Origin of the sequence: Escherichia sp. WS547, assembly GCF_046486065.1 — a bacterium.
Lineage (GTDB): Bacteria > Pseudomonadota > Gammaproteobacteria > Enterobacterales > Enterobacteriaceae > Escherichia > Escherichia coli.
The window spans coordinates 1-57,671 of sequence record NZ_JBJQMA010000006.1 but is presented as its reverse complement, the minus strand read 5'-3'; the positions used below and the strand labels follow the sequence as shown (position 1 = coordinate 57,671).

Annotated in this window: 44 protein-coding genes, 1 tRNA gene and 4 pseudogenes (1 of these 49 running past the window's edge); 25 read left to right on the top strand and 24 right to left on the bottom strand. The window is 51.1% G+C overall.

Annotation, left to right across the window (positions count from 1 at the left end; translation table 11 throughout):
* Window positions 1-102 carry the 3' end of an N-acetylmuramoyl-L-alanine amidase AmiD gene (gene amiD / locus ACJHWK_RS07205; protein ID WP_001255153.1) on the top strand. Its footprint begins 729 nt before the window's first position, so the window shows 102 of its 831 coding nt (coding positions 730-831); the start codon falls outside the window, past its left edge; the stop codon is at window positions 100-102.
* Here amiD and ACJHWK_RS07200 read toward each other — a convergent pair.
* The 8 genes from ACJHWK_RS07200 to aqpZ all read right to left on the bottom strand — a co-directional run bounded on the left by ACJHWK_RS07200 (window position 99) and on the right by aqpZ (window position 10,395).
* Window positions 99-1,112: an NAD-dependent epimerase/dehydratase family protein gene (locus ACJHWK_RS07200; protein WP_001305933.1), complete on the bottom strand. Its 1,014-nt coding sequence runs from the start codon at window positions 1,110-1,112 to the stop codon at window positions 99-101. The two genes, amiD and ACJHWK_RS07200, sit on opposite strands and share 4 nt — an antisense overlap.
* Window positions 1,113-1,210: 98 nt before the next feature.
* Window positions 1,211-2,641, bottom strand: a complete 1,431-nt coding sequence (locus tag ACJHWK_RS07195; RefSeq protein WP_001136538.1) for an SDR family oxidoreductase — start codon at window positions 2,639-2,641, stop codon at window positions 1,211-1,213.
* Window positions 2,642-2,651: 10 nt separating this feature from the next.
* A complete protein-coding gene (gene ltaE / locus ACJHWK_RS07190; protein ID WP_001522745.1) occupies window positions 2,652-3,653 on the bottom strand; it encodes a low-specificity L-threonine aldolase in 1,002 nt (333 codons plus the stop codon).
* Between the two features lie 36 nt (window positions 3,654-3,689).
* Window positions 3,690-5,408: a ubiquinone-dependent pyruvate dehydrogenase gene (poxB, locus tag ACJHWK_RS07185; RefSeq protein ID WP_410234809.1), complete on the bottom strand. Its 1,719-nt coding sequence runs from the start codon at window positions 5,406-5,408 to the stop codon at window positions 3,690-3,692.
* Between the two features lie 132 nt (window positions 5,409-5,540).
* Window positions 5,541-6,509 (bottom strand): NADH oxidoreductase, encoded by a 969-nt coding sequence (gene hcr, locus ACJHWK_RS07180; protein ID WP_001522746.1) that lies wholly within the window; start codon window positions 6,507-6,509, stop codon window positions 5,541-5,543.
* 11 nt (window positions 6,510-6,520) lie between these two features.
* Window positions 6,521-8,173: a hydroxylamine reductase gene (gene hcp, locus ACJHWK_RS07175; protein ID WP_000458825.1), complete on the bottom strand. Its 1,653-nt coding sequence runs from the start codon at window positions 8,171-8,173 to the stop codon at window positions 6,521-6,523.
* 143 nt (window positions 8,174-8,316) lie between these two features.
* Window positions 8,317-9,216 (bottom strand): L-lysine exporter LysO, encoded by a 900-nt coding sequence (gene lysO / locus ACJHWK_RS07170; RefSeq protein WP_001522747.1) that lies wholly within the window; start codon window positions 9,214-9,216, stop codon window positions 8,317-8,319.
* Between the two features lie 483 nt (window positions 9,217-9,699).
* On the bottom strand, window positions 9,700-10,395 hold the full coding sequence (gene aqpZ / locus ACJHWK_RS07165; RefSeq protein ID WP_001522748.1) for an aquaporin Z: 696 nt from the start codon (window positions 10,393-10,395) through the stop codon (window positions 9,700-9,702).
* Between the two features lie 425 nt (window positions 10,396-10,820).
* Between aqpZ and ACJHWK_RS07160 the strand changes: the two genes are divergently transcribed.
* Window positions 10,821-12,479 carry an ATP-dependent endonuclease gene (locus tag ACJHWK_RS07160; protein ID WP_001522749.1) on the top strand — a complete coding sequence of 553 codons (1,659 nt, stop codon included), beginning with the start codon at window positions 10,821-10,823 and terminating at the stop codon, window positions 12,477-12,479.
* Here the strand turns inward: ACJHWK_RS07160 and ACJHWK_RS07155 are convergent.
* Window positions 12,476-13,432, bottom strand: coding sequence for a VirK/YbjX family protein (locus ACJHWK_RS07155; protein ID WP_131727183.1), 957 nt, complete (start codon window positions 13,430-13,432; stop codon window positions 12,476-12,478). The genes ACJHWK_RS07160 and ACJHWK_RS07155 overlap by 4 nt on opposite strands.
* Before the next feature lie 150 nt (window positions 13,433-13,582).
* Between ACJHWK_RS07155 and macA the strand changes: the two genes are divergently transcribed.
* Together macA and macB are read left to right on the top strand one after the other, a co-directional pair.
* Window positions 13,583-14,698, top strand: coding sequence for a macrolide transporter subunit MacA (macA, locus tag ACJHWK_RS07150; protein ID WP_000746460.1), 1,116 nt, complete (start codon window positions 13,583-13,585; stop codon window positions 14,696-14,698).
* Complete coding sequence (gene macB, locus ACJHWK_RS07145) at window positions 14,695-16,641, top strand: macrolide ABC transporter ATP-binding protein/permease MacB (RefSeq protein ID WP_170886194.1); 1,947 nt, start codon at window positions 14,695-14,697, stop codon at window positions 16,639-16,641. Before macA ends, macB begins: the two co-directional genes overlap by 4 nt.
* 72 nt (window positions 16,642-16,713) lie before the next feature.
* Here the strand turns inward: macB and cspD are convergent, their stop codons facing one another.
* A complete protein-coding gene (cspD, locus tag ACJHWK_RS07140) occupies window positions 16,714-16,938 on the bottom strand; it encodes a cold shock-like protein CspD (protein ID WP_000410785.1) in 225 nt (74 codons plus the stop codon).
* Between the two features lie 149 nt (window positions 16,939-17,087).
* Here cspD and yljB point away from each other — a divergent pair, with 149 nt between their 5' ends.
* The 3 genes from yljB to clpA all read left to right on the top strand — a co-directional run bounded on the left by yljB (window position 17,088) and on the right by clpA (window position 19,888).
* Window positions 17,088-17,162, top strand: a complete 75-nt coding sequence (gene yljB / locus ACJHWK_RS07135) for a protein YljB (RefSeq protein ID WP_001406719.1) — start codon at window positions 17,088-17,090, stop codon at window positions 17,160-17,162.
* Between the two features lie 98 nt (window positions 17,163-17,260).
* A complete protein-coding gene (gene clpS / locus ACJHWK_RS07130; protein WP_000520781.1) occupies window positions 17,261-17,581 on the top strand; it encodes an ATP-dependent Clp protease adapter ClpS in 321 nt (106 codons plus the stop codon).
* 30 nt (window positions 17,582-17,611) lie between these two features.
* A complete protein-coding gene (gene clpA / locus ACJHWK_RS07125) occupies window positions 17,612-19,888 on the top strand; it encodes an ATP-dependent Clp protease ATP-binding subunit ClpA (protein WP_000934041.1) in 2,277 nt (758 codons plus the stop codon).
* A 520-nt stretch (window positions 19,889-20,408) separates the two neighbouring features.
* Here the strand turns inward: clpA and ACJHWK_RS07120 are convergent.
* The 8 genes and pseudogenes from ACJHWK_RS07120 to trxB form a co-directional block, all read right to left on the bottom strand.
* Window positions 20,409-20,496, bottom strand: a tRNA-Ser gene (locus ACJHWK_RS07120).
* A gap of 253 nt (window positions 20,497-20,749) precedes the next feature.
* The gene (gene infA, locus ACJHWK_RS07115) at window positions 20,750-20,968 is read right to left on the bottom strand and encodes a translation initiation factor IF-1 (RefSeq protein ID WP_001040187.1); all 219 of its coding nucleotides are present in this window, start codon (window positions 20,966-20,968) and stop codon (window positions 20,750-20,752) included.
* Window positions 20,896-21,048 (bottom strand): annotated as a pseudogene (locus ACJHWK_RS07110) (hypothetical protein); the annotation flags it as partial. The pseudogene ACJHWK_RS07110 and the gene infA, both read right to left, overlap by 73 nt.
* 59 nt (window positions 21,049-21,107) lie before the next feature.
* A pseudogene (locus ACJHWK_RS07105) lies at window positions 21,108-21,252 on the bottom strand (hypothetical protein); the annotation flags it as partial.
* On the bottom strand, window positions 21,253-21,957 hold the full coding sequence (aat, locus tag ACJHWK_RS07100; RefSeq protein WP_001241678.1) for a leucyl/phenylalanyl-tRNA--protein transferase: 705 nt from the start codon (window positions 21,955-21,957) through the stop codon (window positions 21,253-21,255). It lies immediately after the preceding pseudogene.
* A 41-nt stretch (window positions 21,958-21,998) separates the two neighbouring features.
* Window positions 21,999-23,720: a heme ABC transporter ATP-binding protein/permease CydC gene (gene cydC / locus ACJHWK_RS07095; RefSeq protein WP_001522751.1), complete on the bottom strand. Its 1,722-nt coding sequence runs from the start codon at window positions 23,718-23,720 to the stop codon at window positions 21,999-22,001.
* On the bottom strand, window positions 23,721-25,487 hold the full coding sequence (gene cydD / locus ACJHWK_RS07090; RefSeq protein ID WP_001043595.1) for a heme ABC transporter permease/ATP-binding protein CydD: 1,767 nt from the start codon (window positions 25,485-25,487) through the stop codon (window positions 23,721-23,723).
* Window positions 25,488-25,609: 122 nt separating this feature from the next.
* On the bottom strand, window positions 25,610-26,575 hold the full coding sequence (trxB, locus tag ACJHWK_RS07085; protein ID WP_001522752.1) for a thioredoxin-disulfide reductase: 966 nt from the start codon (window positions 26,573-26,575) through the stop codon (window positions 25,610-25,612).
* A gap of 544 nt (window positions 26,576-27,119) precedes the next feature.
* On the opposite strand from trxB, the gene lrp reads away from it, so the two are divergent.
* The 8 genes from lrp (at window position 27,120) to dmsC (ending at window position 39,499) form a co-directional block, all read left to right on the top strand.
* Window positions 27,120-27,614, top strand: coding sequence for a leucine-responsive transcriptional regulator Lrp (lrp, locus tag ACJHWK_RS07080; protein WP_000228473.1), 495 nt, complete (start codon window positions 27,120-27,122; stop codon window positions 27,612-27,614).
* A gap of 134 nt (window positions 27,615-27,748) precedes the next feature.
* Window positions 27,749-31,816, top strand: a complete 4,068-nt coding sequence (ftsK, locus tag ACJHWK_RS07075) for a DNA translocase FtsK (RefSeq protein WP_001522753.1) — start codon at window positions 27,749-27,751, stop codon at window positions 31,814-31,816.
* A 158-nt stretch (window positions 31,817-31,974) separates the two neighbouring features.
* Window positions 31,975-32,586: an outer membrane lipoprotein chaperone LolA gene (gene lolA, locus ACJHWK_RS07070; protein ID WP_001522754.1), complete on the top strand. Its 612-nt coding sequence runs from the start codon at window positions 31,975-31,977 to the stop codon at window positions 32,584-32,586.
* A gap of 10 nt (window positions 32,587-32,596) precedes the next feature.
* The gene (gene rarA / locus ACJHWK_RS07065; RefSeq protein WP_000067755.1) at window positions 32,597-33,940 is read left to right on the top strand and encodes a replication-associated recombination protein RarA; all 1,344 of its coding nucleotides are present in this window, start codon (window positions 32,597-32,599) and stop codon (window positions 33,938-33,940) included.
* Window positions 33,941-34,030: 90 nt separating this feature from the next.
* Window positions 34,031-35,323 (top strand): serine--tRNA ligase, encoded by a 1,293-nt coding sequence (gene serS, locus ACJHWK_RS07060; RefSeq protein ID WP_000886683.1) that lies wholly within the window; start codon window positions 34,031-34,033, stop codon window positions 35,321-35,323.
* Window positions 35,324-35,561: 238 nt separating this feature from the next.
* The gene (gene dmsA / locus ACJHWK_RS07055) at window positions 35,562-38,006 is read left to right on the top strand and encodes a dimethylsulfoxide reductase subunit A (protein ID WP_000850305.1); all 2,445 of its coding nucleotides are present in this window, start codon (window positions 35,562-35,564) and stop codon (window positions 38,004-38,006) included.
* A gap of 10 nt (window positions 38,007-38,016) precedes the next feature.
* Complete coding sequence (gene dmsB, locus ACJHWK_RS07050) at window positions 38,017-38,634, top strand: dimethylsulfoxide reductase iron-sulfur subunit DmsB (RefSeq protein ID WP_000213098.1); 618 nt, start codon at window positions 38,017-38,019, stop codon at window positions 38,632-38,634.
* A gap of 1 nt (window position 38,635) precedes the next feature.
* Window positions 38,636-39,499 (top strand): dimethyl sulfoxide reductase anchor subunit DmsC, encoded by an 864-nt coding sequence (dmsC, locus tag ACJHWK_RS07045; protein ID WP_000534633.1) that lies wholly within the window; start codon window positions 38,636-38,638, stop codon window positions 39,497-39,499.
* Window positions 39,500-39,534: 35 nt separating this feature from the next.
* Here dmsC and ycaC read toward each other — a convergent pair whose 3' ends face one another.
* A complete protein-coding gene (gene ycaC / locus ACJHWK_RS07040) occupies window positions 39,535-40,161 on the bottom strand; it encodes an isochorismate family cysteine hydrolase YcaC (RefSeq protein WP_001522756.1) in 627 nt (208 codons plus the stop codon).
* Between the two features lie 314 nt (window positions 40,162-40,475).
* Here ycaC and ACJHWK_RS07035 point away from each other — a divergent pair, with 314 nt between their 5' ends.
* Together ACJHWK_RS07035 and ACJHWK_RS07030 are read left to right on the top strand one after the other, a co-directional pair.
* Complete coding sequence (locus ACJHWK_RS07035; RefSeq protein WP_000109288.1) at window positions 40,476-41,624, top strand: MFS transporter; 1,149 nt, start codon at window positions 40,476-40,478, stop codon at window positions 41,622-41,624.
* A gap of 209 nt (window positions 41,625-41,833) precedes the next feature.
* The gene (locus ACJHWK_RS07030; RefSeq protein WP_000918505.1) at window positions 41,834-43,264 is read left to right on the top strand and encodes an APC family permease; all 1,431 of its coding nucleotides are present in this window, start codon (window positions 41,834-41,836) and stop codon (window positions 43,262-43,264) included.
* Here ACJHWK_RS07030 and ACJHWK_RS07025 read toward each other — a convergent pair.
* The 5 genes and pseudogenes from ACJHWK_RS07025 to ycaO form a co-directional block, all read right to left on the bottom strand.
* Window positions 43,265-43,375, bottom strand: a pseudogene (locus ACJHWK_RS07025) (LysR family transcriptional regulator); the annotation flags it as partial.
* 98 nt (window positions 43,376-43,473) lie between these two features.
* Window positions 43,474-44,214 carry a pyruvate formate lyase 1-activating protein gene (gene pflA / locus ACJHWK_RS07020; protein ID WP_000111043.1) on the bottom strand — a complete coding sequence of 247 codons (741 nt, stop codon included), beginning with the start codon at window positions 44,212-44,214 and terminating at the stop codon, window positions 43,474-43,476.
* Window positions 44,215-44,405: 191 nt separating this feature from the next.
* Complete coding sequence (gene pflB / locus ACJHWK_RS07015) at window positions 44,406-46,688, bottom strand: formate C-acetyltransferase (protein ID WP_001292809.1); 2,283 nt, start codon at window positions 46,686-46,688, stop codon at window positions 44,406-44,408.
* Window positions 46,689-46,742: 54 nt separating this feature from the next.
* Window positions 46,743-47,600: a formate transporter FocA gene (focA, locus tag ACJHWK_RS07010; RefSeq protein ID WP_000642546.1), complete on the bottom strand. Its 858-nt coding sequence runs from the start codon at window positions 47,598-47,600 to the stop codon at window positions 46,743-46,745.
* A gap of 405 nt (window positions 47,601-48,005) precedes the next feature.
* On the bottom strand, window positions 48,006-49,766 hold the full coding sequence (ycaO, locus tag ACJHWK_RS07005; RefSeq protein WP_001328457.1) for a 30S ribosomal protein S12 methylthiotransferase accessory factor YcaO: 1,761 nt from the start codon (window positions 49,764-49,766) through the stop codon (window positions 48,006-48,008).
* A 129-nt stretch (window positions 49,767-49,895) separates the two neighbouring features.
* Between ycaO and ACJHWK_RS07000 the strand changes: the two genes are divergently transcribed.
* The 8 genes and pseudogenes from ACJHWK_RS07000 to tnpA form a co-directional block, all read left to right on the top strand.
* The gene (locus tag ACJHWK_RS07000; RefSeq protein ID WP_000642852.1) at window positions 49,896-50,588 is read left to right on the top strand and encodes a DUF421 domain-containing protein; all 693 of its coding nucleotides are present in this window, start codon (window positions 49,896-49,898) and stop codon (window positions 50,586-50,588) included.
* Window positions 50,589-50,786: 198 nt separating this feature from the next.
* The gene (gene serC, locus ACJHWK_RS06995; protein WP_000057149.1) at window positions 50,787-51,875 is read left to right on the top strand and encodes a 3-phosphoserine/phosphohydroxythreonine transaminase; all 1,089 of its coding nucleotides are present in this window, start codon (window positions 50,787-50,789) and stop codon (window positions 51,873-51,875) included.
* A 70-nt stretch (window positions 51,876-51,945) separates the two neighbouring features.
* Window positions 51,946-53,229 (top strand): 3-phosphoshikimate 1-carboxyvinyltransferase, encoded by a 1,284-nt coding sequence (gene aroA, locus ACJHWK_RS06990; protein ID WP_001522761.1) that lies wholly within the window; start codon window positions 51,946-51,948, stop codon window positions 53,227-53,229.
* A 169-nt stretch (window positions 53,230-53,398) separates the two neighbouring features.
* Window positions 53,399-54,163 carry a metallopeptidase YcaL gene (ycaL, locus tag ACJHWK_RS06985; protein WP_001313710.1) on the top strand — a complete coding sequence of 255 codons (765 nt, stop codon included), beginning with the start codon at window positions 53,399-53,401 and terminating at the stop codon, window positions 54,161-54,163.
* Window positions 54,164-54,335: 172 nt separating this feature from the next.
* Window positions 54,336-55,019 carry a (d)CMP kinase gene (cmk, locus tag ACJHWK_RS06980; RefSeq protein WP_001522762.1) on the top strand — a complete coding sequence of 228 codons (684 nt, stop codon included), beginning with the start codon at window positions 54,336-54,338 and terminating at the stop codon, window positions 55,017-55,019.
* 110 nt (window positions 55,020-55,129) lie between these two features.
* Entirely contained in the window at window positions 55,130-56,803 is a 1,674-nt protein-coding gene (gene rpsA / locus ACJHWK_RS06975) for a 30S ribosomal protein S1 (protein WP_000140327.1), read from the top strand.
* A gap of 159 nt (window positions 56,804-56,962) precedes the next feature.
* Window positions 56,963-57,247, top strand: a complete 285-nt coding sequence (gene ihfB, locus ACJHWK_RS06970; RefSeq protein ID WP_000167336.1) for an integration host factor subunit beta — start codon at window positions 56,963-56,965, stop codon at window positions 57,245-57,247.
* 197 nt (window positions 57,248-57,444) lie between these two features.
* Window positions 57,445-57,671 (top strand): annotated as a pseudogene (gene tnpA, locus ACJHWK_RS06965) (IS200/IS605-like element IS200C family transposase); the annotation flags it as partial.

The window sequence follows — 57,671 nt, the reverse complement described above, 5'->3', positions numbered from 1 at the left end:
GCGTTCCAGATGCATTTCCGCCCGACGTTATACAACGGCGAAGCGGATGCAGAAACTCAGGCGATTGCCGAAGCGTTGCTGGAGAAATACGGGCAGGATTAGCGCGGCAGTTTTCCGTGGTCGCGTAGCCAGGCGGCAGTTTTCTCGATACCTTCATCCAGGGTGAGGACTGGTTGATAACCTAACTCTTCCTGCGCACGCGTAATATCCAGCGTAAAGTCAAAATTCAACTTGGAGACGCCGTAGTGGGTCAGCGGCGGCTCTTTTGCTGACTTGCGGCCTAAACGCTCCATGCTGCGGGCGATCATATCCAGCATCGGGTAGGGGACGGAACGAATACGACAGTCAATATTCAACTCGTCGATCAGCTTCTGCACGATGCTGCGCAGTGTGCGATGCTCGCCGTTGGTGATGTTGTACACACGCCCGGAAGGTAGCTTATCGCAGGCTTCCTGGCTTGCCAGCCACATGGCGTGCACGGCATTTTCATAGTAGGTCATATCGACCAGCGCACTGCCGCCGTGCGGTAACAGAATGCTGCCGTAGTGGTGCATCATATGCGCCAGACGGGGGATAAAGACTTTATCGTGCGGTCCGAACAGACTTTGTGGGCGCAGAATAGTAAAGCGCGTTTGTGGATTCGCCTGCGAAAGCATATTGATCACTTCTTCGCTGGCTGCTTTGCTGCGGGCAAACTCGTTGGCAAAGCGGTGAGGGCGAAAATCTTCTTTAATATCGCGATGGTGGTGATAATCGAAGTACAGGGAGGGGGAAGAGATATGAATAAAGTTACGCACACCCCAGGCGACAGCCCATTCACCCAGGCGGCGAGTGGCGCGAACGTTAGCCAGATCGAAAGCCTGTTGTGTCCCCCAGGGCGAGGTAAAGCTGGAGCAGTGCCACAGCGTATCAATGCCCGCGAGCATCACTTTAGCTTGTGATGAGACCAGCTCGGTCAGATCCGCCGGAACAAACTCTGCGCCCATTTTTTCCAGCAATTTACCCATTGCCTCGTTGCGACCGGTCGCTCGCACGCTGATGCCTTTCTGGCATAAAAACTCTACCGCGTTTCGACCTAAGCCGCTGGTGGCGCCGGTAACCAGTACCTTCATATCAATCCACTGTTGTTGAGAAAATGACGTGCGCATTCTTCCGTGATTTCCCCCATGATGCAATGGGAAACATGAAAGAATAACGCAGGTTTTGTCGATTAATCTGTGCTTTGTTCTGCCAGTCTGGCGATTCGTTTTGCCATTCCGCGAAAAATAAACAGATGCGCGGGGATCATCAATAACCAGTAAAACAGCCCCGGCATACCGTGCGGATGCCAGAATGCGCGAACATCGATAGTACGATAGTCGCCTTTATCTTCCAGGGTAAAACACAGTCGTCCCAGCCCCGGCGCTTTCATGCCAAATAACAGCGTAAGTTGTTTTTCCGGTTCAACGACAATCACTTTCCAGCTATCCACCGCATCGCCGGTCTGCAAATATTCACGCTCCGGGCGGCCTTTCGCCAGCTTATGACCGATCGCGCGGTCCATCAACGCCCGGGTTTGCCACAAAATATTGCCAAAGAAATAACGCTCTTTACCGCCGATTTGATTCACCACCTGCCATAAAGCCGCAAGGCTGGCGGACGTTTTAACGGTAAACCCCGCCTGTTTGGCGAAATAACCGTACTCCGGTCGCCAGCGGGCAAAGGCCTGAGCGTCGTATCCCCAGTCGCTGGAGTTGACCAGCTTTTCTTCCTCTTTCAGGGTGCGACGTACCGCGTCATCGAAAGCAATCAGCCGTTGTGGGATGAGTGCACGTAACGCGGTGTCATCCGCCAGCAGATCGTGTTTCAGCCCCTGAATCAACGCTTTGGCGGTGGTGGGCGGTACGGAAGTAATCACATTGAGAAACCACACCGAAATCCAGCGGGTCGGAAAGGGGATGGGGATCAACCAGCGGCGCTTACCGCTCACCGCCATAAAATGTTCAAACTGTTGCTGATAACTGAGCACTTCTGGTCCGGCGGCTTCGAAGATGCGATGTTCGCTGGCCGGATGATCTAACAGCGCCACCAGATAGTGCAGCAAGTTTTCCAGCGCGATGGGCGTGGTGCGTGAACGTACCCAGCGTGGCGGCGTTAAGACTGGCAGGTTGTAGACCATATCGCGCATGACTTCGAACGCCGCTGAACCTGCACCAACGATTATTCCGGCACGCAATTCGGTCACCGGGACACCCGCTTCACGAAGAATATCCGCCGTAGCCTGACGGGCACGCAGATGGTCCGATTGCTCATGTGGCGGGGCCTGCAACGAACTGAGAAAGATTAATTGCTTAACTGGGACTTCACGTAGCGCATCGCGGACGTTGAGAGCCACCTGGCGCTCCTGAGCGATAAAATCGCCGCCTTCGCCCATGCTGTGCACCAGAAAATAGACCGTATCGATATCCTGCAACAGGGCCGGAAGGTTATCCGGCCAGCTGAGATCGACTTTATGGCAACTGACATTTGCCAGTTGCAGCTTTGCAAGCCTGTCGACATGACGTGCCGCCGCCAGGATCTGATGCCCCTGCTGGCTGAGTGTTCGCACCAGATGCTGACCAATGTAGCCACTGGCACCGAGAACTAAAATGCGTTGCGGCACGTCTCCCTCCTTAACGCGCCAGGAATGCGCGCCAGTGGGCGGCGACTTCAGCCAGTTGCTCGCGCGAGACGTCGAGATGCGTCACCAGGCGGACAATCGGCGAGGCGTTAATCAGCACGTTTCTCGCTTTCATGTATTCGCCTAACGCGGCAGCATTTTCTTCCCCGACGCGAACAAACAGCATATTGGTGTCCTGACGCATCACATCCGCGCCTGCTTCACGCAACTGCTCCGCCATCCAGGCGGCATTGTCATGATCTTCCTGCAAGCGTGCGACGTTATTTTTCAGGGCATACATCCCGGCGGCTGCCAGAATGCCGGACTGGCGCATCCCGCCACCTGTCATTTTCCGCCAGCGAATTGCACGTTTAATGTAGTCACGGTTACCGACCAGTAACGAACCGACTGGCGTACCAAGACCTTTCGACAGACAAATGGTGAACGAATCACAATATTGCGTGATCTCTTTTAGTTCGCAGCCATAAGCCACGATGGCATTAAAGATGCGCGCACCGTCAACATGCAGCGCCAGATTGCGCTCGCGAGTAAATTCCCATGCTTCTTTCAGGTATTCCCGCGGCAGCACTTTGCCGTTGTGGGTGTTTTCCAGACTGAGTAATTTGGTGCGGGCGAAATGGATATCGTCGGGTTTGATTTTCATCGCCACTTTATCCAGCGGTAGCGTGCCGTCGGCAGCCGCGTCGATGGGTTGCGGTTGAATACTGCCCAGCACCGCCGCGCCACCGGCTTCAAACAGATAGTTATGCGCGGCCTGACCGACAATATACTCTTCGCCGCGTTCACAGTGACTGAGCAGAGCGACCAGGTTGGCCTGAGTGCCGGTAGGCAGAAAAATGGCGGCTTCTTTACCGGAAAGCTCTGCTGCATAGTCCTGCAGAGCATTAACGGTAGGGTCGTCTCCGTAAACGTCGTCCCCAACCGGGGCGGCCATCATCGCTTCGAGCATGGCGCGGCTCGGTCGGGTAACGGTATCACTGCGTAAATCAATCATGGCATGTCCTTATTATGACGGGAAATGCCACCCTTTTTACCTTAGCCAGTTTGTTTTCGCCAGTTCGATCACTTCATCGCCGCGTCCGCTGATGATTGCGCGCAGCATATACAGGCTGAAACCTTTGGCCTGTTCGAGTTTGATCTGCGGTGGAATGGCTAATTCTTCTTTGGCGACCACCACATCCACCAGCACCGGACCGTCGATGGAAAAGGCGCGTTGCAGGGCTTCATCGACTTCAGAGGCTTTTTCCACGCGAATACCCGTAATTCCGCACGCTTCGGCAATGCGGGCAAAGTTGGTGTCGTGCAGCTCAGTACCGTCTGTCAGGTAGCCTCCGGCTTTCATCTCCATCGCCACAAAGCCCAGCACGCTGTTATTAAAGACGATAATTTTCACCGGCAGTTTCATCTGCACTACTGAGAGGAAATCGCCCATCAACATGCTAAAACCGCCATCGCCGCACATGGCGACCACCTGACGTTCCGGCTCGGTTGCCTGCGCACCCAACGCCTGCGGCATGGCGTTAGCCATCGAACCGTGGTTAAACGAACCTAACAGACGACGCTTGCCGTTCATTTTCAGATAACGTGCCGCCCACACCGTTGGCGTACCAACGTCACAGGTAAAGATGGCGTCATCGGCGGCAAAATGACTAATTTGCTGCGCCAGATATTGCGGGTGAATGGCTTTCTCGCTCGGTTTAGCTAAATCGTCCAGCCCTTTGCGGGCGTCGCGGTAATCTTCCAGCGCTTTATCCAGAAACTTGCGATCGGCTTTTTCTTCCACCAATGGCAGCAATGCACGCAGAGTCGACTTGATATCGCCGACCAGTGCCATATCCACCTTGCTGTGAGCGCCGATGCTGGCTGGGTTGATATCAATCTGAATGATTTTGGCATCGGTCGGGTAGAAGGCGCGGTAGGGGAACTGAGTACCGAGTAGCACTAACGTGTCGGCGTTCATCATGGTATGGAAACCTGACGAGAAGCCAATTAATCCCGTCATTCCGACATCATACGGATTATCGTATTCGACATGTTCTTTACCGCGCAGGGCATGAACAATAGGCGCTTTAATTTTCCCGGCAAACTCAACTAACTCTTTATGCGCCCCCGTGCAGCCGCTGCCACACATCAGGGCGATATTGCTGGAATAACGCAGCAGTTGCGCCAGTTTGCGTAACTCTTCTTCTTCCGGCGTCACGACTGGCTGTGGCGCATGATACCAGTGCGAGGTTGCCCCTTCTGGCGCAGGTTTTAACGCCACGTCGCCCGGTAACACGACAACGGAAACGCCACGGTTAAGCACCGCTTTGCGCATGGCAATCGCCAGCACTTGTGGGATCTGCTCCGGGCTGGAAACCAGCTCGCAATAGTGACTACATTCGCGGAATAGCTCTTGTGGGTGGGTTTCCTGGAAATAGCCGCTGCCAATTTCGCTGGAGGGAATATGAGCGGCAATCGCCAGTACCGGAACGTGATTGCGGTGGCAATCAAACAGGCCGTTGATTAAGTGCAGGTTTCCGGGGCCGCACGATCCGGCACAGACCGCCAGTTCTCCTGAAAGTTGTGCTTCAGCGCCAGCGGCAAAGGCCGCCACTTCTTCATGGCGGGTGGACATCCACTCGATGGTGCCCATGCGATTAAGACTGTCACTAAGACCGTTCAGAGAGTCGCCCGTGACTCCCCAGATGCGTTTCACGCCTGCCGATTCGAGTGTTTTGGCGATATAAGCTGCAACCGTTTGTTTCATGGTTCTCCATCTCCTGAATGTGATAACGGTTACAAGTTTAGTTCATCTGACGGAGGGGGAAGGGATGGGAGAAAAAGGAGGCACTAACGGTTAAATAGCCCGATGAAAGGAATATCATCGGGCATAAGGCGATTATGCGAGAACCAAATCTCCCTGCGGATGGCAGGAGCAGGCCAGTACGTAACCTTCAGCGATTTCGGCGTCGGTCAGCGTCATTGTGCTGCTTACCGTATATTCACCGGAAACCACTTTTGTCTTACAGCAGCCGCAAACACCTGCACGGCAGGCGGCGACAACCGGAACGTTATTGCTTTCCAGCGCCTCCAGTAGCGTGGTGCCAACCGGGGCGTAAAATTCTCGTGCCGGTTGCAGTTTGGTGAATTTCAGACCGCTGGTCGCCGCTTCCGCTACTGGGGTGAAGAATTTCTCTTTAAAGAAACGCGTCACGCCGAGCGCTTTCACTTCCTGCTCTACCCAATCCATATACGGAGCCGGGCCGCAGGTCATCACGGTACGTGAAGCTAAGTCAGGAACGCGAGTCAGCAGTTCGCGAGTGAGACGACCAGCGATAAAGCCTTCGGTAACGTTATTTTCTGCCACCAGCGTCACCGGATAGTTGCGCCACTCATCGGCGAAAATAACATCCTGCGGCGAACGCACGTTGTAGATCACCTGCACATCGGCCTGCGGACGGTTCTTCGCCAGCCAGCGACGCATCGACATAATCGGCGTGACGCCGCAGCCTGCCGCCAGCAACAGGAATTTATCTTCTGCTTTATCGTCGCAGGTAAATTCCCCCATCGCGTCCGAAAGCCAGAGATAATCACCGCGTTTTACATCGCGCGTCAGCCACTGGGAGCCGACACCGTCATCAATCCGCCGCACGGTCAGGGTGATATATTCACTCACGCCTGGCGTGGAGGAAATGGTGTAAGCACGCAGCGTTTCCGCTGAGTTACGCACGCTGACCAGTGCATATTGCCCGGCGCGATATGGGTAGTAATCGTGGCAAATCAGGGAAATCGTCCACACATCCGGCGTTTCTTGCGTAATGTGATGAACCTGCATCCGCCATGGGCATTGATTCGTTGGCATCGTCATCGACAAACTCCTTACGCGCTCAACAGTTGCTTCATGTCTTCTTCAACAGTGGTGATAGAACGCAGGCCGAATTTCTCGTTCAGCACCGCCAGCAGGTCTGGTGTCAGGAAACCAGGTGCAGTCGGGCCGGTTACGATATTTTTTACACCCAGAGAAAGCAGTGTCAGCAGAATGACAATCGCTTTCTGTTCAAACCACGAGAGCACCAGCGACAGCGGCAGATCGTTGACACCGCAGCCCAGTTTTTCTGCCAGCGTTACCGCCAGAATAATCGCTGAGTAAGCATCGTTACATTGACCTGCATCTACCAGACGCGGCAGACCTTCGATATCGCCAAACTCGAGTTTGTTAAAGCGATATTTACCACAGGCGAGAGTCAGGATCAGACAGTCATCCGGCACGCTGGTGGCGAAATCGGTGAAGTAGTGACGCTCGCCGCGTGCGCCGTCACAGCCGCCAAGCAGGAAGATATGACGCAGTTTTTCACGGCTTACCAGATCAATCAGCGTATCCGCTGCGCCAAGCAGCGTTTGACGACCAAAGCCCACGGTGATCAGGTGCGGAATTTCGCTGTACGGGAAGCCCGCCATTTGTTGCGCCTGGGCGATGACCGCAGAGAAATCTTCGCCATCCAGATGACGCACACCCGGCCAGCCAACGATGCTGCGGGTCCAGATACGATCGTCATAAGCGCCTACGGTTGGGTCGATGATGCAGTTCGAGGTCATCACGATGGGGCCAGGGAAACGAGCGAACTCCACTTGCTGATTCTGCCAGCCGCTGCCGTAGTTACCGACCAGATGCTTGAATTTACGCAGCTCCGGGTAGCCATGCGCAGGCAGCATTTCGCCGTGGGTGTAGACATTAACGCCCGTGCCTTCGGTCTGTTCCAGCAGGTTGTAGAGATCTTTGAGATCGTGACCGGAAATCAGAATGCATTTACCCGCCGTCGCTTTGACGTTGACCTGGGTTGGCGTCGGGTGACCGTATTTACTGGTTTCGCCTGCATCCAGAATGCTCATCACTTTGAAGTTCATCTGGCCGATTTCCATTGAACACTCAAGAAGCGCGTTCATATCGGCAGGCCAGGTCCCCAGCCACGCCATGATTTTATGGTACTGGGCGTAAATATCATTGTCGTATTGACCGAGAACGTGTGCGTGTTCCATATAGGCCGCCGCACCTTTCAGGCCATACAGGCACAGCAGGCGCAGGCCGAGAATGTTTTCGCCAATCGCCGCTTTATCTTTGTTAGGGGTAAATTCTGCTGCCTGACGTTGCAGCTCGCCGAGATCATCGCTCACCAGTTGCAGGTCAGCCATCGGGTTATCGACGCGGGCGTTGGCATCTACAGCCAGGCATTGTGCTTTCAGCGCCTCGCGCAGGGCAATCGCTTCACGAGCGTAGCCGACTATACGCGGAGAATCGAAGTTAACGTTGGTCAGGGTTGAGAAAAATGCGCGTGGCGCAAAGCTGTCTACATCGTGGTTGATGATGCCGTATTCACGCGCTTTTACCGCCCAGGCCGAAAGCCCTTGCAGCGCCGCGATGAGTAAATCCTGAAGGTCAGAGGTTTCCGCCGTTTTACCACACATCCCCTGCGCGTATGAGCAGCCGTTTCCTGCCGGAGTACGGATAGTTTGTTCACATTGCACACAAAACATGATCACACCTTTTAAAGTTATATTTAATATACATGTTTAAGGTTAAGACGCTTAACGCAGGGATAAAAGGGATTTTTCATGCAACTTTAAGGGAGATTGATTTAGCGCAATTTTGGCGGCAGGGATCTACCGCCAGAGAGGTATTACGCAGAGAAAAAGGCGATGAGGATCGGCACTAACAGGCTAAGAATAAAACCGTGAACAATTGCCGCCGGGACCATATCCAGCCCGCCAGTACGTTGAAGAACGGGCAGGGTGAAATCCATTGATGTGGCACCGCATAAGCCCAGTGCAGTCGAGCGGCTGCGGCGAATCAGCCCAGGGATCAACATAATAGCAATCAGCTCACGGGCCAGATCATTAAAAAACGCCGCGCTCCCGATTACCGGACCAAAAGATTCGGTCAATAAAATACCGGAAAGAGAATACCAGCCGAAACCGGAGGCCATTGCCAGCGCGGTATTGATGGGAAGATCAAGAATAAAGGCGTTAATTAAACCACCAATTAATGAACTGGCAACCACCACCACGGCGACAATCATTCCCCGGCGATTAAGGACAATCTGCTTTAAGGTCATGCCATTATTGCGCAACTGAATACCGACGAGGAAAAGTAGTAGAATTAAGGTGTATTCACTGGCTTCGGTCGCGTGTTGTAAGAAAGCCAGTCCACTCAGGCCAATGGCAAAACCAATCACTACTACGCCGCACAGTTTTAGCGACTCCAGCGCCATCGCAATACGCGACGGGAGTTTTTCTTGCTGGTGGTAGTTGCGCCACGGCAGACCGCGCTCCAGCCACATCAGGGCGGCAATATTACACAGTAAAATAACGGTAATACTGACAGCAGAATAATGCAGAATCGCCAACAGGTTACTGGCGAGGTTATCGAGAAACGCCAGACTGATACCCATAAAAAAGAGAATAAGGTAAACCATCCAACTTAATAGCTGATTAATAACTCTTAATGCAGCTTTTTGGCGAAGCGGAATGAGGTAACCCACAATCAGGGGAACCAGAATGATTAACAGCCCAGAAAACATGAAAACCCAGTCCTTGCAAAGATGAAGTCGAAATGCGCGATGACACACTACTGAAAGCGGAAGGACGAGTAAAGTTGCAATTAAAAGGAAATGTTATGCATAAGGATCGGTAGGGTATTCATTTTCATTTAAAGATATTCTTGCGCTTTAATTACAAACCGCACCGGTGTTGGTGGCGTCAAAATCGCCGAGGCGTTCCCTGAAGGCCGGGGCAGCCCACATGGATGTGGGCTGAGGGCGCGTTTTACAGGGATGTTACCTCGCGCCCGACCCGGTAGCCGCAAGGGATAAGTCGAGGGCACCGCGCAGCGGCGATTTTGTTCGCCAGAGCCCGGGGGTGCAGGGGGCGGCGGCGATTGGCCGCCCCCTGCGCGCTCCCTGCGCCAGTGACTATATGTGGCTTAACACATCAAGGAGCGCAACAGGAAGATGAATCAATATATTTAAAAAAGGCCTGACATTGCGCCAGGCCTTCTGCGTTAATTAATTACGTTTTTCCAGCAGGGGCCGGTAAATCAGACCACCGATAATACCGCCGACAATTGGCACCACCCAGAAGAACCACAGTTGTTCTAACGCCCAGCCGCCCTGGAAGATAGCAACCGCGGTGCTGCGCGCCGGGTTAACAGAAGTGTTAGTCACCGGAATACTGATTAAGTGAATCAGGGTTAAGGCCAGACCAATAGCGATCGGCGCAAAACCAGCAGGAGCGAATTTGTCGGTTGCGCCGTGGATCACCAGCAGGAAACCTGCACTCAATACCAGTTCAACTACCAGCGCGGAAAGCATGGAATAACCGCCTGGCGAATGCTCGCCATAACCGTTAGAAGCAAAACCGCTGGCTGCCGCGTCAAAACCCGTTTTACCACTGGCAATTAAATACAGCAGCGCCGCCGCAACAATACCGCCGACAACCTGGGCAATTACGTAGCCAACGACTTCTTTTGCCGGGAAACGTCCGCCAGCCCATAAACCAATAGTGACCGCCGGGTTAAAATGACCACCAGAAATATGACCAACAGCAAAGGCCATCGTCAGAACGGTCAGACCGAATGCCAGCGCCACGCCGGCAAAACCAATGCCTAATTCCGGGAAGCCTGCGGCCAGTACGGCACTACCACAGCCACCAAAAACAAGCCAGAAAGTACCAAAACATTCAGCTGCTAATTTTCTGAACATATCCACCTCAATTAAAAATTGACCCTGTGAAAAATATGGTCGTTTTATAGGGTCGTCGTAAAAAAGTGACGACGGAAATAATGCGCGGCTATTTTAAAAACGAAGGCAAATCATTCGCCAGATAAATAAATCCAGTAAATTTGATTTAGGGCAACAGCGGGTTGCCCCATATAGTCATTTGTCTGATTGACAGTGTAGTGCAAGCGAAAGATTTAATCCTTTAGGCGTAATAAAAAATAATTTATCATGCTAATTATTTGATTTTGTTGTTTTTGCAGGCTTATCAGCAAGAGGGAGTATAACGCGATTATTCGCTCATTTTTCAGACATTTGCCATGCTTAAATGTGATGTCATCACGTATTAGCAAGGCCTTTCCCGTTATACTGCCAGCGTAAAGGATAAGTCACATATTTCTGGAGGGGATATGATTCTTGAGCGCGTTGAAATTGTGGGTTTTCGCGGTATCAACCGTTTGTCGTTGATGCTGGAACAAAACAACGTCCTGATTGGGGAGAACGCGTGGGGTAAATCCAGCTTGCTGGACGCCTTAACCCTGCTGCTATCGCCAGAATTAGATCTCTACCATTTTGAGCGCGACGATTTCTGGTTCCCGCCGGGAGATATCAACGGGCGAGAACATCATCTGCATATTATTTTGACCTTCCGCGAATCGCTGCCAGGCCGACATCGGGTTCGCCGCTATCGGCCGCTGGAAGCGTGCTGGACGCCATGCACCGATGGCTATCACCGTATTTTTTATCGTCTGGAAGGGGAGAGTGCGGAAGACGGCAGCGTGATGACACTGCGCAGTTTTCTCGATAAAGACGGACATCCGATTGATGTCGAGGATATTAACGATCAGGCACGCCATCTGGTGCGTTTAATGCCGGTGCTGCGCTTGCGTGATGCCCGTTTTATGCGCCGTATTCGTAACGGCACGGTGCCAAATGTCCCCAATGTGGAAGTCACCGCGCGCCAGCTCGATTTCCTCGCCCGTGAGTTGTCCTCACATCCGCAAAATCTCTCTGATGGACAGATTCGTCAGGGACTTTCCGCAATGGTACAGCTGCTTGAGCATTATTTCTCTGAGCAGGGGGCCGGACAGGCGCGATATCGTTTAATGCGGCGGCGAGCCAGCAATGAGCAACGAAGCTGGCGCTATCTGGATATCATCAACCGGATGATTGACCGACCAGGAGGGCGCTCGTATCGGGTTATTTTGCTCGGCCTGTTTGCTACTTTGTTGCAGGCAAAAGGCACATTGCGACTGGATAAAGACGCCCGTCCATTGTTGCTGATCGAAGATCCAGAAACCCGTTTACACCCCATTATGCTTTCAGTTGCCTGGCATCTGTTGAATCTTCTGCCATTGCAGCGCATTGCCACCACCAACTCTGGCGAGCTGCTTTCGTTAACGCCGGTAGAACATGTTTGCCGACTGGTACGTGAGTCCTCGCGCGTTGCCGCCTGGCGTCTGGGGCCGAGTGGTTTGAGTACCGAAGACAGCCGACGCATCTCTTTCCACATTCGTTTTAATCGTCCGTCATCGCTGTTTGCACGCTGCTGGCTGCTGGTGGAAGGCGAAACGGAAACCTGGGTTATCAATGAACTGGCGCGTCAGTGCGGACATCATTTTGATGCCGAAGGGATCAAGGTCATTGAGTTTGCCCAGTCCGGGCTAAAGCCACTGGTTAAATTTGCCCGGCGAATGGGGATTGAATGGCATGTACTGGTCGATGGCGATGAGGCAGGGAAGAAATATGCCGCTACGGTACGCAGCCTGTTGAATAACGATCGGGAAGCCGAACGAGAACATTTAACGGCGTTACCGGCGCTGGATATGGAACATTTTATGTATCGCCAGGGATTTTCCGATGTGTTCCACCGCGTGGCGCAAATCCCGGAAAATGTACCGATGAATCTGCGCAAAATTATCTCGAAAGCGATCCATCGCTCTTCCAAACCCGATCTTGCCATTGAAGTGGCAATGGAGGCAGGACGTCGTGGTGTGGATTCCGTACCGACGCTGCTGAAAAAAATGTTCTCACGCGTGCTGTGGCTGGCGCGCGGTCGCGCGGATTAACCGCGAAACATCGTGGCCATTTGTGGCTGAATAGCGTCGAGCATCTCATAGCGCCGACGGTATTCAGCCCGTTTTTTACTGGCGATTTCGGCAATCTCTTTTCGTGCTATCTGTGCCGGAAGGCGGTAATGGCGTTCAGCATCACATACGCCGCCTACCGACTCCCAGAACGCGTTGTAATCAGCATGGATCTTGCCTTCTTTATCGCGATAACGCAGGCTGCGGTAAATATGTGTTTCATTGCTGACGGCAATGATCTGCTCTACCTGCAAACGTTGGGCAAACAGACAGGCCGCTTCCATCACAAGGCGTTTGGGAAATAGCCCGTGGCAGGCTTTCGTCGCATTCTGGATTTCCTGATGTGGAATTTCCCATTTTGCGCCTTGCAGTCCGCCAATAAACATTGTTCTTTCCCCCTGATATTCACACAGGGTAAACGTGATCTCTGCCAGAGGAATACCTTCGCTGTTGCGGAACAGGATTGTGCTGTCACCTTCTTTATCCATTGAGATCATCATGGTCAGCTCAAGTGTGAACTGCTCGCCGTTTTTGCCTTCCAGCTTCGCCAGTTGCAGCCCGGGGGTATTCAAATATAAGCTGAATTCTTCCGCCGACATACATCCGCGGAGTAACGCATAATGGTAACGTAACGCCTCCAGCAATTGCTTACGGCTAAGATTCGCCGCAAGGTAAGGGCGATGCAGACGCACAGGCAGTCGCGGCTGGCGCGTTAACAACACATTGAGATTAGGCCAGTGGGAAAGTTCGTTCATCCACTCAACGCTTAAACGCGGCATAATCAACGAGCGCAGCAAAAATTTCTGGCGAAAACTACGGCGATGCCAGAATTTACCCGGCCGACACTGTCCACGTGCCAGACTAAGAAAAAGTGACAGGCTGCTGAGAGATTCAGATGGCGTAAAGGTCCGTTCAGTTAGCTGCGACATATTCATGAAATCAATGGTTATACATGACGTCGATTTCACCATTGCGTATCTTAACCAAACATCAATAGTGTGATTACTAACGTAAATTTTAGGGTTTTGTTGATATTTCGTTGAAGTTAATGACCCGGATTGGCATATGGAGTATTCAGAATATTTATGAAAAAGCGGAAAACCGTGAAGAAGCGTTACGTTATTGCGCTGGTGATAGTCATTGCCGGGCTGATTACGTTATGGAGAATTCTTAACGCACCCGTGCCGACTTATCAGACGCTGATTGTGCGCCCCGGTGATTTACAGCAAAGCGTGCTGGCGACCGGAAAGCTGGACGCGCTGCGTAAGGTTGATGTGGGCGCGCAGGTCAGCGGTCAGTTGAAAACGCTGTCGGTGGCGATTGGCGATAAAGTAAAAAAAGACCAGCTTTTAGGGGTTATTGATCCTGAACAGGCTGAAAACCAGATTAAGGAGGTGGAAGCAACGCTGATGGAGCTACGCGCGCAGCGGCAGCAGGCGGAAGCGGAGCTGAAACTGGCGCGGGTGACGTATTCCCGTCAGCAACGTCTTGCACAAACGCAAGCGGTTTCACAGCAGGATCTCGATACCGCCGCGACGGAGATGGCTGTGAAACAGGCGCAAATTGGCACCATTGACGCGCAAATCAAGCGCAATCAGGCCTCACTCGATACGGCTAAAACCAATCTCGATTACACCCGCATCGTTGCCCCGATGGCCGGGGAAGTCACGCAAATAACCACTCTGCAAGGCCAGACGGTGATTGCCGCACAACAAGCACCGAACATTCTGACGCTGGCAGATATGAGCACCATGCTGGTAAAAGCGCAGGTTTCTGAAGCGGATGTAATCCACCTGAAGCCGGGGCAAAAAGCCTGGTTTACGGTGCTTGGCGATCCACTGACGCGCTACGAGGGGCAAATCAAGGATGTGCTACCGACGCCGGAAAAGGTTAACGACGCTATTTTCTATTACGCCCGTTTTGAAGTCCCCAACCCCAATGGTTTGCTGCGGCTGGATATGACCGCGCAAGTGCATATTCAGCTCACCGATGTGAAAAATGTGCTGACGATCCCTCTGTCGGCGTTAGGCGATCCGGTTGGCGATAATCGTTATAAAGTCAAATTGTTGCGTAATGGTGAAACACGCGAGCGTGAAGTGACGATTGGCGCACGTAACGATACCGATGTTGAGATTGTCAAAGGGCTGGAAGCGGGCGATGAAGTGGTGATTGGTGAGGCCAAACCAGGAGCTGCACAATGACGCCCTTGCTCGAATTAAAGGATATTCGTCGCAGCTATCCTGCCGGTGATGAGCAGGTTGAGGTGCTGAAGGGCATCACCCTCGATATTTATGCTGGTGAGATGGTGGCGATTGTCGGCGCTTCGGGTTCCGGTAAATCGACCCTGATGAATATTCTCGGCTGCCTGGATAAGGCCACCAGCGGCACCTATCGCGTAGCCGGTCAGGATGTTGCCACTCTGGACGCCGATGCGCTGGCGCAACTGCGCCGCGAGCATTTCGGCTTTATTTTCCAGCGTTACCATTTGCTTTCGCATTTAACCGCCGAGCAGAACGTTGAAGTACCCGCCGTCTATGCTGGTCTTGAGCGGAAACAGCGGCTGCTTCGCGCCCAGGAGTTGCTGCAACGACTGGGACTGGAAGACCGTACAGAGTATTACCCGGCACAGCTTTCGGGGGGGCAGCAACAGCGCGTCAGCATCGCGCGGGCATTGATGAACGGCGGTCAGGTAATTCTTGCCGATGAACCAACCGGCGCACTGGACAGCCATTCTGGCGAAGAGGTGATGGCGATCCTGCATCAGCTGCGCGATCGCGGGCATACGGTGATTATCGTTACCCACGATCCGCAGGTCGCTGCTCAGGCCGAGCGGGTGATCGAAATTCGCGACGGCGAAATTGTGCGCAATCCTCCCGCCGTTGAAAAAGTGAATGTTGCTGGCGGGACGGAACCTGTTGTCAACACGGCCTCTGGCTGGCGGCAATTTGTCAGCGGTTTTAACGAAGCGCTGACGATGGCATGGAGGGCGCTGGCAGCGAATAAAATGCGTACTTTACTGACCATGCTGGGGATTATTATCGGTATTGCGTCGGTGGTTTCCATTGTCGTGGTGGGCGACGCCGCCAAACAAATGGTGCTGGCAGATATTCGTTCTATTGGTACGAATACTATTGATGTCTATCCCGGGAAAGATTTTGGCGATGACGATCCGCAATATCAGCAGGCGCTGAAGTACGACGACTTAATCGCCATCCAAAAACAACCGTGGGTCGCCTCAGCCACACCTGCCGTCTCGCAAAACCTGCTCCTGCGTTATAACAATGTTGATGTTGCTGCCAGTGCCAATGGCGTGAGCGGCGATTATTTTAATGTCTATGGCATGACCTTCAGTGAAGGAAACACCTTTAATCAGGAGCAGCTGAACGGTCGTGCGCAGGTGGTGGTTCTCGACAGTAATACTCGCCGCCAGCTTTTCCCCCATAAAGCAGATGTGGTTGGCGAGGTGATTCTGGTCGGCAATATGCCCGCCAGAGTCATTGGTGTGGCGGAAGAAAAACAGTCGATGTTTGGTAGCAGTAAAGTGCTGCGTGTCTGGCTACCTTACAGCACGATGTCCGGGCGAGTTATGGGCCAGTCGTGGCTGAACTCCATTACTGTCAGGGTGAAAGAAGGATTTGACAGCGCCGAGGCGGAACAGCAACTCACGCGTTTACTTTCACTGCGCCACGGTAAGAAGGATTTCTTTACCTGGAACATGGACGGCGTCTTGAAAACCGTTGAAAAGACCACACGTACTTTACAACTGTTTCTGACGCTGGTGGCAGTGATTTCGCTAGTGGTGGGCGGTATTGGTGTAATGAATATTATGCTGGTGTCAGTGACCGAGCGGACGCGGGAAATTGGCATTCGCATGGCTGTAGGTGCGCGAGCAAGTGATGTGTTGCAACAGTTCCTGATCGAAGCCGTGCTGGTTTGCCTGGTCGGTGGCGCGTTGGGAATAACACTGTCACTGTTAATTGCTTTCACCTTGCAGCTTTTCTTACCCGGCTGGGAGATTGGTTTTTCACCGTTGGCGCTGCTGCTGGCGTTTCTCTGCTCGACGGTCACCGGGATTTTATTTGGCTGGTTACCCGCACGAAATGCGGCACGACTGGATCCAGTAGATGCTCTGGCACGAGAGTAATTTTTGAGATAAAAATGCCAGCCGATCGGGCTGGCATTTTGCCTTTAGGATGTACACAATGAGACAGAAGAGCTATGCGACTGCCGCTTCTACTTCGACGGGCACAATAACACTGGCGTGATTGCCTTTTGGCCCCTGGTGGACATCAAACTGAACGGATTGTCCAGCTTTTAGCGTTCTGTAACCATCCATCTGAATGGTGGAATAATGAGCGAAAATATCTTCGCCGCCGCCTTCAGGGCAGATGAAACCAAACCCTTTGGCATTGTTGAACCACTTAACAGTACCCTTTTCCATGCTTCGACATCCTTCGCAAATCTTATACAAGTAAGATGGAATAAACCGGGGTCAGAGAGGGGGCTGTTCAAAACCTCGCCAACTCTAGAAATACAATTTAGAGAATTAGGGCGAGCCGTCAAGCATTTGACAGGGGCCAGGGGGCAGGTATGAATCAAAAATTTGAAGCAGTTAACGCTATTGACAGGAATGTGACAGATGTCGCTGATGCCAACGATAGATGATAGTTATCTATCATGTGGAGTAGATTGGTCAGGCAAATAAGCTCTTGTCAGCGGCAGGGCGTTCTGCCGATAACCGTAACCGAAGATGATAACTGACAATGGGTAAAACGAACGACTGGCTGGACTTTGATCAACTGGCGGAAGAAAAAGTTCGCGACGCGCTAAAACCGCCATCTATGTATAAAGTGATATTAGTCAATGATGATTACACTCCGATGGAGTTTGTTATTGACGTGTTACAAAAATTCTTTTCTTATGATGTAGAACGTGCAACGCAATTGATGCTCGCTGTTCACTACCAGGGGAAGGCCATTTGCGGAGTCTTTACCGCCGAGGTTGCAGAAACCAAAGTGGCGATGGTGAACAAGTACGCGAGGGAGAATGAGCATCCATTGCTGTGTACGCTAGAAAAAGCCTGAATGCAGGCATAAAAATTGGGGGAGGTGCCTATGCTCAATCAAGAACTGGAACTCAGTTTAAATATGGCTTTCGCCAGAGCGCGCGAGCACCGTCATGAGTTTATGACCGTCGAGCACTTGTTACTGGCGCTGCTCAGTAACCCATCTGCCCGGGAGGCGCTGGAAGCGTGTTCTGTGGATTTGGTTGCGCTCCGTCAGGAACTGGAAGCCTTTATTGAACAAACCACACCCGTTCTGCCTGCCAGTGAAGAGGAGCGCGACACACAGCCAACGCTGAGTTTTCAGCGTGTACTGCAACGTGCGGTCTTCCATGTCCAGTCCTCCGGTCGCAATGAGGTTACCGGTGCAAACGTTCTGGTCGCTATCTTTAGCGAACAGGAGTCGCAGGCGGCATATCTGTTGCGTAAACATGAAGTCAGCCGTCTCGATGTGGTGAACTTTATCTCTCATGGCACGCGTAAAGACGAGCCGACACAGTCTTCTGATCCTGGCAGCCAGCCAAACAGCGAAGAACAAGCTGGTGGGGAGGAACGTATGGAGAATTTCACGACGAACCTGAATCAGCTTGCGCGCGTGGGCGGAATCGACCCACTGATTGGTCGTGAGAAGGAGCTGGAGCGTGCTATTCAGGTTCTCTGCCGTCGCCGTAAAAACAACCCGCTGCTGGTGGGGGAATCTGGTGTCGGTAAAACCGCGATTGCAGAAGGTCTTGCCTGGCGAATTGTTCAGGGCGATGTGCCGGAAGTGATGGCTGACTGTACGATTTACTCTCTCGATATCGGTTCTCTGTTAGCGGGCACAAAATATCGCGGCGACTTTGAAAAACGTTTTAAAGCGTTGCTCAAGCAGCTGGAGCAGGACACTAACAGCATCCTGTTTATTGATGAGATCCACACCATTATCGGTGCGGGTGCAGCGTCTGGTGGTCAGGTCGATGCGGCTAACCTAATCAAACCGTTGCTCTCCAGCGGTAAAATTCGCGTAATTGGTTCGACAACCTATCAGGAGTTCAGCAACATTTTCGAGAAAGACCGTGCTCTGGCGCGTCGCTTCCAGAAAATTGATATTACTGAACCGTCGATCGAAGAAACTGTTCAAATCATCAATGGCCTGAAACCGAAGTATGAAGCGCACCACGACGTGCGTTATACCGCAAAAGCGGTGCGTGCAGCGGTAGAGCTGGCGGTGAAATACATTAACGATCGTCATCTGCCGGATAAAGCCATTGACGTTATCGACGAAGCGGGCGCTCGCGCACGCCTGATGCCGGTAAGCAAACGCAAGAAAACCGTTAATGTGGCGGATATTGAGTCCGTGGTGGCCCGTATTGCGCGCATTCCAGAGAAGAGTGTTTCTCAGAGTGACCGCGATACCCTGAAAAACCTCGGCGATCGCCTGAAAATGCTGGTCTTCGGTCAGGATAAAGCCATCGAGGCGCTGACTGAAGCCATTAAGATGGCGCGTGCAGGTTTAGGTCACGAACATAAACCGGTCGGTTCGTTCCTGTTTGCCGGCCCTACCGGGGTCGGGAAAACAGAGGTGACGGTACAGCTTTCGAAAGCTTTGGGCATTGAGCTTCTGCGCTTTGATATGTCCGAGTATATGGAACGCCATACCGTCAGCCGTCTGATTGGTGCGCCTCCGGGATACGTTGGTTTTGATCAGGGCGGTTTGCTGACTGATGCGGTCATCAAGCATCCACATGCGGTGCTGCTGCTGGACGAAATCGAGAAAGCGCACCCGGACGTGTTCAATATTCTGTTGCAGGTGATGGACAACGGTACGCTGACCGATAACAACGGACGCAAAGCGGACTTCCGTAACGTGGTATTGGTGATGACCACCAACGCTGGGGTACGAGAAACTGAGCGTAAATCGATTGGTCTTATCCACCAGGACAACAGCACCGATGCGATGGAAGAGATCAAGAAGATCTTTACGCCGGAGTTTCGTAACCGTCTCGACAACATTATCTGGTTCGATCATCTGTCAACCGACGTGATCCATCAGGTAGTGGATAAATTCATCGTCGAGTTGCAGGTTCAGTTGGATCAGAAAGGTGTTTCTCTGGAAGTGAGCCAGGAAGCGCGTAACTGGCTAGCCGAGAAAGGTTACGACCGGGCAATGGGCGCACGTCCGATGGCGCGTGTCATCCAGGACAACCTGAAAAAACCGCTCGCCAACGAACTGTTGTTTGGTTCGCTGGTGGACGGCGGTCAGGTGACGGTTGCGCTGGATAAAGAGAAAAATGAGCTGACTTATGGATTCCAGAGTGCACAAAAGCACAAGGCGGAAGCAGCGCATTAATCTAATTGTTAGGTAGGTTGGTGAAGTCCGTAATCTCAAAAGAGGTTACGGACTTTTTATTTATGGGGTGGAGGAGGTTCAGACCCTTTTTTTGATGATGATGGTAAGTTGTTGATAATTAGTGCTGCGGGAAGGTAAGGATAAAAAAGGGTGCTGCAGGAGAATGGGATGGTTTTGCTTTATTAACAACGGGCTAAACGTGTAGTATTTGAGTTCATTGCCGTACAGGCAGCTTAGAAAGCCAACCGAAAGAAAAACTCGATTTTTATACCGTTCACTGCCGTACAGGCAGATAAAATGCGAAAAAAAACTCGTACTTTCGTACGAGCTCTTCTTTGAATATGGCGGTGAGGGGGGATTGACTCGCTTCGCTCGCCCTGCGGGCAGCCCACTCACTGTGTTCGTGGTCTGTCCAACTGGCTGCGCCAGTTGTCGAACCCCGGTCGGGGCTTCTCATCCCCCTTGGAGTGCAATATGCGAAAAAAAAGCTCGCACTTTCGTACGAGCTCTTCTTTGAATATGGCGGTGAGGGGGGGATTCGAACCCCCGATACGTTGCCGTATACACACTTTCCAGGCGTGCTCCTTCAGCCACTCGGACACCTCACCAAATTGTTTTGCTACCAAACCTCATGGGTGGCAACGGGGCGCTACTATAGGGAGTTGGAGTAAAACGGTCAAGAAGAATTTTAATGATAATTATTGTTTGCTCATACTGTAAACAAGTTGTGCAGTATATCTACATCGAGACAAGTTATGGACTTATACTTCCAAAGTACTTCATACATATCACAAAATAAAAAGGCCGGTTAAACCGACCTTTTACTCGTTCTTTCTCTTCGCCCATCAGGCGGTAAAACAATCAGCGACTACGGAAGACAATGCGGCCTTTGCTCAGGTCGTACGGGGTCAGTTCAACAGTCACTTTGTCGCCCGTCAGGATGCGGATGTAGTTTTTGCGCATTTTACCGGAGATGTGTGCAGTAACCACGTGACCGTTTTCTAACTCTACGCGGAACATGGTATTAGGCAACGTTTCAAGAACGGTACCTTGCATTTCAATATTGTCTTCTTTGGCCATCTAATCCTCTGGGGTATCACTACCGTAATTTGAACCGGCAAGATAATGCCGAAGTTCTGTAAATAAGTAAAGATTTGCGCGCTAAATCGCAACAAACAGGTTCGGCACATTACTCCGAAAACACACGGCTAAGCCGCACCAAAAGCGCAACGTATAAGGGAGCGGTGAGATAAACGATGGGCGTTACCTGACGCGAAAAATTCCTTATCGGCAGCGGGGTAATGAGCGTAACCAACTCTGCGACCGCAATTATAACACTCTGGGGAGAAATGTGCCGAAAACATTCATTCTTGTGGTGAAAACAAGCACCGTGGTACCCAGAAATTATTCGGCAATCGTCCGAGGCGCATTTGATTGAGATAATTGAGGTAATCCCGGCGGGGAATTTCGCAGGCACCAAGCGACGCTGTGTGATCGTTAAGGACCTGGCAGTCGATAAGTTTACCGCCATGACCAATAAATTCCTCACAGAATACCAGAAGCGCCGTTTTAGACGCATTTTCCATCCGGCTGAACATGGACTCGCCACAAAATAGCGTTCCCTGGGCCACGCCGTACATACCGCCGACAAGCTCATCTTCACGCCAGACTTCAATAGAGTGGGCATGACCGAGTTCGTGAAGGCGATGGTAGGCTTCGACCACGCCACGCGTGATCCAGGTTCCTTCTTCGCGATCGCTGGCACAGCCTTCAATGACCTGACCAAAAGCGTAATTCATCGTGACTCGATAGGGCGAGCGTTTATGAAATCGCTTCATACTACGGCTGATATGCAGTGATTCAGGCCAAAGCACCGCGCGAGGATCGGGCGACCACCAGAGGATGGGGTCACCTGGAGAAAACCACGGAAAAATACCACGCTGGTAAGCCATTAACAGGCGCGCAGGGCTAAGATCGCCCCCCAGTGCCAGCAGGCCGTTAGGCTCACGTAATGCGCCTTCCGGGGAAGGGAAGGCTATTGAATGGCGAGAAAGCTGAACCAGGCGCATGACCGCAAAACTCCACGCAAGTCGGATCGTTCAATAATAGCTTACAAACCCTGCTTAAACTGGTAATAACGCCCCTGTCTGGCAAGCAGTTTTGCGTGAGTACCTTGCTCAATAATTTGCCCGTTGTCCATCACTATTATTTGTTGGAAACGAGAGAGTCCACGAAGTCGATGGGTGACCATTAACACCGTTTTCTCACGCATCATTTCTGCAAGCAATTCAAGGATCTGACTTTCGGTTGTGGCATCTAAGCCTTCTGTAGGTTCATCCAGCAATACCAGCGGCGCATCATGTAACAGCGCACGGGCGATAGCCAGACGGCGTAGTTCACCACCGGAGAGCTGGCGTCCGCCTTCACCCAACCAACTGTTGAGACCTGCATCCTCGAGCAGCTTCTCCAGACCAACGCGACGTAAGATCTCCGCCAGAGCCTCATCACTACTGCCAGGCGAGGCGAGTAACAGATTATCACGCAGCGTGGCGCTAAACAGATGCACTCGCTGTGGCACAACGCTGATGGTCTGTCGTAGAGTCGCTTCATTCAGGCTGGCTATGGGGCTATCGTTAAGCAAAATCTCGCCCTGTTGCGGGTCCCATGCGCGGGTCAGCAGTTGTAACAGTGTTGATTTGCCGCATCCGGTTCGCCCGAGAATCGCTATATGTTCTCCGGCGTTTACCTGAAGAGAAATCCCTTTAAGTGCCTGTTGGGATTGCTCCGGATAAGTGAACTGAACATCCCGTAACGTCAGCGAAACGCGATCGGCAACACGAGTTTGGGTATCAGGGAAGGTGACCTCCGGTTTTTGATCCGTTAAGTCAGTGATCCGTACGGCAGAGGCAATGACTTGCCCCAGATGCTGAAATGCACCCGTTACTGGTGCCAGTGCTTCAAACGCGGCTAACGCGCAGAAGACAAACAGGGCAATTAACGCGCCGGGTTGAGCATTGCCGCCAACGCCGCCAGACGCCATCCACAGCATCAGGATCACCGCTAACGCGCCAATGAGCAGCATTATCGCTTGCGACAATGCGGTGAGTTCAGATTGACGTCGTTGCGCTTCCAGCCACTGAATTTCGGTATTCTCTAACTGCGTGCGATAACGATCGCTGGCACCCAAAATGGTCAGCTCAGCTTGCCCTTGCAGCCAGGCCGTCAGTTGTTGGCGATACTGCCCGCGAAGATGAGTCAGATTTTGCCCGGTGCTTTTTCCCGCACGATAAAACAGCGGTGGCATCAGGAAAAGCGTCAGTAACATAATGCCGCCCAGCGTAAAGGCGAGGGTGAAATCAAGGAAACTTAACCCGATTGTCACCACCATAATCACCACAAAAGCGCCCACCAGCGGCGAGATAACGCGCAGGTAAAGATGATCGAGCGTATCAACATCCGCCACCACGCGGTTGAGCAATTCGCCCTGACGATAGCGCGCCAGTCCGGCAGGGGAGAGGGGCAGCAATTTGCTGAAGGTATAAATGCGCAGATGCTGCAACACGCGGAAAGTCGCGTCGTGACTTACCAGACGTTCAAAATAGCGCCCGGCAGTACGGGTGATTGCTGCACCACGCACGCCCGCAGCGGGTAGCATATAGTTGAAGCTGTACAGTCCGGCAACCCCCGCTACCGCTGAGGCCGAGAGGAACCAGCCGGAAAGTGTCAACAGACCGATACTGGCGAGCAGCGTGACAATTGCCAGCACAATACCAAGACTTAACATCCATTTATGACGTTTATACAGTGCCAGATAGGGTAGCAAAGCGCGCATTTAAATCTCCTCCTGACGATGGGCCAGTAATGTGGCGAATGGGCCACCAGCCACACTTAATTCCGCGTAACGTCCTTGCTCAATAATCTGACCATCCTGCATTACCCAAATGACATCCCAGTCAGCAAGATCTTCTAACTGGTGGGTGACCATTAACGTTGTCTGGCGCAGAGAGGCGGCATTAAGCGCCTCCATTACGCGCTGTTCACTGTGAGCATCAAGGCTGGCAGCGGGTTCATCCAACAGTAATAGCGAACAGGGATTTAGTAATGCTCGGGCCACCGCCACGCGCTGTGCCTGCCCCACGGAAAGGCGGGCAGCCTGGTCGCCAACAGGCGTATCAACGCCTTGTGGCAGGAGCGGTAGAAACTCACTGACCCAGGCGTTATCCAGCGCTGTTTGTAACTCGTGTTCGCTGGCATCAGGTCGTGCCAGTAGTACGTTATCCCGTAGTGTTGCTGCTGGTAATTGTGGGTTTTGCCCAACCCAGGAGAGATGTTTACGCCATGATTCCGGTGATAAATCGCGTAATTCTATCCCGTTGATTCGTAGCGATCCCTGATATGAGAGAAAACCAGAAAGCGCGTTCAGCAGTGAGCTTTTACCTGAACCGCTGCGACCAACCAACACGGCACGTTGGCCTGCTGGCAAAGTAAAGTTCAGCGGTCCGGCCAGCGTTTTACCTTCTGGTGATGTAATAAACAGCTCCTCGGCTTCAATGGTCACCGGATCGGTCGATGCTAATTCCGCCTCACCACGCTGCGGATGGGCAAGCGGGGTTTCCATAAACGTTTTCAAACTGTCAGCTGCACCAACAGCCTGGGCTTTAGCATGATAAAACGTACCGAGATCGCGTAATGGCTGGAAAAACTCCGGCGCAAGGATCAGGGCCAGAAAACCCGCAGCCAGCGTCACGCCAGTATCGTAGTGACCAAAATCCAGCTCGCCGAGATAGGAAAAACCAAAGTAGACCGCCACCAGAGCAATTGACAGCGAGGTAAAAAATTCGAGAATGCCGGAGGATAAAAACGCCAGCCGTAGCACTTCCATTGTCCGTTGGCGGAAATCTTCCGAAGCAGAACGAATACTTTCAATTTCAGCTTCACCACGACCAAAAATACGCAATGTTTCCATGCCGCGCAGGCGATCGAGAAAATGCCCACTTAAGCGAGCAAGAGCGAGAAAGTTACGTCGGTTAGCATCGGCAGCCCCCATTCCAACCAGCGCCATAAACAACGGAATTAACGGAGCAGTGCCCAGCAGAATCAGCGCCGCAGCCCAGTTAGAGGGGAAGATAGCCACCACAATCAGCAACGGCACCGACACTGCCAGCGCCATTTGCGGCAGGTAGCGTGCATAGTAATCATGCATATCGTCAATTTGCTCGAGTACCAGCGTCGCCCAGCTCCCCGCCGGTTTACCCTGAATCCACGCTGGCCCTGCTTGTTGCAGACGGTCGAGAACCTGACGGCGGATGGCAAAGCGGATATGCTGCCCGGCGTGATAACCCACCCGTTCGCGTAACCAGACCACCCATGCGCGCAGTACAAAGGTCAGAACCAGTAACGTAAAGGGAAGCAGCAGGGCTTCACGGGGAATATTCTCCATAATCATATGTTGCAGAATTCGCGCCATGAACCAGGCCTGGGCAATGATCAATATGCCGCTCACAAAGCCCAGCAGACGAGAAATATTCAGCCAACGTTGGGAGATGACGCTTTGCTGTTTTAACCAGCGGGTTAACTCTTTTTGACGGGATTTATTCATTGCACGCTTAGCAGGTGAGTTATCAGAATTATTTGCAGAGCAATGTTACAACGAGGAAAAAATAAAGGCGACCCATAGTCGCATGGTGTCGCCTTCTTTACTTTTGTTACTGATTTGTAAAATTATTTTGCGTCAGCTAAACCATCGAGGTAGCGTTCCGCATCAAGTGCTGCCATGCAGCCTGTACCAGCAGATGTAATAGCCTGGCGATAAATGTGATCCATCACGTCGCCTGCGGCAAAGACGCCAGGGATGCTGGTCTGGGTGGCATTACCATGAATACCCGACTGTACTTTGATGTAGCCGTTTTCCAGTTCCAGCTGCCCTTCGAAAATAGCCGTATTCGGGCTGTGACCGATAGCAATAAACAGACCGGCAACGTCGAGTGACTCGATGTTATCGCTGTTTTGCGTATCGCGCAGACGAACGCCAGTGACGCCCATCTGATCGCCGGTCACCTCTTCCAGCGTACGGTTGGTGTGTAGAATGATGTTGCCGTTCTCCACTTTATCCATCAGACGCTTAATAAGGATTTTTTCCGCGCGGAAACCGTCACGGCGGTGAATCAGATGCACTTCCGAAGCGATGTTAGACAGATACAGCGCCTCTTCAACCGCGGTATTGCCGCCGCCGATGACCGCAACTTTCTGGTTGCGATAGAAGAAACCGTCGCAGGTAGCACAAGCAGAAACTCCACGGCCTTTAAAGGCTTCTTCAGATGGCAGGCCGAGATAGCGTGCAGAAGCTCCGGTGGCAATAATCAGCGCGTCGCAAGTGTATTCGCCGCTATCGCCAGTCAGACGGAACGGACGATTCTGCAAATCAACTTTGTTGATGTGATCAAAGATGATTTCAGTTTCAAATTTGGTGGCATGTTCGTGCATGCGCTCCATTAATAACGGACCGGTCAGATCGTTTGGATCGCCAGGCCAGTTTTCCACTTCCGTGGTGGTGGTCAGTTGGCCGCCTTTTTCCATGCCGGTAATCAGCACAGGTTGCAGGTTGGCGCGCGCCGCGTAGACAGCAGCGGTATATCCCGCCGGGCCTGAACCCAGGATAAGCAGTTTACTGTGTTTGGTCGTGCCCATGAGATCCCCATAGTTGTTGGCAGACAATGGGCAGGATTGTAGGGAATTTACAGACGTAAAAAAAGAGTATGACGATTTTGTTAACAATTTGTGCAATCGGCAGCATCGATAAGCAGGTCAAATTCTCCCGTCATTATCACCTCTGCTACTTAAATTTCCCGCTTTATAAGCCGATTAAATGATGAATAAACGCCCCTGTTAATGAATATCTGGCATGTTGTACTAAAAATCGATGTTTTGCTTTGACAATCCCCTGGTGTTTTGCGAAAACATTCGAGGAAGAAAAAAAACAGTATTCTTATATGCGCATAACCATGCATGTAAATACCATGTTTACCGTGCTAGTGAAATCTACGTATGGCGTGGACAGACGCCATTCGTGATGTCGATAGCTGCCACAAGGCAACGGTCTTCTCACCGTAGACCCAGGCATTGCGCGCCGTGAATCTTCATGATTTCGGTCTATCGTGACGGGTAGCGACTCTGAACAGTGATGTTTCAGGGTCAGACAGGAGTAGGGAAGGAATACAGAGAGACAATAATAATGGTAGATAGCAAGAAGCGCCCTGGCAAAGATCTCGACCGTATCGATCGTAACATTCTTAATGAGTTGCAAAAGGATGGGCGTATTTCTAACGTCGAGCTTTCTAAACGTGTGGGACTTTCCCCAACGCCGTGCCTTGAGCGTGTGCGTCGGCTGGAAAGACAAGGGTTTATTCAGGGCTATACGGCGCTGCTGAACCCCCATTATCTGGATGCATCACTTCTGGTATTCGTTGAGATTACTCTGAATCGTGGCGCACCGGATGTGTTTGAACAATTCAATACCGCTGTACAAAAACTTGAAGAAATTCAGGAGTGTCATTTAGTATCCGGTGATTTCGACTACCTGTTGAAAACACGCGTGCCGGATATGTCAGCTTACCGTAAGTTGCTGGGGGAAACCCTGCTGCGTCTGCCTGGCGTCAATGACACACGGACATACGTTGTTATGGAAGAAGTCAAGCAGAGTAATCGTCTGGTTATTAAGACGCGCTAACACGGAACAGGTGCAAAATCGGCGTATTTTGATTACACTCCTGTTAATCCATACAGCAACAGTACTGGGGTAACCTGGTACTGTTGTCCGTTTTAGCATCGGGCAGGAAAAGCCTGTAACCTGGAGAGCCTTTCTTGAGCCAGGAATACACTGAAGACAAAGAAGTCACATTGACAAAGTTAAGTAGCGGCCGCCGCCTTCTGGAGGCGTTGCTGATCCTTATTGTCCTGTTTGCCGTCTGGTTGATGGCTGCCTTACTAAGCTTTAACCCTTCGGACCCCAGCTGGTCGCAAACGGCCTGGCATGAACCTATCCATAATTTAGGTGGGATGCCCGGTGCATGGCTGGCAGATACGCTGTTCTTTATTTTTGGCGTGATGGCTTACACCATTCCCGTCATTATTGTCGGCGGTTGTTGGTTTGCCTGGCGTCATCAGTCCAGCGACGAATACATTGATTATTTTGCCGTTTCGCTACGCATCATTGGCGTTTTGGCGCTCATCCTTACCTCCTGTGGTCTGGCGGCAATCAACGCTGACGATATCTGGTATTTTGCCTCCGGTGGCGTCATTGGCAGCTTACTAAGCACTACGCTACAACCACTGCTACACAGTAGCGGGGGAACTATTGCGCTGCTCTGCGTTTGGGCTGCGGGTCTGACGCTGTTCACCGGTTGGTCATGGGTGACCATTGCTGAAAAACTCGGCGGCTGGATTTTAAATATTCTCACCTTCGCCAGTAATCGTACCCGTCGCGATGATACCTGGGTCGATGAAGATGAGTATGAAGACGACGAAGAGTATGAAGATGAAAATCACGGCAAACAGCATGAATCACGCCGTGCCCGTATTCTTCGCGGCGCGCTAGCGCGTCGTAAACGGTTGGCGGAAAAATTCATTAATCCGATGGGGCGGCAAACAGATGCTGCGTTGTTCTCCGGTAAGCGGATGGATGATGAAGAAGAGATTACCTACACTGCACGCGGTGTGGCTGCCGACCCTGACGACGTCCTCTTTTCGGGCAATCGTGCAACGCAGCCAGAATATGACGAATACGATCCATTATTAAACGGTGCGCCAATTACCGAACCTGTTGCTGTAGCAGCTGCTGCTACCACTGCGACACAAAGCTGGGCTGCGCCGGTTGAACCTGTGACTCAGACGCCGCCTGTTGCCTCTGTTGATGTTCCACCTGCACAACCTACAGTAGCCTGGCAGCCTGTACCGGGGCCACAAACGGGAGAGCCGGTTATTGCTCCTGCACCGGAAGGTTATCCACAGCAGCTACAATATGCGCAGCCTGCAGTGCAATATAATGAGCCGCTGCAACAACCTGTACAGCCACAGCAGCCGTATTATGCGCCAGCAGCGGAACAACCTGTGCAACAACCTTACTACGCTCCTGCGGCGGAACAACCTGTTCAGCAGCCGTATTACGCAACTGCGGCGGAACAGTCTGCGCAACAGCCGTATTACGCCCCTGCGCCAGAACAATCGGCGGCAGGTAACGCCTGGCAAGCCGAAGAGCAGCAATCCACTTTTGCTCCACAGTCTACATACCAGACTGAGCAAACTTATCAGCAGCCAGCCGCTCAGGAGCCGTTGTACCAACAGCCGCAACCCGTTGAACAGCAGCCTGTTGTGGAGCCTGAACCCGTTGTAGAAGAAACAAAACCCGCGCGTCCGCCGCTTTACTATTTTGAAGAAGTGGAAGAGAAGCGTGCCCGTGAACGTGAACAACTTGCGGCCTGGTATCAACCGATTCCTGAACCGGTTAAAGAACCAGAACCGATCAAATCTTCGCTGAAAGCACCTTCTGTTGCAGCAGTACCTCCAGTGGAAGCCGCTGCCGCTGTTTCCCCTCTGGCATCTGGCGTGAAAAAAGCGACACTGGCGACGGGGGCTGCCGCAACCGTTGCCGCGCCAGTCTTCAGTCTGGCAAATAGCGCTGGACCGCGTCCGCAGGTCAAAGAGGGGATTGGCCCGCAGTTGCCACGACCGAAACGTATCCGCGTGCCAACTCGTCGTGAACTGGCGTCTTACGGTATTAAGCTGCCCTCACAGCGTGCGGCAGAAGAAAAAGCCCGTGAAGCCCAGCGCAATCAGTACGATTCCGGCGATCATTATAACGATGATGAAATCGATGCGATGCAGCAGGATGAACTGGCACGTCAGTTCGCCCAGACACAGCAGCAACGCTATGGCGAACAGTATCAACATGATGTGCCCGCGAACGCAGAAGATGCAGATGCTGCGGCAGAGGCTGAACTGGCTCGTCAGTTTGCTCAAACTCAACAACAACGTTATTCCGGCGAACAACCGGCTGGGGCGAATCCGTTCACGCTGGATGATTTTGAATTTTCGCCAATGAAAGCGTTGCTGGATGATGGTCCACACGAACCGCTGTTTACGCCAATTGTTGAACCTGTACAGCAGCCGCAACAACCGATTGCACCGCAGCAACAGTATCAGCAGCCGCAGCAACCAGTTGCGCCGCAGCCGCAGTATCAGCAGCCGCAACAGCCGGTTGCACCGCAGCAGCAATATCAGCAGCCACAACAACCGGTTGCGCCGCAGCAGCAATATCAGCAGCCGCAACAGCCGGTTGCACAGCAGCCGCAATATCAGCAGCCGCAACAGCCAGTTGCGCCGCAGCCGCATGATACCCTGCTTCATCCGCTGTTGATGCGCAATGGTGACAGCCGTCCGTTGCATAAACCGACGACGCCGCTGCCTTCTCTGGATTTGCTGACACCGCCGCCGAGCGAAGTGGAGCCGGTAGATACCTTTGCGCTTGAACAAATGGCGCGTCTGGTGGAAGCGCGTCTGGCTGATTTCCGTATTAAAGCCGATGTCGTCAATTACTCTCCGGGGCCGGTTATCACTCGCTTTGAACTTAACCTGGCACCGGGCGTAAAAGCGGCGCGCATTTCTAACTTGTCACGGGACCTTGCCCGTTCACTTTCGACGGTGGCGGTGCGTGTCGTTGAAGTTATTCCTGGCAAACCCTATGTAGGTCTGGAGTTACCGAATAAAAAACGACAAACCGTTTATCTGCGCGAAGTATTGGATAACGCCAAATTCCGCGATAATCCGTCGCCATTAACCGTGGTGCTGGGTAAAGATATCGCCGGTGAGCCGGTGGTTGCCGATCTGGCGAAAATGCCGCACTTGTTGGTTGCGGGGACTACCGGTTCCGGTAAGTCTGTCGGGGTGAACGCGATGATCCTGAGCATGCTTTATAAAGCACAGCCAGAAGATGTGCGTTTCATCATGATCGACCCGAAAATGCTGGAGCTTTCGGTTTATGAAGGCATTCCGCATCTGTTAACGGAAGTCGTTACCGACATGAAAGATGCTGCCAACGCTTTGCGCTGGTGCGTAAATGAAATGGAACGTCGTTATAAGCTGATGTCCGCCCTAGGTGTGCGTAATCTGGCGGGTTATAACGAAAAAATTGCTGAAGCCGATCGCATGATGCGTCCGATTCCAGACCCGTACTGGAAGCCGGGTGACAGTATGGATGCCCAGCATCCGGTGCTGAAAAAAGAACCGTACATTGTGGTGTTGGTGGACGAATTTGCCGACCTGATGATGACGGTAGGTAAAAAAGTGGAAGAGCTTATAGCACGTCTGGCGCAAAAAGCCCGTGCCGCGGGTATCCACCTCGTACTGGCAACGCAGCGTCCATCGGTTGATGTTATTACTGGTCTGATTAAAGCGAATATTCCGACCCGTATCGCCTTTACCGTATCCAGTAAGATTGACTCACGTACCATTCTTGATCAGGCTGGTGCGGAATCACTGCTGGGTATGGGGGATATGCTCTACTCTGGGCCGAACTCCACGTTGCCGGTACGTGTCCATGGTGCTTTTGTTCGCGATCAGGAAGTTCATGCCGTGGTGCAGGACTGGAAAGCGCGTGGTCGCCCACAGTATGTTGATGGCATCACCTCCGACAGCGAAAGCGAAGGTGGCGCGGGCGGTTTCGATGGCGCTGAAGAGCTGGATCCGTTGTTCGATCAGGCGGTGCAGTTTGTCACTGAAAAACGCAAAGCATCAATTTCTGGCGTACAGCGTCAGTTCCGCATTGGTTATAACCGTGCAGCGCGTATTATCGAACAGATGGAAGCGCAGGGGATTGTCAGCGAACAGGGGCACAACGGTAATCGTGAAGTGCTGGCCCCACCGCCGTTTGACTAATTAATGCATCGTAGGCCGGATAAGGCTCGGTAGCGTCGCATCCGGCACTCTAACAACTGAAAATTCAGTATTTTCTTCTTTCCTCAAGCTGATTATTAGCCTGGAATAGAGAGTAGAGGGAACTCCCGATCGGGAGTGACGTAATTTGAGGAATAATGATGAAAAAAATTGCCATCACCTGTGCATTACTCTCAAGCTTAGTAGCAAGCAGCGTTTGGGCTGATGCCGCAAGCGATCTTAAAAGCCGCCTGGATAAAGTCAGCAGCTTCCACGCCAGCTTCACACAAAAAGTGACTGACGGTAGCGGCGCGGCGGTGCAGGAAGGCCAGGGCGATCTGTGGGTGAAACGTCCAAACTTATTCAACTGGCATATGACTCAACCTGATGAAAGCATTCTGGTTTCTGACGGTAAAACACTGTGGTTCTATAACCCGTTCGTTGAGCAAGCTACGGCAACCTGGCTGAAAGATGCCACCGGTAATACGCCGTTTATGCTGATTGCCCGCAACCAGTCCAGCGACTGGCAGCAGTACAATATCAAACAGAATGGCGATGACTTTGTCCTGACGCCGAAAGCCAGCAATGGCAATCTGAAGCAGTTCACCATTAACGTGGGACGTGATGGCACAATCCATCAGTTTAGCGCGGTGGAGCAGGACGATCAGCGCAGCAGTTATCAGCTGAAATCCCAGCAAAATGGGACTGTGGATGCAGCGAAATTTACCTTCACCCCGCCGCAAGGCGTAACGGTAGATGATCAACGTAAGTAGAGGCACCTGAGTGAGCAATCTGTCGCTCGATTTTTCGGATAATACTTTTCAACCTCTGGCCGCGCGTATGCGGCCAGAAAATTTAGCACAGTATATCGGCCAGCAACATTTGTTGGCTGCGGGGAAGCCGTTGCCGCGTGCTATCGAAGCCGGGCATTTGCATTCTATGATCCTCTGGGGGCCACCGGGTACCGGCAAAACAACCCTCGCTGAAGTGATTGCCCGCTATGCGAACGCTGATGTGGAACGTATTTCTGCCGTTACTTCTGGCGTGAAAGAGATTCGCGAGGCGATCGAGCGCGCTCGGCAAAACCGCAATGCTGGTCGCCGCACTATTCTTTTTGTTGACGAAGTTCACCGATTCAACAAAAGCCAGCAGGATGCATTTCTGCCACATATTGAAGACGGCACCATCACTTTTATTGGCGCAACCACTGAAAACCCGTCGTTTGAACTTAACTCGGCACTGCTTTCCCGTGCCCGTGTCTATCTGCTGAAATCCCTGAGTACAGAGGATATTGAGCAGGTGCTTACTCAGGCGATGGAAGACAAAACCCGTGGCTATGGTGGTCAGGATATAGTTCTGCCAGATGAAACGCGACGCGCCATTGCTGAACTGGTGAATGGCGACGCGCGCCGGGCGTTAAATACGCTGGAAATGATGGCGGATATGGCCGAAGTCGATGATAGCGGTAAGCGGGTCCTGAAGCCTGAATTACTGACCGAAATCGCCGGTGAACGTAGCGCCCGCTTTGATAACAAAGGCGATCGCTTTTACGATCTCATTTCCGCACTGCATAAGTCGGTACGTGGTAGCGCACCCGATGCGGCGCTGTACTGGTATGCGCGAATTATTACTGCCGGTGGCGATCCGTTATATGTCGCGCGTCGCTGTCTGGCGATAGCGTCGGAAGATGTGGGTAATGCTGATCCACGAGCGATGCAGGTGGCAATTGCGGCCTGGGATTGCTTTACCCGAGTTGGCCCGGCGGAAGGAGAACGCGCCATTGCTCAGGCGATTGTTTACCTGGCCTGCGCGCCAAAAAGCAACGCTGTCTACACTGCGTTTAAAGCCGCGCTGGCGGATGCTCGCGAACGTCCGGATTATGACGTGCCGGTTCATTTGCGTAATGCGCCGACGAAATTAATGAAGGAAATGGGCTACGGGCAGGAATATCGTTACGCTCATGATGAAGCAAACGCTTATGCTGCCGGTGAGGTTTACTTCCCGCCGGAAATAGCACAAACACGCTATTATTTCCCGACAAACAGGGGCCTTGAAGGCAAGATTGGCGAAAAGCTCGCCTGGCTGGCTGAACAGGATCAAAATAGCCCCATAAAACGCTACCGTTAATGTTATCGTTGCGGTAATGTTGTTACTGTATCCCTGTGGTCGCAGGCTGTGGCCACATCTCCCATTTAATTCGATAAGCACAGGATAAGCATGCTCGATCCCAATCTGCTGCGTAATGAGCCAGACGCAGTCGCTGAAAAACTGGCACGCCGGGGCTTTAAGCTGGATGTAGATAAGCTGGGCGCTCTTGAAGAGCGTCGTAAAGTATTGCAGGTCAAAACGGAAAACCTGCAAGCGGAGCGTAACTCCCGATCGAAATCCATTGGCCAGGCGAAAGCGCGCGGGGAAGATATCGAGCCTTTACGTCTGGAAGTGAACAAACTGGGCGAAGAGCTGGATGCAGCAAAAGCCGAGCTGGATGCTTTACAGGCTGAAATTCGCGATATCGCGCTAACCATCCCTAACCTGCCTGCAGATGAAGTGCCGGTAGGTAAAGACGAAAATGACAACGTTGAAGTCAGCCGCTGGGGCACCCCGCGTGAGTTTGACTTTGAAGTTCGTGACCATGTGACGCTGGGTGAAATGCACTCTGGCCTCGACTTTGCAGCCGCAGTTAAGTTGACCGGTTCCCGCTTTGTGGTAATGAAAGGGCAGATTGCTCGCATGCACCGCGCACTATCGCAGTTTATGCTGGATCTGCATACCGAACAGCATGGCTACAGTGAGAACTATGTTCCGTACCTGGTTAACCAGGACACGCTGTACGGTACGGGTCAGCTGCCGAAATTTGCTGGCGATCTGTTCCATACTCGTCCGCTGGAAGAAGAAGCAGACACCAGTAACTATGCGCTGATCCCAACGGCAGAAGTTCCGCTGACCAACCTGGTGCGCGGTGAAATCATCGATGAAGATGATCTGCCAATTAAGATGACCGCCCACACCCCATGCTTCCGTTCTGAAGCCGGTTCATATGGTCGTGACACCCGTGGTCTGATCCGTATGCACCAGTTCGACAAAGTTGAAATGGTGCAGATCGTGCGCCCGGAAGACTCAATGGCGGCGCTGGAAGAGATGACTGGTCATGCAGAAAAAGTCCTGCAGTTGCTGGGCCTGCCGTACCGTAAAATCATCCTTTGTACCGGCGACATGGGCTTTGGTGCTTGCAAAACTTACGACCTGGAAGTATGGATCCCGGCACAGAACACCTACCGTGAGATCTCTTCCTGCTCCAACGTTTGGGATTTCCAGGCACGTCGTATGCAGGCACGTTGCCGCAGCAAGTCGGACAAGAAAACCCGTCTGGTTCATACCCTGAACGGTTCTGGTCTGGCTGTTGGTCGTACGCTGGTTGCAGTAATGGAAAACTATCAGCAGGCTGATGGTCGTATTGAAGTACCAGAAGTTCTGCGTCCGTATATGAACGGACTGGAATATATTGGCTAATACCCAATTTTTCTGAATCTAAAAAGCGCCTGCGGGCGCTTTTTTTGTCTCCCTTTGATACCGAACAATAATTACTCCTCACTTACACGTAATACTACTTTCGAGTGAAAATCTACCTATCTCTTTGATTTTCAAATTATTCGATGTATACAAGCCTATATAGCGACCTGCTATAGAAATAATTACACAATACGGTTTGTTACTGGAATCAATCGTGAGCAAGCTTGAGTGAGCCATTATGAAAACGAAAATCCCTGATGCGGTATTGGCTGCTGAGGTGAGTCGCCGTGGTTTGGTAAAAACGACAGCGATCGGCGGCCTGGCAATGGCCAGCAGCGCGTTAACATTACCTTTTAGTCGGATTGCGCACGCTGTCGATAGCGCCATTCCAACAAAATCAGACGAAAAGGTTATCTGGAGCGCCTGTACAGTTAACTGTGGTAGTCGCTGCCCGCTACGTATGCACGTCGTGGACGGTGAAATCAAATATGTTGAAACGGATAATACTGGCGATGACAACTATGACGGCCTGCACCAGGTGCGTGCCTGTCTGCGTGGTCGTTCCATGCGTCGCCGTGTCTACAATCCGGACCGCCTGAAATATCCGATGAAACGAGTCGGGGCGCGCGGTGAAGGCAAATTCGAGCGCATTAGCTGGGAAGAAGCCTACGACATCATCGCGACCAATATGCAGCGCCTGATCAAAGAGTACGGCAACGAATCCATCTATCTGAACTATGGCACCGGTACGCTGGGTGGCACCATGACCCGCTCCTGGCCGCCGGGAAATACCCTGGTCGCTCGCCTGATGAACTGCTGCGGCGGTTATCTGAACCATTACGGTGACTACTCTTCCGCGCAAATTGCGGAAGGTTTGAACTATACCTACGGCGGCTGGGCAGATGGTAACAGCCCGTCGGATATCGAAAACAGTAAACTGGTAGTGCTGTTTGGTAATAACCCTGGCGAAACGCGAATGAGTGGCGGTGGGGTGACTTACTATCTTGAACAGGCGCGTCAGAAATCTAATGCTCGCATGATCATCATCGATCCGCGCTATACCGACACCGGAGCCGGGCGCGAAGATGAGTGGATCCCTATTCGTCCGGGAACAGATGCCGCACTGGTTAACGGTCTGGCGTATGTCATGATCACCGAAAACCTGGTGGATCAGGCATTCCTCGATAAATATTGCGTTGGCTACGACGAGAAAACACTGCCTGCCAGTGCGCCGAAAAATGGTCACTATAAAGCTTATATTCTGGGTGAAGGGCCAGATGGCGTAGCTAAAACGCCGGAATGGGCCTCGCAAATCACCGGTGTTCCGGCAGACAAAATCATCAAATTGGCTCGTGAAATCGGTAGTACCAAACCGGCGTTTATCAGCCAGGGATGGGGCCCGCAGCGTCACGCTAACGGTGAAATCGCAACCCGTGCTATCTCGATGCTGGCGATTCTGACCGGTAACGTTGGTATTAATGGAGGGAACAGCGGCGCGCGTGAAGGTTCATACAGCTTACCGTTTGTGCGTATGCCGACCCTCGAAAACCCGATCCAGACCAGCATTTCTATGTTTATGTGGACCGATGCCATTGAACGTGGCCCGGAAATGACAGCGCTGCGTGATGGTGTGCGCGGGAAAGATAAGCTGGATGTGCCGATCAAAATGATCTGGAACTATGCCGGTAACTGCCTGATTAACCAGCATTCTGAAATCAACCGTACCCATGAAATCCTTCAGGATGATAAGAAGTGCGAGCTGATTGTGGTTATCGACTGCCACATGACCTCATCGGCGAAATATGCTGACATCCTGCTGCCTGACTGCACCGCTTCCGAACAGATGGACTTTGCACTGGATGCATCCTGCGGGAATATGTCTTACGTGATTTTCAACGATCAGGTGATTAAACCGCGCTTTGAATGTAAGACCATCTATGAAATGACCAGCGAACTGGCAAAACGTCTTGGCGTTGAGCAACAGTTTACTGAAGGCCGTACCCAGGAAGAGTGGATGCGGCATCTGTATGCCCAGTCGCGGGAAGCGATTCCTGAACTGCCAACGTTTGAAGAGTTCCGCAAGCAGGGGATCTTTAAAAAGCGCGACCCACAAGGGCATCACGTTGCTTATAAAGCCTTCCGTGAAGATCCGCAGGCAAATCCACTGACCACGCCATCGGGTAAAATTGAGATTTATTCGCAGGCGCTGGCTGACATTGCCGCTACCTGGGAATTGCCAGAAGGCGATGTGATCGATCCACTGCCGATCTACACGCCGGGCTTTGAAAGTTATCAGGATCCGCTGAACAAACAGTATCCGCTGCAGCTTACGGGTTTCCACTATAAATCTCGCGTTCACTCAACTTACGGCAACGTTGATGTGCTGAAAGCGGCTTGCCGTCAGGAAATGTGGATCAACCCGCTTGATGCCCAAAAACGCGGTATCAACAACGGCGATAAAGTCAGGATCTTTAACGATCGTGGTGAGGTTCATATTGAGGCGAAAGTGACGCCACGAATGATGCCGGGTGTGGTCGCACTGGGTGAAGGTGCCTGGTATGACCCGGATGCAAAACGTGTCGATAAGGGAGGTTGTATCAACGTACTGACCACTCAACGTCCGTCTCCTCTCGCTAAGGGGAATCCGTCACATACAAACCTTGTTCAGGTTGAAAAGGTGTAAGGAGTAACCGATGACAACCCAGTATGGATTTTTTATTGATTCCAGCCGTTGCACCGGTTGCAAAACCTGCGAGCTGGCCTGTAAAGACTATAAAGATCTGACGCCGGAAGTCAGCTTCCGCCGCATTTATGAATATGCTGGTGGCGACTGGCAGGAAGATAACGGTGTCTGGCACCAGAACGTGTTTGCCTACTATCTGTCGATTTCGTGCAACCACTGCGAAGATCCGGCTTGTACTAAAGTCTGCCCGAGCGGTGCGATGCATAAACGTGAAGATGGTTTTGTTGTGGTCGATGAAGATGTGTGCATTGGCTGCCGCTACTGCCATATGGCTTGCCCGTATGGCGCACCGCAATATAACGAAACGAAAGGCCATATGACCAAATGCGATGGTTGTTATGACCGTGTTGCGGAGGGTAAAAAGCCGATCTGTGTTGAATCTTGTCCGCTGCGGGCGCTGGATTTCGGCCCTATCGACGAGCTGCGTAAAAAACATGGCGATCTGGCGGCCGTTGCGCCGTTGCCGCGAGCTCACTTTACCAAACCGAATATTGTGATCAAACCCAATGCCAACAGCCGCCCGACCGGGGATACCACTGGCTATCTGGCAAACCCGAAGGAGGTGTGAGATGGGAAGTGGATGGCATGAATGGCCGCTGATGATCTTCACGGTCTTCGGGCAATGTGTAGCGGGTGGTTTTATCGTTCTGGCTTTGGCGCTGCTCAAAGGCGACCTGCGAGCAGAAGCCCAGCAGCGTGTTATTGCCTGCATGTTTGGTTTATGGGTGCTGATGGGCATTGGCTTTATCGCCTCTATGCTTCATCTTGGTTCACCGATGCGCGCCTTTAACTCGCTCAACCGGGTAGGGGCTTCAGCACTCAGTAACGAAATCGCCAGCGGTTCGATCTTTTTTGCTGTTGGTGGCATCGGCTGGTTGCTGGCAATGCTGAAAAAGCTGTCACCGGCATTGCGTACGCTCTGGCTGATAGTGACGATGGTTCTTGGCGTCATCTTTGTCTGGATGATGGTGCGTGTGTATAACAGCATTGATACCGTTCCGACCTGGTACAGCATCTGGACGCCGATGGGCTTCTTCCTGACGATGTTTATGGGCGGCCCGTTACTGGGTTACCTGTTGCTGAGTCTGGCTGGCGTCGATGGCTGGGCGATGCGTCTGCTGCCAGCCATTTCTGTACTGGCACTGGTAGTGAGTGGCGTGATGTCAGTGATGCAGGGCGCAGAGCTGGCGACTATTCATAGTTCTGTGCAGCAGGCCGCAGCGCTGGTGCCGGACTATGGTGCGCTGATGTCCTGGCGGATCGTGCTTTTGGCTGTTGCCCTGTGTTTGTGGATTGCACCACAGCTAAAAGGTTATCAGCCTGCGGTTCCGCTACTATCCGTCTCATTCATTCTGCTTCTGGCAGGAGAATTAATCGGCCGCGGCGTATTCTATGGTTTGCATATGACCGTGGGGATGGCCGTCGCAAGCTAATCAGTAACAACCGGGGTTTCGACCCCGGTTCTCTTTTATTTCTGCTTCGTTAATGTGTCATAACTGGTCATCAAATTACGATAATCAGGAATGTGGTTAGAGAACAACGTCGCCAGTCCTTCAATATCATTACGCCAGTCACGGTGCAGCTCGCAAGCCACGCCGAACCATGTCATCAATTGCGCACCAGCTTGCGACATGCGATCCCACGCCGAATGCCGGGTAATTTCATTAAAGGTCCCTGATGCATCAGTCACGACAAATACATCAAATCCCTCTTCAATGGCTGAAAGCGCCGGGAATGCCACGCAAACTTCGGTTACCACACCGGCAATAATTAACTGTTTTTTACCTGTCGCTTTGACAGCTTTTACAAAATCTTCGTTATCCCAGGCGTTAATATTTCCCGGGCGAGCAATGTAAGGTGCATCGGGGAACTGTGTTTTCAGTTCTGGAACTAATGGGCCGTTAGGACCGGTTTCAAAACTGGTGGTAAGAATAGTAGGTAAGTTGAAATACTTAGCCAGGTCGCCCAGCGCCAGCACGTTATTTTTAAACTTATCGGGTTCGATATCCCGTACAAGGGAAAGTAAACCAGCCTGGTGATCAACAAGCAAAACGGCAGCATCATTTTTATCAAGACGAACATACGGTTTGGTCATCCTCTTCTCCTTTCGAGAGTCAGTGGTACGTCTGAAATCGGTCAGACGCGATGCATTGCTCTGAAAGCATAGACGGGAAATATGAGTTTGCTGTGACCATGAAATTTTTCGACTGAACGAAGCGTATGAAATTTGTATTAGATCAATAAAAACAATCAGATGAGATTAATCGTCTCTCCAGCATTAGCGTTATGAATGAGTAATATAAATCGATAATACCTCCGCTGCGATATGCGCGTATTTTCACCCATTGACAATGTTTTTGGCGGTGGCATGATGCGCATGAAATTTGAACTTCCTCACGGTTTTAATTCATGTCCACGTATACCCGGCCTGTCATGCTTTTGCTGTCTGGCCTGCTTTTGTTGACTCTGGCGATCGCAGTGTTAAATACACTCGTACCGCTTTGGCTCGCCCAGGAACACATGTCCACATGGCAGGTAGGCGTTGTCAGCTCATCCTATTTTACCGGCAACCTGGTCGGTACATTGCTGACAGGGTATGTCATTAAGCGCATTGGCTTTAACCGCAGCTATTATCTGGCCTCCTTCATTTTTGCCGCTGGCTGTGCCGGCCTTGGTCTAATGATTGGATTCTGGAGCTGGTTGGCTTGGCGTTTTGTCGCCGGCGTCGGCTGTGCCATGATTTGGGTGGTTGTTGAGAGCGCGCTGATGTGCAGTGGGACGTCACGTAACCGTGGGCGTTTGCTTGCTGCGTATATGATGGTTTATTACGTGGGAACGTTTTTAGGCCAGTTACTGGTCAGCAAAGTTTCAACCGAGCTGATGTCCGTATTGCCGTGGGTTACAGGTTTGACGTTGGCAGGGATCTTACCGTTGTTGTTTACGCGTGTGCTGAATCAGCAGGCTGAAAACCATGATGCGACGTCAATTACGTCAATGCTAAAACTCCGTCAGGCGCGGCTTGGCGTGAATGGCTGCATTATCTCAGGAATCGTTCTGGGATCTCTATATGGCCTGATGCCGCTGTACCTCAATCACAAAGGGGTGAGCAATGCCAGCATTGGTTTCTGGATGGCGGTACTGGTCAGTGCGGGTATCCTTGGACAATGGCCGATTGGACGTCTGGCGGATAAGTTTGGTCGACTGCTGGTGTTGCGTGTTCAGGTCTTTGTCGTCATTCTCGGCAGTATCGCGATGCTTAGCCAGGCGGCGATGGCCCCAGCGTTATTCATCCTCGGTGCCGCTGGCTTTACGCTATATCCGGTGGCGATGGCATGGGCTTGCGAGAAAGTTGAACATCATCAACTGGTGGCGATGAACCAGGCCTTACTGTTGAGCTATACCGTGGGAAGTCTGCTTGGCCCGTCATTTACTGCCATGCTAATGCAGAATTTCTCCGATAATTTATTGTTTATCATGATCGCCAGCGTATCGTTTATCTATTTGCTGATGCTGCTTCGCAACGCCGGTCATACGCCGAAACCCGTTGCTCACGTGTAAATGAATTCAAGCAGAGTGTGAACTTACTGTTTCACACTCTGCTTTTTTGTTTCTTCTATCTGACTTGCTTTATTCCAAATTTTATTCGTTTAAAAATAAAATGTGCAGCAGGTTATAATTTTGCATTTCGCTATTTCCGCACTTCTTATTTGCCGCGCATAATCCCTCGTTTTACAGATGCCCCTTTAATTTTGGCGAAGGATTTGTCTATGGCTGGGAATGTTCAGGAAAAACAGCTGCGATGGTACAACATTGCGCTGATGTCTTTTATCACTGTCTGGGGTTTTGGCAACGTTGTTAATAACTACGCCAACCAGGGGCTGGTGGTTGTTTTTTCATGGGTGTTTATCTTTGCGCTCTATTTCACACCTTATGCGCTAATTGTTGGTCAGTTAGGCTCGACCTTCAAAGATGGGAAGGGCGGGGTCAGTACCTGGATTAAACACACGATGGGACCCGGACTGGCTTACCTCGCCGCGTGGACCTACTGGGTAGTGCATATTCCCTATCTGGCACAAAAACCCCAGGCAATACTGATTGCGCTCGGTTGGGCGATGAAAGGCGACGGTTCGTTAATCAAAGAATATTCAGTCGTAGCGTTACAGGGGTTAACGCTGGTGCTGTTTATCTTCTTTATGTGGGTTGCTTCACGCGGTATGAAATCGCTGAAAATCGTCGGTTCTGTGGCAGGGATTGCGATGTTTGTTATGTCGCTCCTGTATGTGGCGATGGCGGTAACCGCGCCTGCAATTACTGAAGTGCATATTGCGACCACAAACATTACCTGGGAAACGTTCATTCCTCATATCGACTTTACCTACATTACCACTATTTCAATGCTGGTTTTCGCGGTTGGCGGAGCAGAGAAGATTTCTCCTTACGTTAATCAAACGCGCAACCCAGGAAAAGAATTTCCAAAAGGGATGTTATGCCTGGCGGTGATGGTTGCGGTTTGTGCCATTCTGGGCTCACTGGCGATGGGGATGATGTTTGACTCGCGTAATATCCCGGATGACTTAATGACTAACGGTCAGTATTACGCCTTTCAGAAGCTGGGCGAGTATTACAACATGGGTAATACTTTAATGGTGATTTATGCCATTGCGAATACCCTGGGACAAGTAGCTGCGCTGGTATTCTCGATTGATGCGCCGCTTAAAGTGTTATTAGGCGATGCTGACAGCAAATATATTCCAGCCAGTTTATGTCGTACCAACGCTTCTGGTACGCCCGTTAATGGCTATTTTCTGACCCTGGTGCTGGTGGCGATTCTGATAATGCTACCGACTCTCGGCATTGGTGATATGAACAATCTCTATAAATGGCTGTTGAACCTTAATTCGGTAGTGATGCCGCTGCGTTATTTATGGGTATTTGTTGCATTTATTGCAGTCGTTCGCCTGGCGCAGAAATATAAACCAGAATATGTCTTTATTCGTAATAAGCCGCTGGCAATGACCGTCGGAATTTGGTGTTTTGCCTTTACCGCTTTTGCCTGCCTGACTGGTATTTTCCCGAAAATGGAAGCCTTCACCGCAGAGTGGACATTCCAGTTGGCGCTGAATGTTGCAACGCCGTTTGTGCTGGTAGGATTAGGGCTGATATTCCCGCTGCTGGCGCGTAAAGCGAATGGTAAATAATTATTGTGGTCGGTGACGCTGACTCTGGCAGATCTGACCCGTTTTTACATAATCGAGAAATGCGCGTAAGCCGCAGGACATATACTGGCGGTTTGGGTAATACATTTGGAAGCTGTGCTGTAAGGGCGTTAGAAATAGAGCTCTGAATTATTTATGCAGAGCGGAATAAAAAAGCGGCAACTCAAAAAAGTTGCCGCTTTACGGGGAAATTAGAACATTACCTTATGACCGTACTGCTCAAGAATGCCTTTCACGCGTTCCATGGTCTCTTTCTTCGGTGGTTTAACACCATCAAGTTTGTATTCTTCACCCATCGCCACCCATTTGTGTTTGCCAAGTTCGTGGTAGGGGAGAAGCTCGATTTTCTCAACGTTGCCCATATCACGGGTAAATTCACCGAGGCGATGCGCTGAATCGTCATCGTCAGACCAGCCTGGGACAACAACGTAGCGGATCCACACCTTCACATTTTTGTTCGCCAGATATTTGGCGAACTCCAGCGTGCGGTGGTTTGAAACTCCAACCAGATTTTGGTGGATCTCGTCGTTCATCTGTTTGAGATCGAGCATTACCAGGTCGGTTACTTCCAGCAGTTCATCAATCACCGGATCGTAACGACGAACAAAACCGTTGGTGTCCAGACAGGTATGAATGCCTTCTTTTTTGCAGGCGCGGAACCAGTCACGAACAAACTCAGCTTGCAGGATTGCTTCACCGCCGGATGCGGTAACGCCGCCGCCGGAAGCGTTCATAAAGTGGCGATAGGTCACCACCTCTTTCATTAAATCTTCAACGGTAACTTCTTTACCGCCATGCGTGTCCCAGGTGTCGCGGTTATGACAATACAGGCAGCGCATCAGGCAGCCCTGGAAAAAGGTGATAAAGCGAATACCCGGGCCGTCTACGGTTCCACAGGATTCAAAGGAGTGAATGCGACCAATAACTGACATTGCGGTGTTTCTCCAGATGTGGCCCATCTGAGGCCGTGTTGGTGCGCAGCTCGAAGGCTACGTCGAGTCTGTTTTGGCAGTCACCTTAAAGTATAGATAGCTGACAAAAAAGGCTCTCGTGCTAAAAAAGGCCCCACTTTCGTGGAGCCTTTATTGTACGCTTTTTACTGTACGATTTCAGTCAAATCTAATTACATAGATTGAGTGAAGGTACGAGTAATAACGTCCTGCTGCTGTTCTTTAGTCAGCGAGTTGAAACGTACTGCGTAGCCAGATACACGGATGGTCAGCTGCGGATATTTTTCCGGGTTTTCCATCGCGTCGAGCAGCATTTCACGGTTCATCACGTTAACGTTCAGGTGCTGACCACCTTCGATGGATGCTTCGTGGTGGAAGTAACCATCCATCAGACCAGCCAGGTTGGTCTTACGAACTTCGTCGTCTTTACCCAGTGCGTTCGGAACGATAGAGAAGGTGTAGGAGATACCATCTTTAGCGTAAGCAAACGGCAGTTTAGCAACGGAAGTCAGAGAGGCTACTGCACCTTTCTGGTCACGACCGTGCATCGGGTTAGCACCCGGTCCGAACGGCGCGCCAGCACGACGACCGTCTGGGGTGTTACCAGTTTTCTTACCATACACAACGTTAGAAGTGATGGTCAGAACAGACTGAGTCGGGATAGCGTCACGGTAGGTGTGCAGTTTCTGAATTTTCTTCATGAAACGTTCTACCAGGTCAACAGCCAGGTCATCTACACGCGGATCGTTGTTACCAAACTGCGGGTATTCGCCTTCGATTTCGAAGTCGATAGCCAGACCGTCTTCGTCACGAATCGGTTTAACTTTCGCATATTTGATTGCAGACAGGGAGTCAGCAGCAACGGACAGACCAGCGATACCACACGCCATGGTGCGGATAACGTCACGGTCGTGCAGCGCCATCAGAGAGGCTTCGTAGCTGTACTTGTCGTGCATGTAGTGGATGATGTTCAGTGCAGTGATGTACTGTTTAGCCAGCCAGTCCATGAAGTGATCCATGCGCTCCATCACTTCATCGTAGTTCAGGAGATCGCCTTTGATCGGCTCAGACTTCGGACCAACCTGCATTTTCAGTTTTTCGTCAACGCCACCGTTGATTGCGTACAGCATGGTTTTCGCCAGGTTTGCACGCGCACCGAAGAACTGCATTTGTTTACCAACGATCATCGGGCTTACGCAGCAAGCGATAGCGTAGTCATCGTTGTTGAAGTCCGGACGCATCAGGTCATCGTTCTCATACTGCAGAGAAGAGGTGTCGATGGACACTTTAGCAGCGAATTTCTTGAAGTTCAGCGGCAGTTTTTCGGACCACAGAATGGTCATGTTCGGTTCCGGAGACGGACCCATGGTGTACAGGGTGTTCAGGAAACGGAAGCTGTTTTTGGTAACCAGGGTACGACCGTCGAGGCCCATACCACCGATAGATTCGGTTGCCCAGATCGGGTCGCCAGAGAACAGTTCATCGTATTCCGGAGTACGCAGGAAGCGAACCATACGCAGTTTCATGACCAGGTGGTCAACCATTTCCTGCGCTTCTTGTTCGGTGATCTTGCCAGCTTTCAGGTCACGTTCGATGTACACATCCAGGAAGGTGGAGGTACGACCGAAGGACATTGCAGCACCGTTCTGAGACTTAACAGCAGCCAGGTAGCCGAAGTAAGTCCACTGGATAGCTTCCTGAGCGTTGGTAGCCGGACCAGAGATGTCGTAGCCGTATTTCGCAGCCATTTCTTTCATCTGACCCAGAGCGCGGTGCTGTTCAGCGATTTCTTCGCGCAGACGGATAGTCTGTTCCAGGTTTACGCCGTTTTCCAGATCAGCCTGCAGAGAGGTGAACTGTGCAAGTTTATCTTTCATCAGGTAGTCGATACCGTACAGCGCAACGCGACGGTAGTCACCGATGATACGACCACGGCCATAAGCATCTGGCAGACCGGTCAGAACACCGGATTTACGGCAACGCAGGATGTCCGGAGTGTAAACGTCGAACACGCCCTGGTTGTGAGTTTTACGGTATTCAGTGAAGATTTTTTTGATCATCGGGTCCAGTTCGCGGTTGTACGCTTTGCAGGAACCTTCGATCATTTTGATACCACCGAACGGGATAAGAGCACGTTTCAGCGGAGCTTCAGTCTGCAGACCAACAACTTTTTCCAACGCTTTGTTGATGTAGCCAGCGTCGTGAGAGGTGATGGTGGAAGCAACAGCGGTGTCAAAGTCAACTGGCGCGTGAGTGCGGTTTTCCAGTTTAACGCCTTCCATTACTTTGTCCCACAGGGTGGTGGTCGCTTCAGTAGCGCCAGCCAGGAAGGACTCGTCACCCTCGTACGGAGTGTAGTTTTTCTGAATGAAGTCACGGACGTTTACTTCATTCTGCCAGTCACCTTTGGTAAAACCTTCCCAGGCTGTGGCTAACTTTTCATTAAGCTCGGACATGTAACACCTACCTTCTTAAGTGGATTTTTTATTTACTGCGTACTTCGACAACCATTAATGGTGATCGTTTTCACGCAGGTAAATGACCCAGTATGTCAACCCAACCAACAAACCACCGCCGATAATATTACCGATCGTAACCGGAATCAGGTTATCAGTGATGAAGTTCATCACGGTCAGGTGAGAAAAATTTTCCGGTGCAGAACCGACAGCGGTCCAGAATTCCGGAGATGCGAAGTCGCGGATTACAATACCCATCGGGATCATAAACATGTTTGCGATACTGTGCTCAAAACCGCTGGCAACAAACATCGCGACCGGCAGCACCATAATGAACGCTTTATCCATCAGGCTGCGGCCAGAATAACTCATCCATACTGCCAGACATACCATCAGGTTTGCCAGGATACCAAGGCAGACGGCCTCAATAAAAGTATGGTGCACTTTGTGGTCGGCGGTTTGTAGGACGTTTAGTCCCCATTGACCATTCGCGGTCATATACTCGCCGGAAAGCCACATTAAAAGTACAAACAGCAGTGCGCCGACCAGGTTGCCAAAATAGACATTTAGCCAGTTTTTCGCCAACTGACCCCAGGTGATTCGCCCACTCGCCTTAGCAACAACAATCAACACTGTGGAAGTAAAGAGATCGGCTCCGCAGACAACACAAAGAATCAGCCCCAGAGAGAAGCAAATGCCGCCAACCAGTTTTGCCATGCCGAAGGGCATTGTTCCTGTGCCAGTGGTTGCTGTGATATAGAAGACGAATGCGATTGAGATGAAAACACCGGCGGTAATCGCCAGATAGAAAGTCTTAAGCGGATGTTTCGTTGCTTTATAGACACCTGCCTCTTCGGCCACTTTGGCCATTGCTGCAGGAAGTAAAAGATCAAAAGGGTTGTCAGCTTTCACACTAACTCTCTCTTTATTAAGTCGGCGACGAGATACTAACAAAGCATTATAGATGAGAAATTGATATAGATCATATCTCGCCTGGCTTATAGGCCCGTAACTCGCATGGTTTTTATGCAAATACGGAGTAAATATTTGATTATCCAAATAAAAATAAATTTTAAAAATTAACAAATGAGTTGAATTTTTTCCGCATCCTCCGCTAAAACAGTTAATTAAAAGGGAGCACCAGGCGAATGAAGTAACAATATCGATCGTATTTATTAAATACAAATTACCGACATTTAACTTTATAATTACAATTATTTTATTAATGCAAATATATGTAAAGCGGGGCATTAAAAAAACGCCCCGTAATATAACTCAGACGAATCATTAAGCCTACATTGCGTAGGCTATTTGATTTTATTTTGCCCAGAATGCTGCTTTGGCGCGCTGCAGCTTTTCGTAGGCCTTCAACAACGACTGATGTGCTGCAAACGCGTGCAGATCGCTATCTACTGGTTGCAAGCCATAAAACGCCGCTTCGCCGCTCATTGCCGCACTGGCGGCTTCCACGGCATCTGCGCCGTACATGCGAACAAACGCATTCAAATATTGCAGCGGCTGGCGATCTTCTTCCTGCGCCAGTAATAACAACGTTTGCAGGCAGCGATAATAGTTGGCGCGTTCCGGACTAAATACTGATGAGTTAAACTCCATCGTCCATTCGGTCCAGACCAGAGCCTGTTCCAGATCGCCACCAGCCAGCGCCAGCATGGCTTTTAATTCACCGATACGCAGGGTGTACCAACCGTTATCCGACCCGGTCGCCAGACCCAACAGCTCACGCACGCGGGTAAAGTCATCAAAACCTTCTTCATCCAGTTGCTCGATGAGGTTCAGGTAATCTTCTTTTTCCCACTCGCTGCCTGGTAACGAAAGAATCGTTTCACGTAAATGGCTGCCCATACTGTTATTCGCCAGCCACAGATCTTCAGCCGGATAAATATCGGACATGCCAGGCACGATAATTCGGCAAGCATAAACGCCCAGATGCTCGTAATCGGCAATATAAACTTCTTTATCTTCTTTGTTGAAGATAGCCATCAGCGTAGCAAACTCTTCCTCCGTGGTGCCGGAGAAATTCCAGTCCACAAACGGATAATCGGCATCCTGCTTGAACAGGTCCCAGGAGATTAAACCGCTGGAATCGATAAAGTGCGTTTCGAGGTTGGTATGTTCAGCAACTTCTTCATCATCGAAGGTTGGCGGAGTAAACACATCCAAATCTTTCAGGCCACGACCTTGCAGCAGCTCGGTCACGGTACGTTCCAGTGCTACGCCAAAATCAGGATGCGCACCGAAAGAGGCAAAGCAGGTGCCGTTAGCAGGATTAAACAGTACCACGCAAATCACCGGATACTGGCCGCCAAGCGAACCATCATAAGCAAAGATTGGGAAACCTTCTGCTTCCAGCGTTTCGATGGCTTCAACCACCGCTGGGTAACGCGCCAGCACGTCTGCCGGGATTTCCGGCAAGCTGATGCTTTCAGCAATAATGCGGTTTTTCACGTAGCGTTCGAAAACTTCGGACAACCCCTGAACGCGTGCTTCGTTGCGGGTATTGCCAGCGGACATACCGTTAGAAACGTACAGGTTACCAATGATATTCATCGGAATATAAACGGTCTGATTGTCGGACTGGCGCGTAAACGGCAGACCGCAAATACCACGATCTTCGTTACCGGATTGCAGGTCAATCAGCATACTGCCGGTCAATTCATTCTCCGGATCGTAAAATGCGCGCAGACGGTCATCGAGCAGCCCTTCTGGCACATCGTCATTTTCGCTCAGTGGGAACCATTTTTCGTTGGGATAATGCACGAACGGACCGTTGGCGATGGTTTCGCCCAGCCAGAAATCAGCAAAAAAGTAGTTGGTTGAGAGACGCTCGAAATATTCACCGAGTGCAGAAGCCAGCGCCGCTTTTTTGGTTGCGCCTTTACCGTTGGTAAAACACAGTGCGCACTCTTTGTCGCGAATATGTACAGACCAGACGTTAGGCACCGGATTCAGCCAGGAGGCCTCTTCAATCTGAAAGCCGAGGTCTGAAAGTTTTTGCTGGAAGCGAGCGATGGAATCTTCCAGTGCGGCATCTTTGCCGGGGATAAATGTTTGCGTCATGAAAATCACTTTAGTCGTACGGAAAGCGCGCAATAATACGGGTTTTATCTCAAAGGCGCTATCACCGCCGCCATGCCGATGAACTGTTGACTATGCTTTTAGTGGATAAACCACGATAAGAGCATAAAAATGAAGGCGTTCGATCTCCACCGTATGGCATTTGATAAAGTGCCTTTTGATTTCCTTGGCGAAGTGGCACTACGTAGTCTTTATACCTTTGTACTGGTTTTTTTGTTCCTCAAAATGACCGGAAGACGCGGTGTGCGGCAGATGTCGCTGTTTGAAGTGTTAATCATTCTGACGCTGGGGTCAGCGGCGGGAGATGTGGCGTTTTATGATGATGTGCCGATGGTCCCGGTACTTATCGTCTTTATCACTCTGGCGTTGTTATACCGCCTGGTAATGTGGTTGATGGCGCACAGTGAAAAACTGGAAGATCTTCTGGAAGGCAAGCCGGTTGTCATTATTGAAGATGGCGAGCTGGCCTGGTCAAAACTCAATAACTCCAACATGACGGAATTTGAGTTCTTTATGGAGCTACGATTGCGCGGTGTAGAGCAGTTGGGGCAAGTACGTCTGGCGATTCTCGAAACCAACGGGCAAATCAGTGTCTATTTCTTTGAAGATGACAAGGTGAAACCGGGCTTACTTATTTTACCCAGTGACTGTACTCAGCGTTACAAAGTGGTACCCGAGTCGGCGGACTATGCCTGCATTCGTTGCAGTGAAATCATTCATATGAACGCGGGGGAAAAACAATTATGTCCGCGCTGTGCAAATCCAGAATGGACGAAGGCAAGTCGGGCAAAACGGGTGACGTGACAGTAAAAACATCGGCTTTTTGCTAATAATCCGAGAGATTCTTTTGTGTGATGCAAGCCACATTTTTGCCCTCAACGGTTTTACTCATTGCGATGTGTGTCACTGAATGATAAAACCGATAGCCACAGGAATAATGTATTACCTGTGGTCGCAATCGATTGACCGCGGGTTAATAGCAACGCAACGTGGTGAGGGGAAATGGCTCAAATCTTCAATTTTAGTTCTGGTCCGGCAATGCTACCGGCAGAGGTGCTTAAACAGGCTCAACAGGAACTGCGCGACTGGAACGGTCTTGGTACGTCGGTGATGGAAGTGAGTCACCGTGGCAAAGAGTTCATTCAGGTTGCAGAGGAAGCCGAGAAGGATTTTCGCGATCTTCTTAATGTCCCCTCCAACTACAAGGTATTGTTCTGCCATGGCGGCGGTCGCGGTCAGTTTGCTGCTGTTCCGCTGAATATTCTCGGTGATAAAACCACTGCAGATTATGTTGATGCCGGTTACTGGGCGGCAAGTGCCATTAAAGAAGCGAAAAAATACTGCACGCCTAATGTCTTTGACGCCAAAGTGACTGTTGATGGTCTGCGCGCGGTTAAACCAATGCGTGAATGGCAACTCTCTGATAATGCTGCTTATATGCATTATTGCCCGAATGAAACTATCGACGGTATCGCCATCGACGAAACGCCAGACTTCGGCAAAGATGTGGTGGTCGCCGCCGACTTCTCTTCAACCATTCTTTCCCGTCCGATTGACGTCAGCCGTTATGGCGTGATTTACGCTGGCGCGCAGAAAAATATCGGCCCGGCAGGCCTGACAATCGTCATCGTTCGTGAAGATTTGCTGGGCAAAGCGAATATCGCGTGTCCGTCGATTCTGGATTATTCCATCCTCAACGATAACGGCTCCATGTTTAACACGCCGCCGACATTTGCCTGGTATCTGTCTGGTCTGGTCTTTAAATGGCTGAAAGCGAACGGCGGTGTAGCTGAAATGGATAAAATCAATCAGCAAAAAGCAGAACTGCTGTATGGGGTGATTGATAACAGCGATTTCTACCGTAATGACGTGGCGAAAGCTAACCGTTCGCGGATGAACGTGCCGTTCCAGTTGGCGGACAGTGCGCTTGACAAATTGTTCCTTGAAGAGTCTTTTGCTGCGGGCTTACATGCGCTGAAAGGTCACCGAGTGGTCGGCGGAATGCGTGCGTCTATTTATAACGCCATGCCGTTGGAAGGTGTTAAAGCACTGACAGACTTCATGGTTGAGTTCGAACGCCGTCACGGCTAATGTCGAAATTTTGCATAATCCCCACAGCCAGCCTGTGGGGTTTTTATTTCTGTTGTAGAGAGTTGAGTTCATGGAATCCCTAACGTTACAACCCATCGCTCGTGTCGATGGCACTATTAATCTGCCCGGTTCCAAGAGCGTTTCTAACCGCGCTTTATTGCTGGCGGCATTAGCACATGGCAAAACATTATTAACCAATCTGCTGGATAGCGATGACGTGCGCCATATGCTGAATGCATTAACAGCGTTAGGGGTAAGCTATACGCTTTCAGCTGATCGTACGCGTTGCGAAATTATCGGTAACGGCGGTCCATTACACGCAGAAGGTGCCCTGGAGTTGTTCCTCGGAAACGCCGGAACGGCAATGCGCCCGCTGGCGGCAGCTCTTTGTCTGGGTAGCAATGATATTGTGCTGACCGGTGAACCGCGTATGAAAGAGCGCCCGATTGGTCATCTGGTGGATGCGCTGCGCCTGGGCGGGGCGAAGATCACTTACCTGGAACAAGAACATTATCCGCCATTGCGTTTACAGGGCGGCTTTACTGGCGGCAACGTTGACGTTGATGGCTCTGTTTCCAGCCAGTTCCTCACCGCACTATTAATGACTGCGCCTCTTGCGCCGGAAGATACGGTGATTCGTATTAAAGGCGATCTGGTTTCTAAACCTTATATCGACATCACCCTCAATCTGATGAAGACGTTTGGTGTTGAAATTGAAAATCAGCACTATCAACAATTTGTCGTAAAAGGGGGGCAGTCTTATCAGTCTCCGGGTACTTATTTGGTCGAAGGCGATGCATCCTCGGCTTCTTATTTCCTGGCAGCAGCAGCAATCAGAGGCGGCACTGTAAAAGTGACCGGCATTGGACGCAACAGTATGCAGGGTGATATTCGCTTTGCTGATGTGCTGGAAAAAATGGGGGCGACCATTTGCTGGGGCGATGATTATATTTCCTGCACGCGTGGTGAACTGAACGCCATTGATATGGATATGAACCATATTCCCGATGCGGCGATGACCATTGCCACCGTGGCGTTATTTGCAAAAGGCACCACCACGCTGCGCAATATCTATAACTGGCGTGTTAAAGAGACCGATCGCCTGTTTGCGATGGCAACAGAACTTCGTAAAGTCGGTGCGGAAGTCGAAGAGGGGCACGATTTTATTCGCATTACGCCACCGGAAAAACTGAAATTTGCTGAGATCGCCACTTATAATGATCACCGGATGGCGATGTGTTTCTCGCTGGTCGCATTATCAGATACGGCTGTGACGATTCTTGATCCAAAATGTACCGCTAAAACTTTTCCAGATTATTTCGAGCAATTGGCGCGGATAAGTCAACCCGGCTGAATGAATAACGGGCGATAACATAGACAATCCTTTCTTTTCAAAGACGTCGGCACATTGCCGGCGTTTTTTTTCGGACCTTGTGGGGTATTTTTATTAATGGTAGCGTTAATTATCAATGTAACTTGTTGATACATAATGTTTATATATAATTAATCAACGGATGATTCACATGAAGAATACTAAATTATTGCTGGCGATTGCGACCTCTGCAGCCTTACTGACAGGATGTCAGAATACGCACGGTATTAATACCGATTTGGCTATCAGCTCAGGTCTGAATGCTTATAAAGCCGCAACATTAAGCGATGCTGATGCTAAAGCAATCGCCAATCAGGGCTGTGTCGAAATGGACAGCGGCAATAAAGTGGCAAGCAAATCCAGCAAGTACGGGAAACGTCTGGCAAAAATCGCCAAAGCATTGGGTAACAATATTAATGGCACGCCAGTCAACTATAAGGTTTATATGACCAGCGACGTCAACGCATGGGCGATGGCGAACGGCTGTGTTCGTGTCTACAGTGGCCTGATGGACATGATGAACGACAACGAAATTGAAGGCGTTCTGGGTCATGAACTGGGCCACGTCGCGTTGGGTCACTCGCTGGCTGAAATGAAAGCTTCTTATGCGATCGTTGCCGCACGTGATGCGATTTCCGCTACCAGCGGTGTGGCTTCCCAGCTTTCTCGCTCACAATTAGGTGATATCGCAGAAGGCGCGATCAATGCTAAATACTCCCGCGATAAAGAGTCCGAAGCAGATGATTTCTCCTTTGATCTGTTGAAGAAACGTGGCATCAGCACCCAGGGGCTGGTTGGCAGCTTTGAAAAATTGGCCAGCCTGGATGGCGGTCGTACCCAGTCCATGTTTGACTCTCACCCACCATCAACAGAGCGTGCGCAACACATCCGTGATCGTATCGCCTCTGGTAAGTAAATCATTGTCATCTTTCGGGCTGGTCTTCTGCCAGCCCGCTATAATTGCGCAATAAATCCCCATCTGAATACAGACAAAACTGGTTTTTGCACACAACGTTAACGATTTGTGGCGTCGGCGCGTATAATGCGCGCGGTTATGTTAACGGTACGCCTGTTTTAAGGAGATAAAGATGACGGCAATTGCCCCGGTTATTACCATTGATGGCCCAAGCGGTGCAGGGAAAGGCACCTTGTGTAAGGCTATGGCGGAAGCGTTGCAATGGCATCTGCTGGACTCGGGTGCAATTTATCGCGTACTGGCACTGGCGGCATTACATCACCATGTTGATGTTGCATCGGAAGATGTGCTTGTGCCGCTGGCATCCCATCTGGATGTACGTTTTGTGTCGACCAATGGCAATCTGGAAGTGATCCTCGAAGGGGAAGATGTCAGTGGCGAAATTCGTACTCAGGAAGTGGCGAATGCTGCTTCACAAGTCGCGGCATTCCCACGCGTTCGTGAAGCATTATTGCGTCGCCAACGCGCGTTTCGCGAATTACCAGGCTTGATTGCCGATGGCCGCGACATGGGAACGGTGGTATTCCCTGATGCGCCAGTGAAAATTTTCCTTGACGCCTCCTCGGAAGAACGTGCGCATCGCCGCATGCTACAGTTGCAGGAGAAGGGCTTTAGTGTTAACTTTGAGCGCCTTTTGGCCGAGATCAAAGAACGCGACGACCGCGATCGTAACCGAGCGGTAGCGCCACTGGTTCCGGCAGCCGATGCTTTAGTGTTGGATTCCACCACCTTAAGCATTGAGCAAGTGATTGAAAAAGCGCTACAATACGCGCGCCAGAAATTGGCTCTCGCATAAGCGACCGAATTTGCAGTACCCCCGTTGCAATGGAATGACAGCGGGTATGTTAAACAACCCCATCCGGCATGGAGCCAGGTGGACGTTAAATATAAACCTGAAGATTAAACATGACTGAATCTTTTGCTCAACTCTTTGAAGAGTCCTTAAAAGAAATCGAAACCCGCCCGGGTTCTATCGTTCGTGGCGTTGTTGTTGCTATCGACAAAGACGTAGTACTGGTTGACGCTGGTCTGAAATCTGAGTCCGCCATCCCGGCTGAGCAGTTCAAAAACGCCCAGGGCGAGCTGGAAATCCAGGTAGGTGACGAAGTTGACGTTGCTCTGGACGCAGTAGAAGACGGCTTCGGTGAAACTCTGCTGTCCCGTGAGAAAGCTAAACGTCACGAAGCCTGGATCACGCTGGAAAAAGCTTACGAAGATGCTGAAACTGTTACCGGTGTTATCAACGGCAAAGTTAAGGGCGGCTTCACTGTTGAGCTGAACGGTATTCGTGCGTTCCTGCCAGGTTCTCTGGTAGACGTTCGTCCGGTGCGTGACACTCTGCACCTGGAAGGCAAAGAGCTTGAATTCAAAGTAATCAAGCTGGATCAGAAGCGCAACAACGTTGTTGTTTCTCGTCGTGCCGTTATCGAATCCGAAAACAGCGCAGAGCGCGATCAGCTGCTGGAAAACCTGCAGGAAGGCATGGAAGTTAAAGGTATCGTTAAGAACCTCACTGACTACGGTGCATTCGTTGATCTGGGCGGCGTTGACGGCCTGCTGCACATCACTGATATGGCCTGGAAACGCGTTAAGCATCCGAGCGAAATCGTCAACGTGGGCGACGAAATCACTGTTAAAGTGCTGAAGTTCGACCGCGAACGTACCCGTGTATCCCTGGGCCTGAAACAGCTGGGCGAAGATCCGTGGGTAGCTATCGCTAAACGTTATCCGGAAGGTACCAAACTGACTGGTCGCGTGACCAACCTGACCGACTACGGCTGCTTCGTTGAAATCGAAGAAGGCGTTGAAGGCCTGGTACACGTTTCCGAAATGGATTGGACCAACAAAAACATCCACCCGTCCAAAGTTGTTAACGTTGGCGATGTAGTGGAAGTTATGGTTCTGGATATCGACGAAGAACGTCGTCGTATCTCCCTGGGTCTGAAACAGTGCAAAGCTAACCCGTGGCAGCAGTTCGCGGAAACCCACAACAAGGGTGACCGTGTTGAAGGTAAAATCAAGTCTATCACTGACTTCGGTATCTTCATCGGCCTTGACGGCGGCATCGACGGCCTGGTTCACCTGTCTGACATCTCCTGGAACGTTGCAGGCGAAGAAGCAGTTCGTGAATACAAAAAAGGCGACGAAATCGCTGCAGTTGTTCTGCAGGTTGACGCAGAACGTGAACGTATCTCCCTGGGCGTTAAACAGCTCGCAGAAGATCCGTTCAACAACTGGGTTGCTCTGAACAAGAAAGGCGCTATCGTAACCGGTAAAGTAACTGCAGTTGACGCTAAAGGCGCAACCGTAGAACTGGCTGACGGCGTTGAAGGTTACCTGCGTGCTTCTGAAGCATCCCGTGACCGCGTTGAAGACGCTACCCTGGTTCTGAGCGTTGGCGACGAAGTTGAAGCTAAATTCACCGGCGTTGATCGTAAAAACCGCGCAATCAGCCTGTCTGTTCGTGCGAAAGACGAAGCTGACGAGAAAGATGCAATCGCAACTGTTAACAAACAGGAAGATGCAAACTTCTCCAACAACGCAATGGCTGAAGCTTTCAAAGCAGCTAAAGGCGAGTAATTCTCTGACTCTTCGGGATTTTTATTCCGAAGTTTGTTGAGTTTACTTGACAGATTGCAGGTTTCGTCCTGTAATCAAGCACTAAGGGCGGCTACGGCCGCCCTTAATCAATGCAGCAACAGCAGCCGCTTAATTTGCCTTTAAGGAACCGGAGGAATCATGACCAAGTCAGAATTGATAGAAAGACTTGCCACCCAGCAATCGCACATTCCCGCCAAGACGGTTGAAGATGCAGTAAAAGAGATGCTGGAGCATATGGCCTCGACTCTTGCGCAGGGCGAGCGTATTGAAATCCGCGGTTTCGGCAGTTTCTCTTTGCACTACCGCGCACCACGTACCGGACGTAATCCGAAGACTGGCGATAAAGTAGAACTGGAAGGAAAATACGTTCCTCACTTTAAACCAGGTAAAGAACTGCGCGATCGCGCCAATATTTACGGTTAAGTTTTTACTCAAACTTGAACGCGAGAAAAGCACCTGTCGGGTGCTTTTTTCATTGTGCACAGAAAACCCCCAGCTAGGCTGGGGGTTCCGGAAAGCTTTCAGCTTTAAGCCAGTTATTAAAACCCCTTTTGATTTGTTAAAACACCTTGCGGTCTGGCAACTGCAAGTGTCAAACAAGAAATCAAAAGGGGGTCCCAATGGGGAACGAAAAGAGCTTAGCGCACACCCGATGGAACTGTAAATATCACATAGTTTTTGCGCCAAAATACCGAAGACAGGTGTTCTACAGAGAGAAGCGTAGAGCAATAGGCAGTATTTTGAGAAAGCTGTGTGAGTGGAAAAGTGTACGGATTCTGGAAGCTGAATGCTGTGCAGATCATATCCATATGCTTGTGGAGATCCCGCCCAAAATGAGCGTATCCGG

What these genes read in the sequence shown, in the direction of transcription:
- ACJHWK_RS07200 (WP_001305933.1), bottom strand. Translation starts at nt 1,112, where the DNA reads ATGAAGGTACTGGTTACCGGCGCCACCAGCGGCTTAGGTCGAAACGCG.
- ltaE (WP_001522745.1), bottom strand. Translation starts at nt 3,653, where the DNA reads ATGATTGATTTACGCAGTGATACCGTTACCCGACCGAGCCGCGCCATG.
- poxB (WP_410234809.1), bottom strand. Translation starts at nt 5,408, where the DNA reads ATGAAACAAACGGTTGCAGCTTATATCGCCAAAACACTCGAATCGGCA.
- hcr (WP_001522746.1), bottom strand. Translation starts at nt 6,509, where the DNA reads ATGACGATGCCAACGAATCAATGCCCATGGCGGATGCAGGTTCATCAC.
- hcp (WP_000458825.1), bottom strand. Translation starts at nt 8,173, where the DNA reads ATGTTTTGTGTGCAATGTGAACAAACTATCCGTACTCCGGCAGGAAAC.
- lysO (WP_001522747.1), bottom strand. Translation starts at nt 9,216, where the DNA reads ATGTTTTCTGGGCTGTTAATCATTCTGGTTCCCCTGATTGTGGGTTAC.
- aqpZ (WP_001522748.1), bottom strand. Translation starts at nt 10,395, where the DNA reads ATGTTCAGAAAATTAGCAGCTGAATGTTTTGGTACTTTCTGGCTTGTT.
- ACJHWK_RS07160 (WP_001522749.1), top strand. Translation starts at nt 10,821, where the DNA reads ATGATTCTTGAGCGCGTTGAAATTGTGGGTTTTCGCGGTATCAACCGT.
- ACJHWK_RS07155 (WP_131727183.1), bottom strand. Translation starts at nt 13,432, where the DNA reads ATGAATATGTCGCAGCTAACTGAACGGACCTTTACGCCATCTGAATCT.
- macA (WP_000746460.1), top strand. Translation starts at nt 13,583, where the DNA reads ATGAAAAAGCGGAAAACCGTGAAGAAGCGTTACGTTATTGCGCTGGTG.
- macB (WP_170886194.1), top strand. Translation starts at nt 14,695, where the DNA reads ATGACGCCCTTGCTCGAATTAAAGGATATTCGTCGCAGCTATCCTGCC.
- cspD (WP_000410785.1), bottom strand. Translation starts at nt 16,938, where the DNA reads ATGGAAAAGGGTACTGTTAAGTGGTTCAACAATGCCAAAGGGTTTGGT.
- clpS (WP_000520781.1), top strand. Translation starts at nt 17,261, where the DNA reads ATGGGTAAAACGAACGACTGGCTGGACTTTGATCAACTGGCGGAAGAA.
- clpA (WP_000934041.1), top strand. Translation starts at nt 17,612, where the DNA reads ATGCTCAATCAAGAACTGGAACTCAGTTTAAATATGGCTTTCGCCAGA.
- infA (WP_001040187.1), bottom strand. Translation starts at nt 20,968, where the DNA reads ATGGCCAAAGAAGACAATATTGAAATGCAAGGTACCGTTCTTGAAACG.
- aat (WP_001241678.1), bottom strand. Translation starts at nt 21,957, where the DNA reads ATGCGCCTGGTTCAGCTTTCTCGCCATTCAATAGCCTTCCCTTCCCCG.
- cydC (WP_001522751.1), bottom strand. Translation starts at nt 23,720, where the DNA reads ATGCGCGCTTTGCTACCCTATCTGGCACTGTATAAACGTCATAAATGG.
- cydD (WP_001043595.1), bottom strand. Translation starts at nt 25,487, where the DNA reads ATGAATAAATCCCGTCAAAAAGAGTTAACCCGCTGGTTAAAACAGCAA.
- trxB (WP_001522752.1), bottom strand. Translation starts at nt 26,575, where the DNA reads ATGGGCACGACCAAACACAGTAAACTGCTTATCCTGGGTTCAGGCCCG.
- lrp (WP_000228473.1), top strand. Translation starts at nt 27,120, where the DNA reads ATGGTAGATAGCAAGAAGCGCCCTGGCAAAGATCTCGACCGTATCGAT.
- lolA (WP_001522754.1), top strand. Translation starts at nt 31,975, where the DNA reads ATGAAAAAAATTGCCATCACCTGTGCATTACTCTCAAGCTTAGTAGCA.
- serS (WP_000886683.1), top strand. Translation starts at nt 34,031, where the DNA reads ATGCTCGATCCCAATCTGCTGCGTAATGAGCCAGACGCAGTCGCTGAA.
- dmsA (WP_000850305.1), top strand. Translation starts at nt 35,562, where the DNA reads ATGAAAACGAAAATCCCTGATGCGGTATTGGCTGCTGAGGTGAGTCGC.
- dmsB (WP_000213098.1), top strand. Translation starts at nt 38,017, where the DNA reads ATGACAACCCAGTATGGATTTTTTATTGATTCCAGCCGTTGCACCGGT.
- dmsC (WP_000534633.1), top strand. Translation starts at nt 38,636, where the DNA reads ATGGGAAGTGGATGGCATGAATGGCCGCTGATGATCTTCACGGTCTTC.
- ycaC (WP_001522756.1), bottom strand. Translation starts at nt 40,161, where the DNA reads ATGACCAAACCGTATGTTCGTCTTGATAAAAATGATGCTGCCGTTTTG.
- ACJHWK_RS07035 (WP_000109288.1), top strand. Translation starts at nt 40,476, where the DNA reads ATGTCCACGTATACCCGGCCTGTCATGCTTTTGCTGTCTGGCCTGCTT.
- ACJHWK_RS07030 (WP_000918505.1), top strand. Translation starts at nt 41,834, where the DNA reads ATGGCTGGGAATGTTCAGGAAAAACAGCTGCGATGGTACAACATTGCG.
- pflA (WP_000111043.1), bottom strand. Translation starts at nt 44,214, where the DNA reads ATGTCAGTTATTGGTCGCATTCACTCCTTTGAATCCTGTGGAACCGTA.
- pflB (WP_001292809.1), bottom strand. Translation starts at nt 46,688, where the DNA reads ATGTCCGAGCTTAATGAAAAGTTAGCCACAGCCTGGGAAGGTTTTACC.
- ycaO (WP_001328457.1), bottom strand. Translation starts at nt 49,766, where the DNA reads ATGACGCAAACATTTATCCCCGGCAAAGATGCCGCACTGGAAGATTCC.
- ACJHWK_RS07000 (WP_000642852.1), top strand. Translation starts at nt 49,896, where the DNA reads ATGAAGGCGTTCGATCTCCACCGTATGGCATTTGATAAAGTGCCTTTT.
- serC (WP_000057149.1), top strand. Translation starts at nt 50,787, where the DNA reads ATGGCTCAAATCTTCAATTTTAGTTCTGGTCCGGCAATGCTACCGGCA.
- aroA (WP_001522761.1), top strand. Translation starts at nt 51,946, where the DNA reads ATGGAATCCCTAACGTTACAACCCATCGCTCGTGTCGATGGCACTATT.
- ycaL (WP_001313710.1), top strand. Translation starts at nt 53,399, where the DNA reads ATGAAGAATACTAAATTATTGCTGGCGATTGCGACCTCTGCAGCCTTA.
- cmk (WP_001522762.1), top strand. Translation starts at nt 54,336, where the DNA reads ATGACGGCAATTGCCCCGGTTATTACCATTGATGGCCCAAGCGGTGCA.
- rpsA (WP_000140327.1), top strand. Translation starts at nt 55,130, where the DNA reads ATGACTGAATCTTTTGCTCAACTCTTTGAAGAGTCCTTAAAAGAAATC.
- ihfB (WP_000167336.1), top strand. Translation starts at nt 56,963, where the DNA reads ATGACCAAGTCAGAATTGATAGAAAGACTTGCCACCCAGCAATCGCAC.